General features: G+C 68.2%; 54 protein-coding genes, 1 tRNA gene and 1 other RNA gene (2 of these 56 only partly in view). 26 read left to right on the forward strand and 30 right to left on the reverse strand.

Going from position 1 to position 55,045, the window contains the following annotated elements; genetic code table 11:
* On the reverse strand, positions 1-1,323 hold the beginning of the coding sequence (alaS, locus tag BLQ77_RS22090; protein WP_089962916.1) for an alanine--tRNA ligase. It extends 1,347 nt beyond the left edge of the window; only the first 1,323 of its 2,670 coding nucleotides appear in the window; the start codon lies at positions 1,321-1,323; its stop codon lies off the left edge, out of view.
* A gap of 588 nt (positions 1,324-1,911) precedes the next feature.
* Positions 1,912-2,991 (reverse strand): recombinase RecA, encoded by a 1,080-nt coding sequence (gene recA, locus BLQ77_RS22095; protein WP_008885539.1) that lies wholly within the window; start codon positions 2,989-2,991, stop codon positions 1,912-1,914.
* Between the two features lie 181 nt (positions 2,992-3,172).
* Between recA and BLQ77_RS22100 the strand changes: the two genes are divergently transcribed.
* Positions 3,173-3,769 (forward strand): gamma-glutamyl kinase, encoded by a 597-nt coding sequence (locus BLQ77_RS22100; RefSeq protein WP_089962988.1) that lies wholly within the window; start codon positions 3,173-3,175, stop codon positions 3,767-3,769.
* Between the two features lie 15 nt (positions 3,770-3,784).
* On the opposite strand, the gene BLQ77_RS22105 is transcribed toward BLQ77_RS22100, so the two are convergent.
* The 3 genes from BLQ77_RS22105 to guaB all read right to left on the reverse strand — a co-directional run bounded on the left by BLQ77_RS22105 (position 3,785) and on the right by guaB (position 8,845).
* Positions 3,785-6,052: a hybrid sensor histidine kinase/response regulator gene (locus BLQ77_RS22105; RefSeq protein ID WP_089962918.1), complete on the reverse strand. Its 2,268-nt coding sequence runs from the start codon at positions 6,050-6,052 to the stop codon at positions 3,785-3,787.
* Positions 6,053-6,245: 193 nt separating this feature from the next.
* Positions 6,246-7,400, reverse strand: a complete 1,155-nt coding sequence (locus BLQ77_RS22110; RefSeq protein ID WP_089962919.1) for an RsmB/NOP family class I SAM-dependent RNA methyltransferase — start codon at positions 7,398-7,400, stop codon at positions 6,246-6,248.
* Positions 7,397-8,845 (reverse strand): IMP dehydrogenase, encoded by a 1,449-nt coding sequence (guaB, locus tag BLQ77_RS22115; protein WP_089962921.1) that lies wholly within the window; start codon positions 8,843-8,845, stop codon positions 7,397-7,399. The genes BLQ77_RS22110 and guaB overlap by 4 nt, the downstream gene beginning before the upstream one ends.
* Positions 8,846-9,057: 212 nt before the next feature.
* Here guaB and ssrA point away from each other — a divergent pair.
* The 8 genes from ssrA to BLQ77_RS22155 all read left to right on the forward strand — a co-directional run bounded on the left by ssrA (position 9,058) and on the right by BLQ77_RS22155 (position 15,250).
* Positions 9,058-9,410: a transfer-messenger RNA gene (ssrA, locus tag BLQ77_RS22120) on the forward strand.
* A gap of 238 nt (positions 9,411-9,648) precedes the next feature.
* Positions 9,649-10,305: a DUF1194 domain-containing protein gene (locus tag BLQ77_RS22125; RefSeq protein WP_089962923.1), complete on the forward strand. Its 657-nt coding sequence runs from the start codon at positions 9,649-9,651 to the stop codon at positions 10,303-10,305.
* A 49-nt stretch (positions 10,306-10,354) separates the two neighbouring features.
* Entirely contained in the window at positions 10,355-11,599 is a 1,245-nt protein-coding gene (chrA, locus tag BLQ77_RS22130) for a chromate efflux transporter (protein WP_089962924.1), read from the forward strand.
* A gap of 184 nt (positions 11,600-11,783) precedes the next feature.
* Positions 11,784-12,257: an SspB family protein gene (locus tag BLQ77_RS22135; RefSeq protein ID WP_008885884.1), complete on the forward strand. Its 474-nt coding sequence runs from the start codon at positions 11,784-11,786 to the stop codon at positions 12,255-12,257.
* Positions 12,258-12,270: 13 nt separating this feature from the next.
* Positions 12,271-12,909, forward strand: a complete 639-nt coding sequence (locus tag BLQ77_RS22140; protein WP_089962926.1) for a class I SAM-dependent methyltransferase — start codon at positions 12,271-12,273, stop codon at positions 12,907-12,909.
* A gap of 115 nt (positions 12,910-13,024) precedes the next feature.
* Positions 13,025-14,419 (forward strand): class II fumarate hydratase, encoded by a 1,395-nt coding sequence (gene fumC / locus BLQ77_RS22145; RefSeq protein WP_089962927.1) that lies wholly within the window; start codon positions 13,025-13,027, stop codon positions 14,417-14,419.
* Between the two features lie 430 nt (positions 14,420-14,849).
* Positions 14,850-15,026: a DUF4169 family protein gene (locus tag BLQ77_RS22150; protein WP_008886251.1), complete on the forward strand. Its 177-nt coding sequence runs from the start codon at positions 14,850-14,852 to the stop codon at positions 15,024-15,026.
* On the forward strand, positions 15,023-15,250 hold the full coding sequence (locus BLQ77_RS22155) for a ribbon-helix-helix domain-containing protein (protein WP_008885304.1): 228 nt from the start codon (positions 15,023-15,025) through the stop codon (positions 15,248-15,250). Before BLQ77_RS22150 ends, BLQ77_RS22155 begins: the two co-directional genes overlap by 4 nt.
* A gap of 118 nt (positions 15,251-15,368) precedes the next feature.
* Here the strand turns inward: BLQ77_RS22155 and lipA are convergent, their stop codons facing one another.
* A complete protein-coding gene (lipA, locus tag BLQ77_RS22160; RefSeq protein WP_008884635.1) occupies positions 15,369-16,319 on the reverse strand; it encodes a lipoyl synthase in 951 nt (316 codons plus the stop codon).
* 235 nt (positions 16,320-16,554) lie between these two features.
* On the opposite strand from lipA, the gene BLQ77_RS22165 reads away from it, so the two are divergent.
* Positions 16,555-16,640, forward strand: a tRNA-Leu gene (locus tag BLQ77_RS22165).
* A gap of 159 nt (positions 16,641-16,799) precedes the next feature.
* Here the strand turns inward: BLQ77_RS22165 and BLQ77_RS22170 are convergent.
* Complete coding sequence (locus BLQ77_RS22170; protein ID WP_008884021.1) at positions 16,800-17,489, reverse strand: pyridoxamine 5'-phosphate oxidase family protein; 690 nt, start codon at positions 17,487-17,489, stop codon at positions 16,800-16,802.
* A gap of 72 nt (positions 17,490-17,561) precedes the next feature.
* On the opposite strand from BLQ77_RS22170, the gene pdxR reads away from it, so the two are divergent.
* Positions 17,562-18,995 (forward strand): MocR-like pyridoxine biosynthesis transcription factor PdxR, encoded by a 1,434-nt coding sequence (gene pdxR / locus BLQ77_RS22175; protein WP_089962929.1) that lies wholly within the window; start codon positions 17,562-17,564, stop codon positions 18,993-18,995.
* A 4-nt stretch (positions 18,996-18,999) separates the two neighbouring features.
* On the opposite strand, the gene BLQ77_RS22180 is transcribed toward pdxR, so the two are convergent.
* From BLQ77_RS22180 to BLQ77_RS22190, 3 genes are read right to left on the reverse strand one after another with little or no spacing between them, the layout of a single operon-like run.
* Complete coding sequence (locus BLQ77_RS22180) at positions 19,000-19,842, reverse strand: fumarylacetoacetate hydrolase family protein (RefSeq protein WP_089962931.1); 843 nt, start codon at positions 19,840-19,842, stop codon at positions 19,000-19,002.
* A complete protein-coding gene (locus tag BLQ77_RS22185; RefSeq protein WP_008886089.1) occupies positions 19,839-20,531 on the reverse strand; it encodes a GntR family transcriptional regulator in 693 nt (230 codons plus the stop codon). Before BLQ77_RS22185 ends, BLQ77_RS22180 begins: the two co-directional genes overlap by 4 nt.
* Before the next feature lie 5 nt (positions 20,532-20,536).
* Entirely contained in the window at positions 20,537-21,274 is a 738-nt protein-coding gene (locus tag BLQ77_RS22190; RefSeq protein WP_089962933.1) for an SDR family oxidoreductase, read from the reverse strand.
* A 113-nt stretch (positions 21,275-21,387) separates the two neighbouring features.
* Here BLQ77_RS22190 and BLQ77_RS22195 point away from each other — a divergent pair, with 113 nt between their 5' ends.
* Entirely contained in the window at positions 21,388-22,761 is a 1,374-nt protein-coding gene (locus BLQ77_RS22195; protein ID WP_089962934.1) for an FAD-binding oxidoreductase, read from the forward strand.
* 17 nt (positions 22,762-22,778) lie between these two features.
* Positions 22,779-23,693 (forward strand): sugar kinase, encoded by a 915-nt coding sequence (locus BLQ77_RS22200; protein ID WP_089962936.1) that lies wholly within the window; start codon positions 22,779-22,781, stop codon positions 23,691-23,693.
* A gap of 47 nt (positions 23,694-23,740) precedes the next feature.
* On the opposite strand, the gene BLQ77_RS22205 is transcribed toward BLQ77_RS22200, so the two are convergent.
* The 5 genes from BLQ77_RS22205 to BLQ77_RS22225 form a co-directional block, all read right to left on the reverse strand.
* Complete coding sequence (locus tag BLQ77_RS22205) at positions 23,741-24,538, reverse strand: hydroxypyruvate isomerase family protein (protein WP_165617178.1); 798 nt, start codon at positions 24,536-24,538, stop codon at positions 23,741-23,743.
* Between the two features lie 97 nt (positions 24,539-24,635).
* Positions 24,636-25,733, reverse strand: a complete 1,098-nt coding sequence (gene ychF / locus BLQ77_RS22210; protein ID WP_008884728.1) for a redox-regulated ATPase YchF — start codon at positions 25,731-25,733, stop codon at positions 24,636-24,638.
* Positions 25,734-25,861: 128 nt separating this feature from the next.
* The gene (locus tag BLQ77_RS22215) at positions 25,862-27,220 is read right to left on the reverse strand and encodes an MATE family efflux transporter (protein ID WP_089962939.1); all 1,359 of its coding nucleotides are present in this window, start codon (positions 27,218-27,220) and stop codon (positions 25,862-25,864) included.
* 158 nt (positions 27,221-27,378) lie between these two features.
* On the reverse strand, positions 27,379-28,293 hold the full coding sequence (locus BLQ77_RS22220) for a nickel/cobalt transporter (protein WP_089962941.1): 915 nt from the start codon (positions 28,291-28,293) through the stop codon (positions 27,379-27,381).
* Positions 28,275-28,907, reverse strand: coding sequence for a DUF1007 family protein (locus tag BLQ77_RS22225; protein ID WP_089962990.1), 633 nt, complete (start codon positions 28,905-28,907; stop codon positions 28,275-28,277). Before BLQ77_RS22225 ends, BLQ77_RS22220 begins: the two co-directional genes overlap by 19 nt.
* Positions 28,908-29,018: 111 nt before the next feature.
* On the opposite strand from BLQ77_RS22225, the gene BLQ77_RS22230 reads away from it, so the two are divergent.
* A complete protein-coding gene (locus BLQ77_RS22230; protein WP_089962943.1) occupies positions 29,019-29,660 on the forward strand; it encodes a TIGR02453 family protein in 642 nt (213 codons plus the stop codon).
* Between the two features lie 25 nt (positions 29,661-29,685).
* Here the strand turns inward: BLQ77_RS22230 and ppk2 are convergent, their stop codons facing one another.
* Positions 29,686-30,666 carry a polyphosphate kinase 2 gene (gene ppk2, locus BLQ77_RS22235; protein ID WP_089962945.1) on the reverse strand — a complete coding sequence of 327 codons (981 nt, stop codon included), beginning with the start codon at positions 30,664-30,666 and terminating at the stop codon, positions 29,686-29,688.
* A 156-nt stretch (positions 30,667-30,822) separates the two neighbouring features.
* On the opposite strand from ppk2, the gene trpA reads away from it, so the two are divergent.
* Positions 30,823-31,614 (forward strand): tryptophan synthase subunit alpha, encoded by a 792-nt coding sequence (trpA, locus tag BLQ77_RS22240; protein ID WP_089962946.1) that lies wholly within the window; start codon positions 30,823-30,825, stop codon positions 31,612-31,614.
* Positions 31,615-31,923: 309 nt separating this feature from the next.
* Here the strand turns inward: trpA and argC are convergent, their stop codons facing one another.
* Together argC and BLQ77_RS22250 are read right to left on the reverse strand one after the other, a co-directional pair.
* Positions 31,924-32,868: an N-acetyl-gamma-glutamyl-phosphate reductase gene (argC, locus tag BLQ77_RS22245; RefSeq protein ID WP_008883771.1), complete on the reverse strand. Its 945-nt coding sequence runs from the start codon at positions 32,866-32,868 to the stop codon at positions 31,924-31,926.
* Positions 32,869-32,950: 82 nt separating this feature from the next.
* On the reverse strand, positions 32,951-33,724 hold the full coding sequence (locus BLQ77_RS22250) for a ZIP family metal transporter (protein ID WP_008884864.1): 774 nt from the start codon (positions 33,722-33,724) through the stop codon (positions 32,951-32,953).
* A 128-nt stretch (positions 33,725-33,852) separates the two neighbouring features.
* Between BLQ77_RS22250 and BLQ77_RS22255 the strand changes: the two genes are divergently transcribed.
* The gene (locus BLQ77_RS22255) at positions 33,853-35,019 is read left to right on the forward strand and encodes an alpha-hydroxy acid oxidase (RefSeq protein ID WP_008885323.1); all 1,167 of its coding nucleotides are present in this window, start codon (positions 33,853-33,855) and stop codon (positions 35,017-35,019) included.
* 108 nt (positions 35,020-35,127) lie between these two features.
* Here BLQ77_RS22255 and BLQ77_RS22260 read toward each other — a convergent pair whose 3' ends face one another.
* Complete coding sequence (locus tag BLQ77_RS22260; RefSeq protein ID WP_089962947.1) at positions 35,128-36,270, reverse strand: MFS transporter; 1,143 nt, start codon at positions 36,268-36,270, stop codon at positions 35,128-35,130.
* A gap of 161 nt (positions 36,271-36,431) precedes the next feature.
* On the opposite strand from BLQ77_RS22260, the gene BLQ77_RS22265 reads away from it, so the two are divergent.
* A complete protein-coding gene (locus BLQ77_RS22265; protein ID WP_008885372.1) occupies positions 36,432-37,052 on the forward strand; it encodes a 50S ribosomal protein L25/general stress protein Ctc in 621 nt (206 codons plus the stop codon).
* A gap of 149 nt (positions 37,053-37,201) precedes the next feature.
* Positions 37,202-38,149 carry a LysR family transcriptional regulator gene (locus BLQ77_RS22270; RefSeq protein WP_008884752.1) on the forward strand — a complete coding sequence of 316 codons (948 nt, stop codon included), beginning with the start codon at positions 37,202-37,204 and terminating at the stop codon, positions 38,147-38,149.
* Positions 38,150-38,285: 136 nt separating this feature from the next.
* Here BLQ77_RS22270 and BLQ77_RS22275 read toward each other — a convergent pair whose 3' ends face one another.
* The 8 genes from BLQ77_RS22275 to BLQ77_RS22310 all read right to left on the reverse strand — a co-directional run bounded on the left by BLQ77_RS22275 (position 38,286) and on the right by BLQ77_RS22310 (position 46,171).
* Positions 38,286-38,702, reverse strand: coding sequence for a RidA family protein (locus BLQ77_RS22275; RefSeq protein ID WP_008884786.1), 417 nt, complete (start codon positions 38,700-38,702; stop codon positions 38,286-38,288).
* A gap of 25 nt (positions 38,703-38,727) precedes the next feature.
* Positions 38,728-40,029, reverse strand: coding sequence for a flavin-containing monooxygenase (locus BLQ77_RS22280; RefSeq protein WP_089962949.1), 1,302 nt, complete (start codon positions 40,027-40,029; stop codon positions 38,728-38,730).
* Positions 40,030-40,267: 238 nt separating this feature from the next.
* Positions 40,268-40,501, reverse strand: a complete 234-nt coding sequence (locus tag BLQ77_RS22285; protein WP_089962951.1) for a hypothetical protein — start codon at positions 40,499-40,501, stop codon at positions 40,268-40,270.
* Between the two features lie 4 nt (positions 40,502-40,505).
* Entirely contained in the window at positions 40,506-41,030 is a 525-nt protein-coding gene (locus BLQ77_RS22290; RefSeq protein ID WP_050782285.1) for a flavin reductase, read from the reverse strand.
* A gap of 105 nt (positions 41,031-41,135) precedes the next feature.
* Positions 41,136-41,873, reverse strand: a complete 738-nt coding sequence (locus tag BLQ77_RS22295; RefSeq protein WP_089962953.1) for a class II aldolase/adducin family protein — start codon at positions 41,871-41,873, stop codon at positions 41,136-41,138.
* Positions 41,874-41,880: 7 nt separating this feature from the next.
* A complete protein-coding gene (locus tag BLQ77_RS22300; protein WP_089962955.1) occupies positions 41,881-43,641 on the reverse strand; it encodes an ABC transporter permease subunit in 1,761 nt (586 codons plus the stop codon).
* Entirely contained in the window at positions 43,634-45,007 is a 1,374-nt protein-coding gene (locus BLQ77_RS22305; protein WP_089962957.1) for an LLM class flavin-dependent oxidoreductase, read from the reverse strand. Before BLQ77_RS22305 ends, BLQ77_RS22300 begins: the two co-directional genes overlap by 8 nt.
* A 96-nt stretch (positions 45,008-45,103) precedes the next feature.
* Positions 45,104-46,171, reverse strand: a complete 1,068-nt coding sequence (locus tag BLQ77_RS22310) for an ABC transporter substrate-binding protein (RefSeq protein ID WP_089962959.1) — start codon at positions 46,169-46,171, stop codon at positions 45,104-45,106.
* 529 nt (positions 46,172-46,700) lie between these two features.
* On the opposite strand from BLQ77_RS22310, the gene BLQ77_RS22315 reads away from it, so the two are divergent.
* Positions 46,701-47,801, forward strand: a complete 1,101-nt coding sequence (locus BLQ77_RS22315; protein ID WP_089962962.1) for an ABC transporter ATP-binding protein — start codon at positions 46,701-46,703, stop codon at positions 47,799-47,801.
* A 66-nt stretch (positions 47,802-47,867) separates the two neighbouring features.
* Here BLQ77_RS22315 and BLQ77_RS22320 read toward each other — a convergent pair whose 3' ends face one another.
* The gene (locus BLQ77_RS22320; protein ID WP_089962964.1) at positions 47,868-48,389 is read right to left on the reverse strand and encodes a CBS domain-containing protein; all 522 of its coding nucleotides are present in this window, start codon (positions 48,387-48,389) and stop codon (positions 47,868-47,870) included.
* Positions 48,390-48,484: 95 nt separating this feature from the next.
* Here BLQ77_RS22320 and BLQ77_RS22325 point away from each other — a divergent pair, with 95 nt between their 5' ends.
* Positions 48,485-48,664, forward strand: a complete 180-nt coding sequence (locus BLQ77_RS22325; protein ID WP_089962966.1) for a hypothetical protein — start codon at positions 48,485-48,487, stop codon at positions 48,662-48,664.
* 147 nt (positions 48,665-48,811) lie between these two features.
* Here the strand turns inward: BLQ77_RS22325 and nqrM are convergent, their stop codons facing one another.
* The gene (gene nqrM, locus BLQ77_RS22330) at positions 48,812-49,051 is read right to left on the reverse strand and encodes a (Na+)-NQR maturation NqrM (RefSeq protein ID WP_008884407.1); all 240 of its coding nucleotides are present in this window, start codon (positions 49,049-49,051) and stop codon (positions 48,812-48,814) included.
* Positions 49,052-49,074: 23 nt separating this feature from the next.
* A complete protein-coding gene (locus BLQ77_RS22335; protein ID WP_207545874.1) occupies positions 49,075-50,061 on the reverse strand; it encodes an FAD:protein FMN transferase in 987 nt (328 codons plus the stop codon).
* Between the two features lie 209 nt (positions 50,062-50,270).
* Here BLQ77_RS22335 and BLQ77_RS22340 point away from each other — a divergent pair, with 209 nt between their 5' ends.
* The 6 genes in view from BLQ77_RS22340 to nqrF are tightly spaced (at most 19 nt apart) and all read left to right on the forward strand, a layout consistent with a single transcriptional unit that may run on beyond the window.
* Positions 50,271-51,614, forward strand: a complete 1,344-nt coding sequence (locus BLQ77_RS22340) for a Na(+)-translocating NADH-quinone reductase subunit A (RefSeq protein WP_089962970.1) — start codon at positions 50,271-50,273, stop codon at positions 51,612-51,614.
* 4 nt (positions 51,615-51,618) lie between these two features.
* Positions 51,619-52,818 carry an NADH:ubiquinone reductase (Na(+)-transporting) subunit B gene (locus BLQ77_RS22345; RefSeq protein WP_089962972.1) on the forward strand — a complete coding sequence of 400 codons (1,200 nt, stop codon included), beginning with the start codon at positions 51,619-51,621 and terminating at the stop codon, positions 52,816-52,818.
* A complete protein-coding gene (locus BLQ77_RS22350) occupies positions 52,811-53,620 on the forward strand; it encodes a Na(+)-translocating NADH-quinone reductase subunit C (RefSeq protein WP_089962974.1) in 810 nt (269 codons plus the stop codon). Before BLQ77_RS22345 ends, BLQ77_RS22350 begins: the two co-directional genes overlap by 8 nt.
* Positions 53,620-54,273 (forward strand): NADH:ubiquinone reductase (Na(+)-transporting) subunit D, encoded by a 654-nt coding sequence (locus BLQ77_RS22355; RefSeq protein WP_008886324.1) that lies wholly within the window; start codon positions 53,620-53,622, stop codon positions 54,271-54,273. Before BLQ77_RS22350 ends, BLQ77_RS22355 begins: the two co-directional genes overlap by 1 nt.
* Positions 54,273-54,881, forward strand: a complete 609-nt coding sequence (gene nqrE, locus BLQ77_RS22360; RefSeq protein ID WP_008885326.1) for an NADH:ubiquinone reductase (Na(+)-transporting) subunit E — start codon at positions 54,273-54,275, stop codon at positions 54,879-54,881. The genes BLQ77_RS22355 and nqrE overlap by 1 nt, the downstream gene beginning before the upstream one ends.
* Before the next feature lie 19 nt (positions 54,882-54,900).
* Positions 54,901-55,045: the 5' portion of an NADH:ubiquinone reductase (Na(+)-transporting) subunit F gene (gene nqrF / locus BLQ77_RS22365; RefSeq protein ID WP_089962976.1), read on the forward strand. It continues 1,079 nt past the right edge of the window; only the first 145 of its 1,224 coding nucleotides appear in the window; the start codon lies at positions 54,901-54,903; the stop codon falls past the right edge of the window.

Raw genomic sequence — 55,045 nt, forward strand, 5'->3', positions numbered from 1 at the left:
GAGATCCGCAGCCTCGCCCGTGCCCGACCACGCGGCGCGCGCCTTGGCCTTCTGCTCGGACATGGCGGCATCGAACCCGTCGGTGTCCACGGTGCGCTCGCGCTCGCGCAGGGCGTCCTGCGTCAGGTCGAGCGGGAAGCCGTAGGTGTCGTAGAGCTTGAAGGCGGTGGCACCAGGCAGCGATGCACCCGCGGGCAGCGACACCAGCTCCTCGTCGAGCAGCTTGAGACCGCGGTCGAGGGTCTGCTTGAAACGCGTCTCCTCGAGCTTCAGCGTCTCCTCGATGAGCGGCTGCGCCCGCACCAGCTCCGGGTAGGCGGCGCCCATCTGGCGCACCAGCGCCGGCACCAGCCGGTACATGACCGGATCCTTCGCGCCCAGCATGTGCGCGTGGCGCATGGCGCGACGCATGATCCGCCGCAGCACGTAGCCGCGCCCGTCGTTCGACGGCATGACGCCGTCGGCGATCAGGAAGGAGGTGGATCGCAGGTGGTCGGCGATGACCCGGTGATGGGTCTTGCCCGGCCCGTCCGGATCGGTCGAGGTCACGTCCGCCGAGGCCTCGATCAGCGAGCGGATCAGGTCGGTGGAATAATTGTCGTTGGTGCCCTGCAGCAGCGCGGCGACGCGCTCGATGCCCATGCCGGTGTCGATCGACTGCGCCGCCAGCTCGCGCCGGCTGCCGTCCTCGAACTGCTCGTACTGCATGAAGACGAGGTTCCAGATCTCGACGAAGCGGTCACCATCCTCTTCCGGCGATCCCGGAGGGCCGCCCCAGTACTTGTCACCGTGGTCGAAGAAGATCTCGGTGCAGGGCCCGCAGGGACCGGTCGGACCCATCATCCAGAAGTTGTCGCTGGTGGCGATGCGGATGATCCGGTCCTCGGGGACGCCGGTCTTCTTCCAGATCTCTGCTGCCTCGTCGTCGGTGTGGTAGACCGTCACCAGCAGCCGCTTGGGATCGATGTCGAGCTCGCGGGTCACCAGCTCCCAGGCAAAGGGAATGGCCTCGGACTTGAAGTAGTCGCCGAACGAGAAGTTCCCCATCATCTCGAAGAAGGTGTGGTGACGCGCGGTGTAGCCGACGTTGTCGAGGTCATTGTGCTTGCCGCCGGCCCGGACGCATTTCTGCGCGGTGGTCGCACGCTTGTAATCGCGGGTCTCGACGCCGGTGAAGAGGTTCTTGAACTGCACCATGCCCGAGTTGGCGAACATGAGCGTGGGATCGTTGCGCGGCACGAGCGGGCTCGAGGGCACGACCTCGTGCCCCTGCTTCTCGAAATAGCCCAGAAAGGTTGAGCGGATATCGTTCAGGCTCTGCATGATCGTCCTTGTCTGGCTGGGTCTCAGCGGTTCGCGCAGGTGTATCGCCACGTCCGCCCCCTGTCCATAAGCGGCAGAAGAAAACCCCGCCCTCTCAAGACCCCGCCGGCGCAGGGCAAGCCCCTCCCCACCTTGCGCCAGGCAAAACGCCACCCCGCCTCCACCAGGCAAGCCCCCCATCCGCCACAAAGCCCTCCTCCCCCGGCCCCCGGCCATGCAACCGTCTGCGCCGCCCCCCTTCAAACGACCCCTCCAGCGAAAACCGCCTCCGCTCCCGCACAACCCGGCCCCTTCATCTTGCCGGATAAACTCCGGGGGAGTCTCCGCAGGAGACGGGGGCAGCGCCCCCTCCTCCCCTCGCCGCGCACGCAGCCCCGGACGTCCGGACCGACCGGTTCACGCGCGACACACTCTCGAAGCGCGCACAGGTCAGGGCGGGTTCGCCCCCCTTCCCCTTCGCCAGCCGAACCGGAGCTCCGACAAGCCGGAGCTCCGAGACCATGTCCATCCCCCCGCCCCCCCCCCGAAACGAAAACGGGGCGCTCCACCGAGCGCCCCGCCAAACCTGCCGTTCCGGAAAACAGAGCCTCAGCTCTCCATCACGTCGCCGTCGTCGTCGCGACCGTCCTCGGACATGTGGAAGTCGAGCCCGTGGGCGGCGCGGATCTTGTCCTCGATCTCCATCGCCTGCCGCGGGTTCTCGCGCAGGAAGGTCTTGGCATTCTCGCGGCCCTGCCCGATGCGCTCGTCGCCGTAGGAGTACCAGGCCCCCGACTTGTCGACGACGCCGGCCTTGACGCCAAGATCCAGCAGCTCGCCGGTCTTCGAGATGCCCTCGCCGTACATGATGTCGAACTCGACCTGCTTGAAGGGCGGGGCCACCTTGTTCTTCACCACCTTCACGCGGGTCTGGTTGCCCACCACCTCGTCGCGGTCCTTGATCGAGCCGATGCGGCGGATGTCGAGGCGCACGGAGCTGTAGAACTTCAGGGCGTTGCCACCGGTCGTGGTCTCGGGCGAGCCGAACATCACGCCGATCTTCATGCGGATCTGGTTGATGAAGATCACCATGCAGTTCGAGCGGCTGATCGAGCCGGTGAGCTTGCGCATCGCCTGGCTCATCAGGCGCGCATGCACGCCGACCGAGCTGTCGCCCATGTCGCCCTCGAGCTCGGACTTCGGCGTCAGCGCCGCCACCGAGTCGACCACCACGAGGCTGACCGCGCCCGAGCGCACCAGCGTGTCGGTAATCTCGAGCGCCTGCTCGCCGGTGTCGGGCTGCGAGATCAGCAGCTCGTCGAGATCGACGCCCAGCTTCTTGGCGTATTGCGGGTCGAGCGCGTGTTCCGCGTCGACGAAGGCGCAGACGCCGCCCTTCTTCTGCTCTTCCGCGACCACGTGCAGGGTCAGCGTCGTCTTGCCCGAGCTCTCGGGACCGTAGATCTCGATGATCCGGCCCTTGGGCAGGCCGCCGATGCCGAGCGCGATGTCGAGCCCGAGCGAGCCGGTCGAGGTGGCCTCGATGTCCTTCATGGCGTTGTCGCCACCAAGTTTCATGATCGAGCCCTTGCCGAACTGACGCTCGATCTGCGCCAGCGCGGAATCGAGCGCCTTCTGGCGGTCTGCGTTTTTCTTGCTGTCCATAGTCAGAAGATCTGCCGTTGCCATGCGTTTCGATCCTTATTTCACACCCCGGAAAGGGCGGCAATCGCTGCTTTCGTTCACCTCTTGTTCTCAAGACGTATGAGACCAAAAGAAGAACATTACAAGATGAATTTTGTTGGACCACTCTTTCCGGACAGGGTTAAAGAGTGGTTTACGGCTCTGAGGTGGCGCGAGGTATTTGTCGATGCTGGTGTTCTGGAAGGCGCGTCTGGTGCTGCTCGCGGTCCCCAAGACCGGAAGTTCCGCCTACGAGACGGCGCTGGCGCCGCATGCCTCGTTGGCGGTGATGGACCCGCCCGAGCTCAAGCACGCGCCGGTATACCGCTACAACCGCTTCTTCCGCCCGATGTTCGAGAAGGTCGGCGGCCAGATGGAGCTTATGGCCGTGGTGCGCGAGCCGGTGTCCTGGCTGGGCTCGTGGTATCGCTATCGCCAGCGGCCCTTCCTCGACGGCCGGCCGGTCTCGACCAGCGGGATCAGCTTCGACGAGTTCGTCACCGCCTACACCAGGGGCGAACGCCCGCCCTTCGCCAATGTCGGCAGCCAGTCCAAGTTCATCGAGGCCCGCCCCAACGGCACCGCCGTGTCGCATCTCTTCCGCTACGAGAACCAGGCGGGAATCGCGGGCTTCCTTGAAGACCGGCTTGGGCTCACGCTCGACTTGCCGCGCAGCAATGTCTCGCCCCGGGCGGAGCTTCGGCTCTCGCCCAAGGTCGAAGAGGTGCTGCGCCGAAAATGCGCGGCGGATTTCGCCCTGTGGGAAAGTGCCCGGGCAGACTGACCCCACCCGCCCCTCTCAGGCGAGCTGCTGGTGCACCGTTTCGGTGAGCTCGTTGAGCGAGAACGGTTTCGGCAGGAACACCGAGTTCGGCACCGGATCGCCGCCTTCCGAGAAGACGTCCTCGGCGTAGCCCGAGACGAAGACCACCCGTGTCCCCGGCCGCGCCTTCAGCGCCTCGCGCACCCAGCTCGGACCATTCATGCCCGGCATCACCACGTCGGTGACGAAGACGTCGACCTTGAGGCTCTCGTCCTCGAGCATCTCGAGCGCCTCCTCGGCGTTGCAGGCCTCGAGCACCGTGTAGCCGCGCAGGCGCAGAGCACGGGCGGCGAAGGCGCGCACCGGCGCCTCGTCCTCGACCAGCAGCACGACGCCGGTGCCGGTCTTGGGCATGGTCCGTTTCTGCGCCACCCGCACCGGCGGCTCGGTGCCGGGCTGGATCTCGAGCGCGGGGAACAGCAAGGTGAAGCAACTGCCCTTCCCCGCGGTGCTGTCGACGAAGATGAAGCCGCCGGTCTGCTTGACGATGCCGTAGACGGTCGAGAGCCCGAGCCCGGTGCCCTCGCCCGTGCGCTTGGTGGTGTAGAACGGCTCGAACACCTTCTGCAGCTTGTCCTGCGGGATACCGACTCCCTGGTCGATGACCTTGACCGAGGCGTAGTCGCCGGGCTCGACCACGGCCCGGTCGCGCATCATCGGCTCCATGACCACCCGCCGTTCGGTCTCGATGACGATCTCGCCGCCGTCGGGCATGGCGTCGCGGGCGTTCACCACGAGGTTCATCATCACCTGCTCGAGCTGCCGCCGGTCGCCGCGGATGGTCGGCAGCACCGGGTCGTGCGAGAGCGAGAGCTGCACCTTCTCGCCCACCAGCCGGTTCAGGAGGTGGGTAAGATCCGACAGCGTGTCGCGCAGGTCGAGCACCTCGGGCCGCAGGGTCTGCTTGCGCGAGAACGCCAGCAGCTGGCCCACCAGCGCGGCGGCGCGGTTGGCGTTCTGGTTAATCTGCACAAGGTCGGCGTAATCCGGATCGCCCTGGTCGTGGCGCAGCAGAAGCAGGTCGCAATGCCCCGAAATCGCGGTCAGCAGGTTGTTGAAATCATGCGCCACGCCGCCGGCGAGCTGGCCGATCGCCTGCATCTTCTGGCTCTGCACGAACTGCGCCTCGAGCGTCTTGAGCTCGGTCGCATCGTTCAGCACCGCGATGAGCTCGGGCCGGCCGGAACTGCGCACCCGGTTCAGCGTCACCTGCACGAAGACCTCGCGGTCCTGCCGGGTCAGGCGCAGAAATTCGGAGCGGTGCAGCCCGCGCCCGGCCGCGGCCTCGGTCAGCCACCCGGGGATGGAGCGGCCGAGCCCCTCCATGAACTCGACCATGTTGCGGCCCTCGGCGCGGTCGACGTCGAGCAGCTTGCAGGCCACCGCGTTGGCGCGCAGCACGCTGCCGTCGGCGCTGAGCCGTATGAGCGGCACCGGCAGGTCGTCGAAGCCCTCGGCCGTGGCGGTCTGCGCCTCGTCCTCATGCACCGGGGTCAGCACCACCTCGCGCCGGCCCACGCCGGTGTCGACGCAGCGCACGGTGAACTCGCGCGGGCCTTCGGGCGTGAGGAAGCGGTTCACCGCGCCGGGCCGCAGCGGCCCGTCCTCGAGCACATCCTCGAGCCGCTTGATGCGGCGGCCGAGCAAGGCGCGGGCGCGGCGGTTCATGTAGAGCACCGCGCCGCTGCGCCCAAGCGTCAGCACCGGCGGCTCATCGCGATCGTCGCCCGCCGCATCCGGCAGCGTGCCCGCGTCGATGCGCCAGAGGCAGTCGCCGTCGCCGAAGACCCGCAGCGTCAGCCGGTACCGGCCGGCCGGAGAGCTCACGTCCTCCTGCGCGGCGCCGGTGTCGCGGGCCCGCGCCAGCAGCCGGTGCAGCACCCCGGCCGCGCCGTCGATGCTGCCATTGAGGCACTCGACCAGCCCGCCGCCGTCGAACGCGCCGAAACGTTCGCGTGCGGCGGGGTTGGCGAAGGTCAGGTTGAGCGCGGCGTCGGTCGCCATGACCGGCACCGGCTCGCCATCGGAAAAACGAATGAGCGTATCGAGGTCGCGTGCGACCCGGCGCTTGCGCCAGACCCCGCCCGCGCCCAGCAGCGCCGCCATGGTGACAAAGGCGACGGCGGCAGCGACCAGCGCGATGCGCAACGGATCGGCGGCAAGGAGCAGCCCCGCCCCCGCGCAGCCGACACCCAGCGCCAGCAGCACCGCCGCGCTGCGCAACGTCCCATTGCCGAGGGGCATTCTGCGACGCCCGTCTGCAGCCATGTCCGACACCTGCCCCCCTTTCGACCCAATGCCTCTCCCTCATGTGACATGAGAGGCATTAACCAAAAGTAAACCAAGTCCCGAAATGCCGGTGAAAGGTAAAAACCCTGGCGTCAGACGCGACGTTTCGGCCCGCCGATATCAGGCGGGCCGTGTCACGCCGTCCGCGTCAGGCCGTCCGCGTCAGGCAGGCCATGAAGAAGCCGTCGCCCCCGTCGCGCGGCAAGAACTGGCGATGCGTCACCACCTGCCAGCCGGCATGGCGGCCGAGGAAACCCTCAATCTGTGCCGCGTTCTCGGGCGCGAGCATCGAGCAGGTGGCATAGGCGAGCGTGCCGCCGTCCGCCACGAGCGGCGCCACCGTGTCGAGGATCCCGGCCTGGACCGAGAGCAGCCGCGTCAGCCCCTCTTCCGTCAGCCGCCACTTGCCCTCGGGCGCGCGCCGCCAAGAGCCGCTGCCGGAACAGGGCACGTCGCAGAGCACGAGGTCATAGCGCCCCGACGGCTTCGCGGTCCGGACGATCTCGGCCCCGGCGCGGGCGGCGCGGGCGGGAAGATCGGACATGCGGCCCGGATCGGCATCATGCGCCTCGACAGCCCCGCGGAGGCGCGCGGCCATGGCCAGCGCCTTGCCGCCCCCCCCGGCGCAATAGTCGAGAACCCGCTGCCCGGGCCCCAGGGGCAGCTGCGCCACCACCGCCTGGCTGGCGGCGTCCTGCAATTCGACCAGCCCCTCGGTGAAGGCGGCAGAGCGCGCGATGCCACGCGCCCCGGCGATCACCTCGAGCGCCGTGCCCGCCAGCGGATGCGGCCGCGTCTCGATGCCCTCGGTCGCCAGCGCGGCCTGCGCCTCGTCCAGAGTGTTGCGCAGGGTGTTCACCCGCAGGAACACCGGCGCGCGGTGCCGCAGCGCCTCAGCGGCGGGCACAGCCTCGGCCCCGAGACTCGCCGAGAACCCGGGCCAGAGCCAGTCGGGTATGTCGAGCGCCTCGGCGCCCCCGGGCACGCGCCCGGCGGCCCGTTCGTCCTCGCTCAGCGGCGACGGCGCGTGGCCCTCGCCGGTGAACAGGGTGTCGGGATCGATGCCGTCCTGCCGGAGCAGCCCCAGCATCCGCGCGCGCCCCCAATCGCCGCCGCCGGCCGCGGCGGTGGACCGCCAGCGGCGCAGCACGTCGAAGACGTGGTCGCGCACGGCGGCACGGTCCTTCGAGCCCGCGAAACGCGAGGCACGGGACCAACCGAGCAGCGCCTGCTCGGCCGGGGTTCCCGAGGCGATCCGGTCGAGGATCTCTGCGGCGGCCTGGATCCGCGCGGCGGGGGTCATCCGATGCGGTAGTTCGGCGACTCGCGGGTGATCTGCACGTCGTGCACGTGGCTTTCCTGAAGACCCGCGTTGGTGATCTTCACGAAGGTGCAGTTGCGGCGCATCTCTTCCACGGTGGCGTTGCCGGTGTAGCCCATGGCCGCGCGCAGGCCGCCGACGAGCTGGTGGATCACCGCGCCCGCCGAGCCCTTGTAGGGGACCTGCCCCTCGATGCCCTCGGGCACCAGCTTGTCCGAGGCCGCATCCTTCTGGAAGTAGCGGTCGGCCGAGCCGCGCGCCATGGCGCCAAGCGATCCCATCCCGCGGTAGGCCTTGAACGTGCGGCCCTGGTAAAGGATGACCTCGCCCGGGCTCTCGTCGGTGCCGGCGATCATCGAGCCTACCATGGCGCAGGAGGCGCCGGCAGCGATGGCCTTGGCGAAATCGCCCGAGAACTTGATGCCGCCGTCGGCGATCACCGGCACGTCACCGGCCGCCCTGGCGCATTCCATCACCGCGGTGAGCTGCGGCACGCCGACGCCCGCGACCATGCGGGTGGTGCAGATCGAGCCCGGCCCGATGCCGACCTTGACCGCATCCGCGCCCGCGTCGACCAGCGCCCGGGTGGCGTCACCGGTCGCGACGTTGCCCGCGATCACCTGCACCTCGTTCGACATGCGCTTGGCCCGGCTCACCGCCTCGAGCACGCCGCGGGAATGGCCGTGGGCGGTGTCGATCACGAGGATGTCCACACCCGCGTCCACCAGTGCGGCGCTGCGCTCGGCCCCGGCCTCGCCGACACCGGTGGCCGCGGCCACGCGCAGGCGCCCGAGATCGTCCTTGCAGGCGGTGGGGTTGAGCACCGCCTGCTCGGTGTCCTTGAGGGTCAGCAGGCCGGTGAGCTTGCCGCTGGCGTCGGTGACGAGCAGCTTCTCGATGCGGCGCGCCTTCATCAGGCTGATCGCCTCGTCACGGTCGGCGGGCTCGCGCAGGATGGCGAGGTTCTCCGAGGTCATCATCACCCGCACCGGCGTCTCGTCCTTCTGGGCGAAGCGCATGTCGCGGTTGGTGACGATGCCCACCACGTGGTGGTTCTCGTCGACCACCGGGAAGCCGGTGAAGCCATAGCGCTCGGTCAGCGCCTTGGCATCCGCCAGCGTCTGGTCCGGGGTCAGCGTCACCGGGTTGTAGACGATACCGCTTTCGAAGCGCTTCACACGGCGGACCTGCCGGGCCTGCTCCTCGACGCTGAGGTTCTTGTGGATCACCCCGATGCCGCCGGCCTGCGCCATGGTGATGGCCATGCGCGATTCGGTCACCGTGTCCATGGCCGAGCTCAGCAGCGGGATGTTGAGAGCGATGGATTTGGTCACCCACGTGCGGGTATCTGCGGTGCTGGGAAGCACCGAGGACGCGGCGGGAACGAGAAGAACATCGTCGAAGGTGAGGGCCTCGCGAATCTCCATGGGGGCGGCTCCTTGGGAGGGGATCGGTTGGCACGTCCCTATTGCATGGATGACAGACGGGGGAAAGCCCCCCGACGCAGAAGCCTGCACAACCCTTGCCGCAAGGTCGCGGCCCGTCCCTTCATCTTGCCCGGTAAACTCCCGCCGGAGGCGTCCCGACGCGGCGGTTCCGCGCCCCCTTCCGGCAGGTCGCGCAAAAAGCCTTGATTTTCCCCCTTTGAAACCGCCCGCAACCTGCCTATATTCAAAGCGTTCCCTCGGGAACTATGGGCATAAACGCGCATGTAATAAGCGGATCGGACCCGGGGGCGGTACCCGGCGGCTCCACCAAATCACCCTTCGTTGGGGGGATCCTGGGGCCGAAACAGGATCGACGAACGTGTAAAGATGTAGCTTTGTCCCGGTGAGCCACCACCGTTATCGGTGCAAATTGCATAATTGCCAACGACAATCATGCTCCGGTTGCTCTCGCCGCTTAATGCGGTGCGATAGACCGAAATTTAAGCCCTTGCGCCTAGCAGCGTAAGGCGGGGTTCGCAGGCACCTGGCAACAGAAGCCTGCACTTTCCCCCCTTCCGAGATATCCGAACGGCGCAGACAAACCGTCAGCGACCTGTCGATGCACGCACCTGCGCGCCGTGTTTTGTCTGTGCGCTGACCGCGCCCGCTCGCCCAAGTTAACGTGCCCGCCAGCCCATCGCATCGACGGTCACCGCCTCCCCCCTCATCACACCGCCCGACCATCATAGCGATTGACCGGCGTCGCGATTGACCGGAACCCCGCGCGCTGCCAGCATCGCCCCATGCTGCGCGCCATCGCTTCCTGTTTCACCCTCTGCCTCGCCGCGCCCGCGCCGGCCTGCGAGACTGCGCTGCTGCTGGCGATGGATGTTTCGAACTCGGTCGATACCGGCGAATACAAGATCCAGTCCGAGGGGCTGGCGCTGGCGCTCGCCGATCCCGAGATCGCCAGCATCCTCGTGCAGGACCGCGTCGCCATCGCCGTGCTGCAATGGGCCGGGCAGGACCGCCAGCACCTGTCGATCGGCTGGACCCAGATCCGCGACGACAGCGACGTGGCCGAGCTCGCCGCCCGCGCCGTGAGCATGGAGCGCGCCTTCATCCTCTCGGACACCGCGCCCGGATCGGCGTTGCACGGCGCGATCGACAGCTTCGCCACCGCCCCGGATTGCAAGCGCCGGGTCATCGACGTCTCGGGCGACGGCACACCGAACTCGGGCAGCCCCACCGCCGGCGCCCGCACCCGGGCCGAGCGCGAGGGCATCACCGTCAACGGGCTCGCCATCGAGGCGCCCGGCCACGGGGTCGCCATCACCAACTTCTACCGCCGTGCGCTGATCACCCGGAACGGCTTCGTCATCACCTCGCGCGGGCACCGCGCCTTTGCCGAGACGCTCCGGCGCAAGATGCTGCGGGAAGTCTCGCGTGTCACCGGCTGAGACACCGCGCCGTCACACGCCCGTCACATCCTGCGGTCAAACCGCCGTCATGCCATCGTTTTCCCTCCTCTTCCGCGACTTCGGACGGATCGGCGTCCTGAGCTTCGGCGGCCCCGCCGCGCAGATTGCGCTGATGCATCGCGTGCTCGTGGAAGAGCGCGCCTGGCTCACCGAGAAGCAGTTCCTCTCGGCGCTGTCCTTCTGCATGCTGCTGCCCGGCCCCGAGGCGATGCAGCTCGCCACCTACGCCGGCTGGCGCCTGCGCGGCACCGCGGGGGGCCTGCTCGCGGGCGCGCTCTTCGTGCTGCCCGGCGCGCTGGTGATCGCCGCACTGGCGGCGCTCTACGCGCTCTACGGCACCCGCCCCGAGACCGAGGCGCTGATGCTCGGCGTCAAGGCCACGGTGGTGATCATCGTGCTGCAGGCGCTGCTGCGGCTGCGGCGCAAGGCGCTGAACGGGCGCGCCGCGGCGGTGATCGCCGCACTCTCCTTCGCAGCGCTCTACCTTTTCCAGGCGCCCTTTCCGCTGGTGATCGCGGCGGCGGGGCTCTGGGGCTGGCTAAGCTCGCGCGATGCCGTGACCGAGCCCGCGATGCCGACCGGACACGCCGCACCCACCCTGCCCCGCATCGCGCTCTGGGCCGGGCTCTGGCTGATCCCGCTGCCGCTCCTGTGGCTGGCGGGCGAGACGCTGCTCTTCGACCTCGGTCTGTTCTTCGCCAAGCTCGCCGTGGTCTCGTTTGGCGGCGCCTACGCGGTGCTGGCGTGGATGGCGCAGGAGGTGGTGCAGATCCGCGGCTGGCTGACGCCAGAGCAGATGGTCGACGCGCTGGGGCTGGCCGAGACCACGCCGGGGCCGCTCATCCTCGTGACCCAGTTCACCGGACAGCTGATCGGCCACGAGGCGGGAGGCTGGGGCATGGCGCTCGCCGCGTCGGCGCTGACGCTGTGGATGACCTTCCTGCCCTGCTTCCTTTGGATCTTCGCCTTCGCCCCGCATCTCGAGCGGCTGCTGGCGAGACCGCGGCTGCAGGGTGCGCTCACCGCGATCACCGCGGCGGTGCTCGGCGTCATCGCCAACCTGTCGCTGTGGTTCGCGCTCCACGTGTTTTTTGCGGAAACCGCAGTTGCCCCGTCGCCGCTCACCGCGACCCTGCCGGTGCTGCCGAGCCTGCGCCCCGAGGCGGTGGCGCTGACCGCGCTCGCGGCCCTGCTGCTACTGGGCCTGAAGCGTTCCGTGCCGCTCACGCTGGTGCTGACAGCGCTTGCAGGATGGGGGCTCGGGGCGCTCTGAGACCGCCCGCGCGACGTGGTCCGTGCGCAGAACTACGCCTATACGGGAGGTTGTGCGCCGCTCCCGAACCAATGCGCCACGACGGGGCGTGATGGCATGGCCGGGGCGAAATTTCCGGTCGCGGAGTCTTTTCCTCGCCGTGGAATCGAATAAGGTGGCGGGACAGACCACAAGGATTTGTGCCATGTCCGGCGGCATCGACTACGGAAATCTCATGCACCGCGCCATGCGCGGGCTCATTCACGACGTTCTCACCGACGTCATGAATCGCGGACTGCCGGGCGAGCATCACTTCTTCATCACCTTCGACACCCAACACCCCGACGTGGAGCTGGCCGACTGGCTCTCGGATCGCTATCCGGGTGAGATGACGGTGGTGCTCCAGCACCGCTTCGACGATCTCGAAGTGACCGAGGAAGGCTTCGCTGTGACCCTCAGTTTCGGCGAGGCGCCCGAGCGTCTCTACATCCCCTACGACGCGATCAAGACCTTCGTCGACCCCTCGGTCGAGTTCGGGCTCCGGTTCGAGACCCACGAGGAAGAGGACGACGACGAGGACGATCCCACCCCGCCCGATGGCGGTCCGGACGGCCCGGGCGATCGCGAGCCCCAGCAGGACGCCGAGGTGGTTCGCCTCGACGCGTTCCGAAAGAACTGACGGAGCGGCGCCGGTGGTCGGCCCAGAGGGAAACCGCCGCGCCTCTCCGCAGACGCGTCGCCACAGGCTTCGTCTTCCCGACAGCCTGCGCCCGGACGCGGATCTCTCCTTCTTCCTGGGACAGGCGCTGAAGCGGCCGCAGTCGGTCTCGGCGCTGGCCCCCTCCTCGGCGCGGCTGGCCGAGGCGATGGCCTCGCTGGTGCCCGCGGGCAGCGGCCCGGTGGTCGAGCTCGGCCCCGGCACCGGCAAGATCACCCGACAGATCCTTGCCCATGGCGTGGCGCCCCGCGACCTGCACCTGCTCGAGATCAACGACGATTTCGTAACCCTCCTGCAGGAGCGCTTCCCCGAGGTGAGCGTGCACGCCTGCGGTGCCGAGGCGATGGCCGGGCTCGGCCTGCCGCCGCTGCGGGCGGTGGTCTCGGGCCTGCCACTGCTCTCGTTCCCGGTGCCCCTGCAGGCGCGGATCCTGCGCGCGGCCTTCCGCCAGCTCGCTCCGGGCGCGCCCTTCATCCAGTACACCTACGGCCCCGCGGTGCCGGTGCCGCCACGGCTGATGAAGGCGCTCCGGCTGCGCGCCATCCGCCGCGCGGTGATCTGGGGCAACCTGCCCCCGGCGCAGGTGCTCACCCTGCACCGCCATGTGGCCTGAGCCCCGTAAAACGGTGTCGAAAGGCCGGATGTTAACGGTATCCCTTGGTATACATCCTTGCCTTTCCCGTGCCATGGCGTAAGAGATTGCCCGACCGCGTTCAAAGGAGGTTCCCTTGACCCAGACCCGCACCGAAACCGACAGCTTCGGCCCGCTCGAGGTACCCGCAGACAAGTACTGGGGCGCCCAGACGCAGCGCTCGATCCTGAACTTCCCCATCGGCTGGGAGAAGCAGCCGGTGCCGATCATCCGCGCGCTCGGCGTCGTCAAGAAGGCCTGCGCCGAGGCCAACAGGTCTCTGGGAACGCTCGAGCCCGAGCTCGCCGACGCGATCATGGCGGCGGCTCAGGAAGTGATCGACGGCAAGTTCGACGACAACTTTCCGCTGGTGGTCTGGCAGACCGGGTCGGGCACCCAGTCGAACATGAACGCCAACGAGGTGATCTCGAACCGCGCCATCGAGATGCTGGGCGGCGAGATGGGCTCGAAGAAGCCCGTGCACCCGAACGACCACTGCAACATGGGCCAGTCGTCGAACGACACCTTCCCGACCGCGATGCACGTGGCCATCGCCATGCAGGCCCGCGACGTCCTGCTGCCGGGCCTCAGGAAGCTGCACGCGGCGCTTGATGCGAAGTCCAAGGAATTCAAGGACATCATCAAGATCGGCCGGACCCACACCCAAGACGCTACCCCGCTGACGCTGGGCCAGGAATTCTCGGGCTACACCCATCAGGTCAAGAAAGGCATCGAGCGCGTCGAAGCCTGCCTGCCCGACATCTACGAGCTCGCCCAGGGCGGCACCGCCGTCGGCACCGGCCTCAACACCCAGAAGGGCTGGGCCACCATGGTCGCCGGCAACATCGCCGCGATCACCGACCTGCCCTTCGAGACCGCGCCCAACAAGTTCGAGGCCCTCGCGGCGCATGACGCCATGGTGATGTTCTCGGGCGCGCTCAAGACCGTGGCCGCCTCGCTCTTCAAGATCGCCAACGACATCCGGCTGCTTGGCTCCGGCCCGCGCTCGGGTCTGGGCGAGCTGATCCTGCCCGAGAACGAGCCCGGCTCGTCGATCATGCCCGGCAAGGTGAACCCGACCCAGGCCGAGGCGCTGACCATGGTCTGCGCCCATGTCATGGGCAACGACGCCGCCGTCGGCATTGCGGGCTCGCAGGGTCACTTCGAGCTCAACGTCTACAACCCGATGATGAGCTACAACGTGCTCCAGTCGATGCAGCTGCTGGGCGACTCGGCCTCGGCCTTCACCGACAACATGGTGTCCGGCATCCAGGCCAACGAGGCGAGGATCGAGAAGCTGATGAAGGAATCTCTGATGCTGGTGACGGCACTGGCTCCGACAATCGGCTACGACAACGCCACCAAGGTCGCCAAGACCGCCCACAAGAACGGCACCACCCTGCGCGAGGAAGCCATCGCGCTCGGCTTCGTGGACGAAGAGACCTTCGACCGCGTGGTCCGTCCCGAGGACATGATCGGCCCGAAGGGCTGATCCGCCGCACGGCGCCAGTTGCGGGAGCGGGCCTTCGGGTCCGCTCCCTTGCGTTTCGGCGGCGTTAACCGGGTGGAAGTACCATGGTTTTCCTGACGGCGGTCTCGGCGGGTTTCACGGTGGATGCAGAAAAATCCCTCTCAGCGCGTCGGACCCTTCGCGCTGCTGCGTATCACTCCCAGAGTGTGGTGCGTGGCCGGTTCAGGCGCGGCGGGATCCCTCAGGTCCCCGACATGCCCCCGGACCGGTGCGCCGGCATCGCGTGCACGACCAGGTCCGCCGTCCCAGGCGGCGCAGGTCCGGTGCGGGATCTCCTGCCGCCGCCCGTTCCCCGCTGCAGCGGGAGCCGGCGGTTCCGTCATTTCTTGCAATACTCGGCTTGCATTTGTCCCTATTGCGAAACAAAGCGAGCGATCTAGGTTTGACTGCCATGAGCAAGGTGATCAATCTCAACAAGGCCCGCAAAGCCCGCGCCAAAGCCGAACAGAAGGCTCGCGCGGACGAGAACGTCATCCTTCACGGTCGCAACAAGGCCGAGAAGACCCGCGACAAGGTGCAGTCCGAAAAGACAGCCCGCGATCTGGATGCGCACAGGCTCGACGAATGAGCGGACGCCCGGTCAAGCACTCGCTCAGCCTGCGCGGCCACCGCACGTCGGTGTCGCTCGAAGAGCCGTTCTGGGACGAGTTCCGCGCCATCGCGCGCTCGGAAGGCAAAGCGCTCAACGCGCTCGCCGCCGAGATCGACGAGACCCGCGGGCTCGAGGCCGGGCTGGCCTCGGCGATCCGGGTCTATGTCCTGCAGCACGTCAAGGCGCGGGTCGACAGCTGAGCCGCGTGACCTGAGGGGGCTCGATCCCTTCGGTCCCGAATGAAACACCCGGCCGCGATGGCGCGCCGGGTGATGTCTTTTCTTCGATGAGGAAATGCGGGGCCCCTGCCCCTTGGGCTCAGGCGCCGGCGAGCTTCTTCTCGCGGGCCTCGCGCAGCCGGGCGAAATCGTCGCCGGCGTGGTAGCTCGAGCGGGTGAGCGGCGTTGCCGAGACCATCAAGAAGCCCTTGCCGAAGGCCGCCTTCTCGTACGAGGCAAACTCCTCGGGGGTCACGAAACGGTCCACCGCGTGGTGCTTCGACGTCGGCTGCAGATACTGGCCGATGGTCAGGAAATCCACGTCGGCGGCGCGCATGTCGTCCATCACCTGCCGAACGCCCTGCGCATCCTCGCCGAGGCCGACCATGATGCCGGACTTGGTGAAGATCGACGGGTCGATCTCCTTGACCCGCTGCAGCAGCCGCAGCGAGTGGAAGTAGCGCGCGCCGGGCCGCACCGACGGGTAAAGCCCGGGCACGGTTTCAAGGTTGTGGTTGAACACGTCGGGACGCGCCCGCACCACGATCTCGAGCGCCTCGGGGGTGCACTTCAGGAAGTCGGGCGTGAGGATCTCGATGGTGGTGCCGGGCGAGCGGTGACGCACGGCGCGGATGGTCTGGGCGAAATGCTCGGCACCGCCATCCTCGAGGTCGTCGCGGTCGACGCTGGTGATCACGACGTGATTGAGGCCGAGCTTCTGCACCGCGTCGGCGACGCGGCCGGGCTCGAACACGTCGAGCGTGTCCGGACGGCCGGTGGCGATGTTGCAGAACGAGCATCCGCGCGTGCAGATGTCGCCCATGATCATCATCGTCGCGTGGCCCTGGTTCCAGCACTCGCCGGCGTTGGGACAGCCCGCTTCCTCGCAGACCGTGACCAACCGGTGCTCGCGCATGATGCGCTTGGTCTCCTGGTAGCCCTTGCCCGTCGGCGCCTTGACGCGGATCCAGTCGGGTTTCTTGGGCTGCGGATTGTCCTTGCGGTGCGCCTTCTCCGGATGACGCTGGGTCGGGATCTTGATGTCGCGCAACGGTCTTTCCCCGCGAATTTCTTAACACTTGGGATCTAACATATACCACAGCAGGGGGGGTTGCCAGTGCAGCCGGCCGACAGGCAGGCGCGTATCCCAAACCGTAACGAGTTTCCCCCCTGCACCTCTTCCCCCTGCCCGATCTTCAGGCGCCGCAATTCCCGCTGGACGGAGCCCGCGCGCTTGGGTAGATCGAAGGTCAGCGCCGCGCCCCGACCGGGGACGCGGCGCTTGTGCGGGCGTGGCGGAACGGTAGACGCGTCGGATTCAAAATCCGATTTCCGAGAGGAAGTGTGGGTTCGAAACCCACCGCCCGTACCAACTCTTTCTGGATCTCGGCACCGGGCCAATGCCCAGTGATGCAAGCAGGGGTTGCACTATACCCCTGCTCGCCGCTGTGCCCGTTAAGGTGTGGAAGCCAGGCTTGCATGAGGAAACCCGCGGGTTCCGGCGGGCTCCGTCCACCATCCCCGCTGCGGGTCACTTCATGCGGAAGTTGCGTACGTGATCCGGCATCTCGACCCCTTCGAGGTTGCGCGGATCGGGGATCGGCTCACCCACCACCGTGCGCACCGGGATCTCGCCCGCCCAGATCGGCAGCGCATAATCCTCGTCCTCATCGGACGGTCCGCCGGTGCGGACCTTGGCGGCGCCCTCTTCGATCTTCAGCCCCAGCACGGTGGTCGCCTTCAGGTCCTGCGCATGGTCCGGACGCAAGGATCCGTAGCGGCCGGGGAACAGCCCGTCGACGAATCGGGTGAGCTTCAGCAGCTTCTCCTCGGGGTCCTCGACCCTGAACGCCTCGCCGAACAGCATCACCGAGCGCGAGTTGACCGAGTGGTGGAAGCCCGAGCGCGCCAGCACGAAACCGTCGAGGATCGAGACGGTCAGGCAGACCTGCGCGCCCTTGCTCGCCTTCAGCGCCCGGCTGGCAGAGGAGCCGTGCCAGTAGACGTGATCGCCCTCGCGCCATTGCAGCGTCGGCGTCACGTAGGGCGCGCCGTCGATGCTGTAGCCCACGTGGCAGAGCGGCTGCGCGTCGAGGATCGCGTCGATGGTGACGCGGTCGAAATGGCCGCGCGGGTGCGACCGGCGCAGGCGGCTGCGGTCGGTGACCTCGAGCGTGCCGGTCGAGGTTGCGGAGTGCGGCGGGGCGATGGTTTCGCTCATGGATCTGCTCCTGGCTGTTGCGGCTCGAAAGCCTTGCTGAGGCCGGTGTACGCGGATATTGGCATTGGAGATATGGCCAATGATGCGGTTTCCTCCCAGTCCAATCTTGACGCCGCCCTGCTCGGGCTGACGCTCGACCGCGCCGGGGCCGCGCTGCACGAACAGCTCGCGGAGGCGCTGCGGGGGCTGGTGCTGACCGGGCGCTTCGCCGGGGCGCGGCTGCCGCCGAGCCGGGTGCTCGCGGCCGAGCTTTCGGTGTCGCGGATGACGGTGACCACCGCCTATGACCAGCTCGCGGCCGAGGGCTATCTCGCGGCGCGTCGGGGTGCGGGCACCTACGTGGCGGGCGACCTGCCGCATCTCGCGCCGCCCGCCCGGCGCAGACCGGCGCCGCCCGCCCCGCCCGAGGCGCCGCAGCCCTTCCACCCGGGCGTGCCGGACCAGGCGCTGTTCCCGCATCGGGCCTGGGCGCGGCACATCGAACGGGCGTGGCGCGCGCCAGAGCCCGCGCTGCTGGCCCGCGCCGATCCCTTCGGCTGGCATCCGCTGCGCGTTGCCATCGCCGAGCACCTCGCCGCGTGGCGCGCGCTCGATTGCGCGCCCGAGCAGATCCTGGTGACCGGCGGCGCCTGGGATGCCTTCGACGTCATCGCCCACGCGTTGCTGCCGCCCGGTGCCCGGCTCGCCATCGAGGACCCGGGCTGGCCGACGCTGCACGCGCTGCTGCGCCGCCATGGGGTGACGCCGCATCCGCTGCGCATCGACGGTGCCGGGCTCGACCCTGCCGCCCTGCCCGGTGACGCCGCCGGCGCGGTGGTCACGCCCTCGCGCCACTACCCCACCGGCGTCGCCATGCCGCTCGCGCGGCGGCTGCAGGTGCTGCACTGGGCCGAGGCCTCGGGCGCGCTGGTGGTCGAGGACGACTACGACAGCGAGTTCCGCTACCAGGGCCAGCCGCTGCCGTCGCTCGCGGGGCTCGACGGGTTGCGGCGCACGATCTACATGGGCAGCTTCTCGAAGCTGCTGAGCCCGACGCTGCGGATCGGCTATCTCGTGCTGCCCGAGGCGCTGGTGGGGCGCGTACGCGACTACCTCGCGGTGACCGGCGCGCGTGCCTCACTGATGCCGCAGCCGGCGCTGGCGCGGTTCATGGCACAGGGCGAGTTCGCCACCCACCTGCGCCGGATGCGCCGGGTTTATGCAAGGCGGCAATCGGCCCTTCTGGCGGCACTGCCCGGCCCGGAGTGGCTTACCGTCGGCCCGGATCCGTCGGGGATGCACCTTGTCGCGGGGCTCGGGCCCTGGCTGCAGGGACGGGTCAGCGACCGCGCCATCGCCGAGCGCGCCACGGCCCGCGGGCTGGCACCGCGGGCGCTCTCGAGCCACGCCATCCTGCCACATCCGCCGCAGGGGCTGCTGCTGGGCTACGCGGGCTTCGACGAGGACACGCTCGGGCACGCCGGCAGGACACTGGGCGCCCTGCTGGTCTCGGCCCCGCGCGGCTGAGGGCTCAGGCCGCGACGATCTCCTGCCGCTGCTCGCCCAGCCCCTCGACGCGCAGCGCGAGACTGTCGCCCGGGCGCAGGAAGCGCTTGGGCTCCATGCCCAGACCGACGCCCGAGGGCGTGCCGGTCGCAATCAGATCCCCCGGCACCAGCAGCATGAAGTGGCTCATGTAGGAGATGATCTCGGCCACGCTGAAGATCATGTCGCTGGTGTCGCTGTCCTGCACGGTCTTGCCATTCAGGTCGAGCGACAGCCCCAGCGCCTGCGGGTCGGGCACCTCGTCGGCGGTCACCAGCCACGGGCCGCAGGGGCCGTAGCCCGGCGCCGACTTGCCCTTCACCCACTGGCCGCCGCGTTTCATCTGCCACGCGCGCTCGGACAGGTCGTTGACCACGCAGTAGCCCGCGATATGGCTCAGCGCATCGGCCTCGGAGACCTGCCAGCAGGGCTTGCCGATGACCACGCCGAGCTCGACCTCCCAGTCGGATTTCTCGGAGCCCGGCGGCAGGATCACCGCGTCGTTGGGCCCCGACAGCGACGAGGACGCCTTGGTGAACAGGATCGGTTCGCGCGGCGGTTTGCCCCCGGTCTCGGCGGCGTGCTTGGCGTAGTTCAGCCCGATGCAGTGAAAGGTCGGCACCGAGGCGAGACAGGCGCCGATGCGGGCGCCCTCGGGCAGCGCCGGCAGGGTGACGGGATCCAGCGCCCGGATCCGGTCGAGCGCCTCGAGCGAGACGCCCTCGCCCGCGAAATCCGGCACCACGCCGGACAGGTCGCGGATCGTGCCCTCGGCATCCACCAGCGTCGGGCGTTCCTGCCCCTTGGGGCCCACACGCATCAATTTCATCTGTCGTCCTCCAGGTCGGTTGCGCCGTCGATCGCCGCGGCCTCGGATTCGAGCGCTGCGGCGATGTCGTCGGCGAGATTGCTCAGGTGATCCTCCACGGCGCCGGTCACCGCGTCCACGTCGCGGCTGCACAGCGCCCGCAGGATGCTGTCGTGGTTTGCCACCACCCGCGCGCGGTTGCGCTGCAGCCGGCCGCAGAGGTAACGCGCCCGCCACAGCCGCGCGAGATAGGCGCCGTGGGTCTCGGCCAGCGCCGGGTTGTGCGAGGCCTCGGCGATGCGGATGTGGAAGCTCATGTCGAGCTCGAAGGCCTCGATCGGGTCGAGCGCGCTGTAGGAGCCGGCGATGCGTTCGTGCAGCGCGGTCAGAGCTTCGAGCTCGGCGTCCGAGGCGGCGGCGCAGGCCAGCCGCGCCGAGAGCGTCTCGAGCGCCTGCAGCACCGCCACCATGTCGCGCGCCTCTTGGCTGGTGAGATGCGCGACCACCGGACTGCGCGACGGCCGCAGCAGAACCAGCCCGTCCTTGGCGAGAATGCGGATCGCCTCGCGCATCGGGGTGCGGCTCACGCCCATGGCGGCGGCGCTGTCGCGCTCCTTGATCTGCGCCCCGGGCGGCAGCGTGCCGCGCAGGATCGCCCGGCGCAGCTGCGCCGCGATCTGCCCGGCGAGCGGCTCCTGGGGCGTCTCCATCCGGCTCATCCGCGGCCGATGAAGGGCATGGTGGTGGCCATGACGGTGACGAACTGCACGTTGGCCTCGAGCGGCAGTGAGGCCATGTGCAGCACCGTCGAGGCGCAATGCGCCGCGTCCATCACCGCCTCGGGCGCGATGTGGCCGTCGGCCTGCGGCACGCCCCTGGCCATCGGGGCCGCCATCTCGGTCAGGGCGTTGCCGATGTCGATCTGCCCGCAGGCGATGTTGAAGGCGCGGCCGTCGAGGCTCAGCGACCGGGTCAGCCCGGTGATCGCGTGCTTCGAGGTCGTGTAGGGCGCCGAGCCCCAGCGCGGCACATGCGCCGAGATCGAGCCGTTGTTGATGATCCGCCCGCCCTGCGGATCCTGCCGCCGCATCTGGCCAAAGGCCGCGCGGGCGCAGAGGAACATGCCGGTGATGTTGACCGACGAGAGCTGCAGCCAGTCCTCGACCGGGGTCTCGTCGATCATCGCGGCCCTGGTGAAGATGCCCGCGTTGTTGAAGAGCACGTCGAGCCGGCCCCATGCCTCGGCCACCTGCGCGAAGCCCTGCTCGACCTGCGCGGGGTCGGAGACGTCGAAGGGCAGGACCATGGCGCCCGCGTGGTCGCCCGCGGTCTCGCGAAGCGGCGCCTCGCGGCGGCCCACCAGCGCCACGCGCCAGCCCGCCCCGAGAAACGCCTCGGCGGTGACGCGGCCGATGCCGCTGCCCGCGCCGGTGATGACGATGGTTCCTGTCATGCTCCCTCCCCCCGTTGCCGCGATGCACGGCCTGTCGCCGGCGCCCGGGCCAGTTGCTTGCGCCACCATTCCCGGCTGGTATACCGAATGCAAGCCCAAACCCGGAGCCTTCCATGACCGCCTTCGAGGCCCTCGACCACCTTCTCGGCCAACGCTTCTCGACCTCGCTCGCCGCCCGCCGGCAGAACGCCGGAAACGAGGCACATTACCCCGAGGCCCTGCCCGACGCGGTGGCCTGCCCCGAAACCGCGGAGGAGGTCGCCGAGATCATGCGCCATTGCGCGGCCGAGGGGATCCCGGTCACCGCCTTCGGCACCGGCACCTCGCTCGAGGGCCAGCACCTCGCGATGAAGGGCGGGGTCAGCCTTGATTTCTCGCGCATGAACAAGGTGTTGCAGATCAATGCCGAGGACATGAACGTGGTCGTCCAGCCCGGCGTCACCCGCAAGCAGCTGAACGAAGAGCTGCGCGCCTCGGGTCTCTTCTTCCCGCTCGATCCGGGCGCCGACGCCAGCCTCGGCGGCATGGCCGCAACCCGCGCCTCGGGCACCACGGCGGTGCGCTACGGCACCATGCGCGAGAACGTGCTGGCGCTGCAGGCGGTGATGTCGGACGGCAGCCTCATCCGCACCGGCACGGCCGCGCGCAAGTCCTCGGCGGGCTACGACCTCACCCACCTGCTGGTGGGCTCCGAGGGCACGCTGGGGCTGATCACCGAGCTCACACTCAAGCTGCACGGCCTGCCCGAGGCGGTGGCCGCGGCGACCTGCCATTTCGACAGCGTGGCGGCAGCGGTCGACTGCGTGATCCTCACCATCCAGAGCGGCATCCCCATGGCGCGGATCGAGCTGGTGGACGAGATGATGGTCCGCGGCTTCAACCTGCACAGCGGCATCGGCCTGCCCGAGAAGCCACATCTCTTCCTCGAGTTCCACGGCGGCCCCGGCGCGGTGCGCGAACAGGTGGCGATGTTCCGCGAGATCGCCGAGGACGCGGGCGCCGGAGGCTGGAAGGATGCCGAGACCACCGAGGAGCGCAGCGCGCTCTGGTCGCTGCGACACGGCGCCCTTCCCGCCATCGGCGCGCTCGACCCGCGTCCCGGGCGCAAGACCTATTCGACCGACGTCTGCGTGCCGATCTCGCGGTTGGCCGAGGCGGTCTCGGTCGCGCAGGCCGAGGCCCGGGCGCGCGGCATCCTCGCCACCATCGTGGGCCACGTGGGTGATGGCAACTTCCACTGCGGCATGCGCTTCGATCCCGCCGCCCCGGCCGAGGTCGAGGCGGTGCTTGCGTTTTCCGGCGTGCTGGCGGAAACGGCGCTGCGGCTTGGCGGCACCGTGAGCGGCGAACACGGCATCGGCCTTGGCAAGCAGAAGTACATGGCGGCGGAACATGGCGCAGCACTCGACTGGATGCGGCGGGTGAAGACAGCGTTCGATCCGCAGGCTATCCTCAACCCCGGCAAGCTGTTGCCGGCGAACGACTGATCAGTTTGGAGAAGGCAATGGCGCAGTTTCTGGCCCTTGGCGAATGCATGGTGGAACTCTCCGGGGCTGGCGAAGGGCTGTTCCGGCGCGGCTTCGCGGGCGACACGTTCAACACCGCGTGGTACGCGCGGCGCCTGCTGCCGGCGGACTGGTCGGTGGGCTACGCCACCTGCGTCGGCAAGGACGCGATCAGCGACGAGATGCTGGCGTTCATGGAAGGCGAAGGCGTCGACACCGCGCCGGTGCGGCGGCTCGATGACGCGACGGTGGGGCTCTACATGATCTCGCTGAACGCCGCGGGAGAGCGCAGCTTCTCGTACTGGCGCGGCCAGTCGGCGGCCAAGCGCATGGCCGAGGACCTGAAGTGGCTCGACAGCGCGCTCAAGGGCCGCGACATGATCCACTTCTCGGCGATCACGCTGGCGATCCTGCCGCCGAAAAGCCGCGAGTTCTTCTGCGGCGCGCTGGCCCGGGCCCGCAGCAAGGGCGCCATCGTCTCGTTCGACACCAACCTGCGCCCGGCGCTCTGGGAGAGCGTCGAGGCGATGAAGGCAGGCCTGATGATGGGCGCGCGCACCGCCGACATCGTGCTGCCGTCCTTCGACGAGGAAGAGACGCTTTTCGGCGACACCTCGCCGGCGCAGACGCTCGAGCGCTACCGCGGCCAGGGCGCCGACATGGTGGCGGTCAAGCAGGGCGGCGGCGACCTCGTGCTCTGGCAGAAGGACAGCGGCGATCTCGTGGTCCCCGCCCGCCCGGTCGAGACCGTAGTGGACAGCACCGCCGCGGGCGACAGCTTTGCCGCGGGCCTGCTGGCCGGGCTCGCGATGGGCCAGTCGCTGCGCGATGCCGCCGAGCAGGCCATGGGGCTTGCCTCGCGGGTGATCCAGTCGCGCGGCGCGCTGGTGCCCGAGGCCGCCATCCCGGCCTGACCGGTTTCTGTCTCTGATATGACAAACGGCTGAGCCGAGCGCCCGGCTCAGCCTTGCAGGCGCCCCGACGCGAGGGCGGCGCGAAGTCCCGGGAGCCAGCCAAGACCGGCACTGGTGTCCGCGCCCCGCGGCCGGTACTCGGCCCCCACCGCGCCCGCGTAGCCTGCCTGGGCAAACCCCCTCAGAAGCCGTTCGTAGCAGAGCTCGCCGCCGTCCGGTTCGCCCCGGTCGGGCACGGCGGCGATCTGCACGTGGCCGATGTCTGGCAGGTGATCGGCGAAGCGCCGGGTCAGGTCTCCCTGCATGATCTGCAGGTGATAGCAATCGAAGAGAATCTTCAGATTGTCGCGACCGACGGCGGCGAGGGTCTCGGCGGCCGCTTCGATCAGCGAGAGATGGTAGCCCGGCGCGTCGCGGCTGTTGATGGGCTCGATCAGGACCGACATGCCCTCTGCCGCCGCGAGATCGCAGGCAAGGCCAAGCGTGGCGCGGAAGCACTGCTCGGCCCCGGGCGCGCCCTGCGAGCGGCCCGCCATCACGTGCACCGCGCCCGCGCCGATCGCGGCGCCGTAGCTCACCGCCTGCCGCACCGCCGCCTGCGCCTCGGCCTCGCGCCCGGGCAGGGCGGCGAGGCCGAACTCGCCCGCGGCGATGTCGCCGGGCACGGTGTTGAGCGAGACCATGCGCAGGCCGGTCTCGTGCAGGGCATCGCGCAGGGCGGCGGCCGGGGTGTCATAGGGGAAGTGACACTCCACCGCATCGAAACCGTCGGCCTTCGCGGCCCGGATGCGGTCGGGAAGTGGCAGCTCGGTGTAGAGAAACCCGAGATTGGCGGAGATCTGCATCATCTGGCCCCGTGCCCGTGGAACGGTCGGAGACGAGGGGCTCTGCCCCTCGCGCTCCCCGGGATATTTGAGGCCAAAGGAAGGTGCGGGTCCAGCCTCAGGTGTTGAAGAGGAAGTGGAGGACGTCGCCGTCCTTGACCGTATAGGTCTTGCCCTCGGCGCGCATCTTGCCCGCTTCCTTGGCCCCCGCCTCGCCCTTGTTGGCGACGAAATCCTCGTAGGCGATGGTCTCGGCGCGGATGAAGCCCTTCTCGAAATCGCCGTGGATCACCCCCGCCGCCTGCGGCGCCAGCGTGCCCTTGCGGATCGTCCAGGCGCGCGCCTCCTTGGGGCCGACGGTGAAGTAGGTCTCGAGGTGCAGCAGCTCGTAGCCGGCGCGGATCAGACGGTCGAGACCGGCCTCCTCGAGCCCGAGCTCGGAGAGGAACATCTCGGCCTCCTCGGCGTCGAGCTGGCTGATCTCTTCCTCGATCTTGGCCGAGATCACCACGTGGGCGTTGCCCTGCTCGGCGGCCATCCTGGCGACCGCCTCGGAGAGCGCGTTGCCGGTGGCGGCCTCGTCCTCGTCGACGTTGCAGACGTAGAGCACGGGCTTCGAGGTCAGCAGCTGCAGCATCTTCCACTGCTTGAGGTCCTCGGCATCAACCTCGACGAGGCGTGCGGGCTTGCCCTGCTCGAGCATCTCGAGCGCGGCCTTCATCAGGCGCTCCTGCTGCACCGCCTCCTTGTCGCCGCCCCGCACCTTGCGCACGATGTTCTGCAGGCGCTTCTCGAGGCTCTCCATGTCGGCGATGATGAGCTCGGTCTCGATGGTCTCGGCGTCCGACACCGGGTCGACGCGGCCGTCGACGTGAGTGACGTCGTCATCCTCGAAGCAGCGCAGCACGTGGGCGATGGCGTCGGTCTCGCGAATGTTGGCGAGGAACTGGTTGCCGAGGCCCTCGCCCTTGGAGGCGCCCTTCACCAGCCCCGCGATGTCCACGAAGGTCATGCGCGTCGGGATGATGCTCTGCGACTTGGCGATGGACGCCAGCGTGTCGAGCCGCGCGTCCGGCACCGCCACCTCGCCCACGTTGGGCTCGATGGTGCAGAACGGGAAGTTGGCCGCCTGCGCCGCGGCGGTCTTCGTCAGCGCGTTGAAGAGGGTCGACTTGCCGACGTTCGGCAGACCCACGATCCCCATGCGAAATCCCATGTCCCGCTCCTCTGGCTAGGGTTTGGCGCCTTCCAAGGCATTTTCCGAGACGCTTTATGCGGCACGGCGCGCGAGCGCAAGGACCCGCCTCCGGTCGAGGTCGGGACCCGAACGCCGCGGCGGCAGGATCAGGCGCGCCCGAAGGCGGGCATCGCCTGTCCCCAGAACCGGTGCAGCAGCAGCACCGCGGCGGTGCCGAGGCCGATCACCAGACCGAACCAGACGCCGGTGACGCCGAAGCCCGCCACGAAGCCAAGCACGTAGGCCGAGGGCAGCCCAAGGCCCCAGTAGGCGATGGTGGCGATCTTCATCGGGCCGCGGGTGTCCTGCAGGCCGCGCAGCAGCCCCAGCGCTACCACCTGCAGCGCGTCGACCAGCTGGAAGATCGCGGCGACCTTCAGCAGCGACACGCCGATGGCGATGATCTGGTCGCGCTCGGGGTCGTCGGGCGACAGGAAGAGGCCGATCAGGTGCTCGGGGATGGTGAGGAAGGCGGTGATGGTGAACATCGCCGCGATCACCGACATCAGGAAGACCGTGTGCGCATCGCGCAGCAGGAACCCCGCCTTGCGCCGGCCGCGGGCCTGCCCCGCGCGCACCGTCGCCACGTTGGCAAGTCCGAGGTGGACCATGAAGGTGGCGGCCGAGAGCTGCAGCGCGATGCCATGGGCGGCGAGCGGCGCGGCGCCGATCCAGCCGATCAGAATGGCGGTCGCGGCGAAGAGCGCGACCTCGGCCAGCGTCGTCAGCCCGATGGGCCAGCCAAGCGCGAAGACCTCACGCAGCATCTCGGTGTCGGGCTTCCAGAAGCGCTGCCAGAGCGTGTACTGGGGCAGGCTGAGGCGGGCGTAGGCGATCACCCCCGCCAGCGACACGCCGTGCGAGACCAGCGACGCGATGGCCGCGCCGCGGATGCCGAGCTCGGGTGCGCCCCAGTTGCCGAAGATCAGCGCGTAGTTGGCGAAACCGTTGGCGACGGCGGCAAAGACGGTGATCCAGAACACCACGCGGGTGTGCTCGAGCGCCGCGAGGAAGCTCTTGAAGACCATGACGCCGAGCGCCGGCAGCAGCCCCCAGCCCGCGACCCGCAGGTAGACCTGCGCGTCCAGCGCCACGCTGCGCTCCTGCCCGAGCAGGCCCAGGATCGGCGCCGAGAACCAGAGCAGCGGCATGACGCAGGCGAAGAAGCCGATCGAGAGCCACAGCCCCATGCGGGTGGCGCGGCGGATCTGGGTGTGGTCGCCCCTGGAATCGTACTCGGCGACCATCGGCATGACGGCCCACGCAAAGCCCGACCCGAACAGGAAGAACACCGAGAACACTGTCGAGGCCAGCGTCAGTGCCGCCAGTTCGTCGACCCCGTAGCGCCCGATCATTGCCGTGTCGGTAAAGCTGATGGCAAGCTGCGCCAGATGGCCTCCGATCAGCGGAAGGCCAAGGAACAGGATCGCGCGGGCATGCCGGCGGTATGGGAGCGTCTCGTTCATGTCGGGGCTCTAGCGGGGGTCAAAGTTCGCGACAAGCCCAAGAATTAGGCAGCGGCGAAGCCACCCGCCTTACGCGATAAATCTGACACTGTGAAGCCCCTTTGCGTGTGTCCCACGCGTCATTCTCTTACCCGCCCGCGTTGCGGCGGGTTGCGGGATCAGAGCGCGCGCAGCACGAACTGCGTGGCGAGGATGGCGATCACCGCGCCGGCGGTGGCCTCGATGCCCCCCGTCACGCGCAGCGCCTGCGGGCCGGTGGCGAAGCGCGCCAGCGTGCCTTCGCGGAAGGTGACCGAGGCCAGCGCCACCGCCAGCGTAACCGAGGCAGTACCGAGCCCCATGGCGAAGGCGCCGGAGATGCCGGCGGTGTCGAGCCCCATGCGCCATGTCAGGATCAGCAGGAACACCGCGCCGGTGCAGGGGCGGATGGCAATGGCGCCGATCAGCAGCAGCGCATCGCGCAGCCCCTCGACCCGCTCGACCTGCTCGGGCGTCGGCCCATGGGCGTGGCCGCAGGTGGCGCAGGTGCCGTCGTGATCGTGATGGTGGTGATCGTGGTGGTCGTGATGCTCCGCGCCCTGCCCCGGCCAGAGCTTGCGCAGTCCGCGCAGCAGCAGCCAGACGCCGATGGCCCCGATGGCCGCGTAGCTCGCCGGTTCGAACCAGCGGTCCGCCGCGTCGGTAAGCTGCTCGCGCCCCCAGCCAAGCGCGAAGACGCCGCCGTAGACCAGCAGCACTGCGGCCGCAGATTGCGCGAGGCTCGAGACCAGCGCCAGCCCCGAGAGCCGCAGCAGCGGCACCCGGCGCCCGACGCCGTAGCCTCCGATCAAGAGCTTGCCGTGCCCCGGGCCCGCGGCGTGGAAGAACCCGTAGGCAAAGCAGAGCGCCAGCAGCCCGAGAAGCGCCCCGGGCTCGCCGCTGCGCAGCCCGCGCAGCGCGCCGGCCATCGCGACCTGCGCCTCGCGCTGGCCCTCGACCGCGGCGCGCGCCAGCACGTCGGCGCCGCCGAAGCCCCAGAGCCAGATCGCCAGCACCGCCACGAGGGCGGCGCCGGTCAGGAGTACGGTTCGCATGTCAGCATGATCCGGTCGGCGTAGTGGATGCCCACCTCGAGCACCTCGAACTGGTCCTCTGGCACGCGCATCAGCTCGGCCTGCACTGCGGCCTCGGCGGCGTCGAGGTCGGCAGCGACGATCTCGGCGCGGCAGGGCGCGGGCACCGTGATCTCCGGGTCGAGGGTGTAGGCCACGTAGTAGCTCGGGTCGTATTGCAGGATCTCGAGCCCGTCGGCGGCGACCGGCTCCAGCGGCCGGAAATGCGCGGAGAGGATGCGCCCGTCCTCGACCGTCACACCGCGCGGCTCGGGCGTGCCGGGCGCCAGCTTGCGGCCGTCGTCGTAGAGATAGATGTCACCCTCGAAATCCTCGGGCCAGTTGTCGAGCTCGAAGCCCTGCAGGATGGCAAGCTCGTCCTCGGTCAGCACGCCGTCGCCGTCGGGATCGAGGCCCATGTCCTCGAGCAGCATGAGGGTGAAGAACTCGTCATAGGCCCAGTGCAGCTCGATCCCGGTCACGCGCTGGTTTTCGTCGAGCACCACCCGCAGCGTCGTGTCGACGAAGACATGCGGGTGCGCGACGGCCTGCGCGGCGGGCAAGAGAGACAGAAGGCAGGCAAGCAGACGTTTCATGAGACGCAACTATCCACGGGGCCCGTGCGTTGACAAGTCCGTGGGGAGACGCCCGTGCAGGATCGTGCTAGCGTCCCCCTGTTTTGTTTTGAGTCATATTGGAGATGCGCGATGCCCGCGCAAATAGAACTTTGCAACTTCGCGCCACAAGTGCGCAATTTTATGGAAGAACTTGCACGCAACAACGACCGGGAATGGTTCCGTGCCCAGAAGGCGCGCTACGATTCAGAGGTGAAGCGGCCGGCCGAGCGCCTGCTGCTGAGCGTGACGAGGTGGCTGGAATCCGCCAATGGCCTGCCGGTCCGGAGCAAGCTCTTCCGTCCCCATCGCGATGTCCGCTTCTCGCAGGACAAGACGCCCTATTACACCCACCTGCACGCCGCATGGTCGGTGCCCGACGGGCGCGCCTGGTATTTCGGCCTGTCGCCGGACTATGCCACCGCGGGTTGCGGCGTCATGGCCTTTGACGAGGCACAGCTGCTGCGCTGGCGGCGGGCGGTGGACGGCCCCGCCGGCGCCCGCCTCGAGGCGCTGGTGGCCGAGACCGGGGTGCGGATGAACGCGCCCGATCTCGCCGAGGTGCCCGAGCCCTACCCGCCGGACCACCCGCGCGCGGCGCTCCTGCAGCGCAGCGGCTGCGTGCTCTGGCTCGACGACCTCTTCGACGCGCTGAGCCCCGACCCGGGCGTCGGGCTCACCGCCGCATTCGGGCGGCTGCAGCCGCTGCAGGACTGGCTCGGCGACCACCTCTGACTGCAAGGCGCCCTGCGGGACGGGCTCAGCTCGTCCCGTGGCGGATGCCCGGGTGCAGCGCGGTGCCGAGGATATGGTCCGAGCGATGGATCACGTGCGCCGCGCCGCCGACGATCAGCGGATCGGGCGGGGTGACGATCTTCCGGTCCTTGTCAGGGTAGTCGATCATCGTCAGGAAGTGGCGCATGCAGTTCAGCCGTGCGCGCTTCTTGTCGTCGGACTTCACCACGACCCAGGGCGAATCCGCGGTGTCGGTGTAGAAGAACATGGCCTCCTTGGCCTCGGTGTAATCGTCCCACTTGTCGAGGCTGGCCTTGTCGATGGGCGACAGCTTCCACTGTTTCAAAGGATCGGTCTCGCGGCTCTTGAAGCGGCGGCGCTGCTCCTCCTGCGTGACCGAGAACCAGTACTTGAAGAGCCTGAGCCCCGAGCGCACCAGCATTCGCTCGAGATCGGGGGTCTGGCGCATGAATTCCAGGTAGTCGTTTGGCGCGCAGAACCCCATGACGCGCTCGACCCCGGCGCGGTTGTACCAGGAGCGGTCGTAGAGCACGATTTCACCGGCGGTGGGCAGGTGCTCGATATAGCGCTGGAAGTACCACTGGCCACGCTCCACGTCCGACGGCTTGTTCAGCGCCACGACCCGGGCATGGCGCGGGTTGAGATGCTCGGTGAAGCGCTTGATGGTGCCGCCCTTGCCGGCGGCGTCGCGGCCCTCGAAAAGCAGCACGAAGCGCTGCCCGGTCTCCTGAATCCAGAGCTGCGCCTTCAGCAGCTCCGCCTGCAGCTGCGCCTTCTGCCGTTCGTAGCTTCGGCGCGAGAGCTTGCTGTCGTAGGGATAGGCGCCGGTCTCGAAGGCGTAACGGATCTCGTCCGGGGTCGGCGCGGCGCGGCGCCCGGCCTGCCCGCCGGGGCGCGGCGCCTCCGGCCCGCTGTCCGGCGCCGGGTCGGTGCCGGGCGACGGGAGGTCCTCGGGAAGCCCGTCGGGGGGCGGCGTGTCGGTCATGCTGGGCCTTTCCTTCCGGGGCGCATCGGCCCCCTCCCGCCCAGCCTGTAAGGCCGCCACGACGCTGTCAACAAAGCGTCTGCCCGGGTGCCCGGAGGCATTGCTTTTCGCCTGCCATTCCGGCAGACCTGCCCCGACCATCAGGGAAGGACGCTCATGACCCGCATCGACGCCAAATTCGCCGCACTGAAAGCCGAAGGGAAGAAGGCGTTCGTCGCCTACGTGATGGCGGGCGACCCGGATTACGACGCCTCGCTCGAGGTGGTGAAGGGCCTGCCGGACGCCGGCGTCGACATCATCGAGCTGGGCCTGCCGTTCACCGACCCGATGGCCGACGGCCCGACGATCCAGCTTGCCGGCCAGCGCGCCCTCGAGGCCGGCATGACGCTCGAGCGGACACTGCAGTTCGTGCGCGACTTCCGCGCCGGCGACGACACCACGCCGATCGTGCTGATGGGCTACTACAACCCGATCTACAACCGCGGCGTCGACACCTTCCTCGCCGACGCGCGCGCGGCCGGAATCGACGGGCTGATCGTGGTCGACCTGCCCCCCGAGGAAGACGAAGAGCTCTGCATCCCCGCGCAGGCCGCCGGGCTCAACTTCATCCGCCTCGCCACCCCCACCACAGATGAACGGCGCCTGCCGAAGGTGCTGCAGAACACCAGCGGCTTCGTCTACTACGTGTCGATCACCGGCATCACCGGCGCCGCCGCGGCAGAGGCCACCGACGTCGGCCCCGAGGTCGCCCGGATCAAGGCCGCAACCGACCTGCCGGTGATCGTGGGCTTCGGCATCCGCACCCCCGAGACCGCCGAAAGCATCGCCGGCGTCGCCGACGGCTGCGTCGTGGGCTCGGCCATCGTGGGCGCCCAGGCCGAGGGCAAACCCGCCGCCGAAGTGCTGGCCTTCGTGAAATCCCTCAGCGACGGCGCCCACCGCGCCTGACCGCCCACGCCACGTTCCGGACGGCGCGCCCCAAACGCGCCGTCCAGCCCACCCTCGGCGCACCTCCCGAACCCCGACACGCTCACGAAACCGAAAAGAGCGCGACCTCCCGGCCGCGCCCCTGAACCCTCTTCCGAGCTTCATCTTGCCAGATAAACTCCGGGGGAGTCTCCGCAGGAGACGGGGGCAGCGCCCCCTCCTCCCTCGCCGTCCGCACGGCGCCGGATTCTCCCTCACCAAGGTCCTGACACAGGCAGACCCGAAAACGGCTCCCCTCCAGTCACACCCCGACCCGAAACCGCTGCGCGCTCACTCCGCCGCGGCCGCGGAGGGGTCCTCGAGCCCCGCGCCCTCGTCGGCGCCGAGCATGATGTTGAGGTTCTGCACCGCGGCTCCCGAGGCGCCCTTGCCGAGGTTGTCGAGCACCGCCACCAGCACCGCAGCCCCCGAGCCCGGGTTGCCGTGCACCGAGAGCTCGAGCCGGTTGGTGCCGTTCAGCCGCTGCGGCAGCACGCGGGGCTCATGCACCGAGGCATCCACCACGGCCACGAAGCGCTCGCCCGCGTAGGCCGCCCGCAGCGCCGCCGTCGCCGCCGCGATGCCGTCGCTGCCGAGGCCCGGAAGCTGCACCGCCACCGCCATGCCCTGGGCATAGTCGCCCACCGAAGGCACGAAGACCGGCGGCGCGCTCAGCAACCCGTGCCTGGAGATCTCCGGCAGGTGCTTGTGCCCCTGGCTCGCGGCGTAGAGGAAGCTGCCGCTGCTCTCGCCGCTCTCGAACTCGGCGATCATCGCCTTGCCGCCGCCGCTGTAGCCCGAGACGCCCGAGATCGCCGGCGCCGCGTCGGGCGCGAGGATGCCGGCCTCGACCAGCGGGCGGATCAGCGCGATGGCGCAGGTCGACCAGCAGCCGGGGTTGGAGACCAGCCGCGCCGAGGCGATGGCCTCGCGCTGGCCCTTCGCCATCTCGGCGAAGCCGAAGGTCCAGCCGTCGGCGACGCGGTGCGCTGTCGAGGCGTCGATGATGCGGGTGCCGTGCGGCTCGGCCAGCGTCACGGTCTGGCGCGCGGCGTCGTCGGGCAGGCAGAGGATGGCGACATCGGCCTCGGCCAGCGCCTCGGAGCGGGCGCCGGCGTCCTTTCGGCGTTCATGGGCGACCTGCACCAGCGCGATGTCCGCGCGGGCTTCGAGCCGCTCGCGGATCTGCAACCCCGTGGTTCCCGCTTCGCCGTCGATGAACACTTTCCAGGCCATGTGTGCCTCCTTGCTTCAGCCTCCCGTCCATAACAGAGGCCGTGGCAAAAGGAAACGCCACGGGCGGCGCCCGCAGCCGCCGTCAGCCGAGCGTCACGTCGAGGAACATCATCAGGATAAGCCCGAAGATGAGCCCCGTGGTCGCCCTGTTCTGGTGGCCGTTGCGGTGGGTTTCGGGCACGATCTCGTGGCTGATGATGAAGAGCATGGCACCGGCGGCGAAGGTCAGCCCCCAGGGCAGCAGGTGGCTGCTCACCGACACCGCGATCACACCCAGCAGCGCCCCCACCGGCTCCACCAGACCGGTGAGCGCGGTGTAGAACAGCGCCTTGCGCCGGTTGTAGCCGAGCCCCACCAGCGCCACCGCCACCGCCAGCCCCTCGGGGATGTCCTGCAGCGAGATGCCGGTCATCACCGAGATGCCGTTGGACTGGTCGACGCCGAAGGCCACGCCGATGGCCATGCCCTCGGGGAAGTTGTGGATGGCGATGGCCAGCACGAAGAGCCAGATCCGCGCCAGCGCGGCGGAATCGGCGCCGCCCTCCGGACCGGTCTTGAAATGCTCGTGCGGGATCGCCCGGTTCAGCCAGGCGACGAAGCCCGCGCCCATGGCGATGCCCGCCGCGGCGAGGGCCGCCGCCGACCAGACCGAGCCGTACTGGCTTTCCGCCACCTCGATGCCGGGGATGATCAGCGAGAAATAGGCCGCCGAGAGCATCACCCCCGCCGCGAAGCCCAGCATGGTGTCGGAGGTCGCCTGCGTCATCTTGCGCCCGACCAGCGCCGGAGCGGCGCCCGCCGTCGTGGCGATGGCGGCAACGAACCCGCCAAAGACGCCCCAGAGAATTTCTTGCATGCTGCCCCCGACCCGGTTTTGCAGCACTAAAGGCGGCAGCGCGGCAAATGGCAACCACCTGCGATTGCGCCGCCCCCCTTGAAGCGGTAAGGAAAACTGACCGGTTCGAGAGGGAAAGGAAGCCGTCGATGCCCGTGATCACCGAAATCGAGGACCTCAAGCGGATCTACAAGCGGCGCGTTCCGCGGATGTTCTACGACTATTGCGAGTCGGGAAGCTGGACCGAACAGACCTTCCGCGAGAACTCGTCGGATTTCGACGATCTCTACCTGCGCCAGCGCGTCGCCATCGACATGACCGGCCGCAGCACCGCGACGCAGCTGATCGGGCAGGACGTGGCGATGCCGGTGGCACTGGCCCCCGTCGGCCTGACCGGGATGCAGCACGCGGACGGCGAGATCCTCGCGGCGAAGGCCGCCGAGACGTTCGGCGTGCCCTATACGCTTTCTACCATGTCGATCTGCTCCATCGAAGACGTGGCCGAGCACACCTCGAAACCGTTCTGGCTGCAGGTCTACACGCTCAAGGACGACGACTTCATGCAGCGGCTCTTCGACCGCGCGAAGGATGCCAAGTGCTCGGCGGCGGTGATCACTGTCGACCTGCAGATGCTGGGGCAGCGTCACAAGGACATCAAGAACGGGCTCTCCGCCCCGCCCAAGCTGACCGCGAGGTCGATCCTCGACATGTCGTGGCGCGTGGCCTGGGGGCTGGAGATGCTGCAGACCAAGCGGCGTTTCTTCGGCAACATCGTGGGTCACGCGGCCGGGGTGGACGACCCCTCGAGCCTCAGCACCTGGACCGCCGAGAGCTTCGATCAGGCGCTGAACTGGGACCGCATCCGGGAGTTCCGCAAGATGTGGGACGGCCCGCTCATCATCAAGGGCATCCTTGATCCGCGCGACGCGCTCGAGGCGCTGAACGTGGGCGCGGACGCCATCGTGGTGTCGAACCACGGCGGGCGGCAGCTCGACGGGGCGCTGAGCTCGATCCGGGCGCTGGGACCGATCATGGACGCGGTGGGCGACAGGATCGAGGTGCATCTCGACAGCGGCGTGCGCTCGGGCCAGGACGTGCTCAAGGCCGTGGCCATGGGCGCCAAGGGCTGCTGGATCGGCCGCGCCTACATCTACGGGCTGGGCGCCATGGGCGAGAAGGGTGTCTCGGAGGCGCTGCGGGTGATCCACAAGGAGCTCGACACCTCGATGGGGCTGTGCGGTCGCACCGACATCAACGCGGTGAACCGCGACATCCTGATGGTGCCGAAGGGGTTCTCGGGCGACTGGGAAGAGTGAGGCCGGCGTCTCGCGGGACGGTTGGGGTCGAGGGGGCTCTGCCCCCGTCCCTGCGGGACTCCCCCGGAGTTTGTCCGGCAAGATGAAGCAGCGGGGTGGCGCCCGGGATCAGGCGCCACGCCGCATCCAGCCCACGAGGGCGGCCGGGATCAGCGCGAGGATCACGGCGACGGTGCCGAAGGCGGCGCCGAGGCCGAAGAGGCCCGAGAGAAACCCCATGAGCGGCGGGCCGAGGAAGAAGCCTGCGTAGCCGATCACCGAGAGGTGGGAGATGGCGCGCGCCCGCTGCGGCGCCGGCACCCGGGCCGCGACGAAGGCGAAGGCCATGGGCACAATCACCGAGGCGCCGAGCCCCAGCACCGCGAAGCCCGCGTAGGCGACCCAGACGGCGGGGGCAAAGCCCGCCAAGAGGGCTCCGACCGCCGCGACGCCTGCGCCGATGCGGATCACCGCCGGTTCCGGGAAGCGATGCGCCAGCGCCTGGCCGAAGAGCCTGCCCATCCCCATGGTGAAGCCCAGCAGTGCCGGGCCCATGGAGCCCGCGGCGGCGCCCGCGCCGAGGTTGCGTTCGAGATGCAGCGCCGACCAGCCCTCGGCCGCCTGCTCGGTCAGGAAGCCGATCATCACGATGAGCCCGCCGGGCAGCACCAGCGGCCAGGCGGAGACCGCGGCCTTCGCGGCGCGGGCGGCGTGGTCCTGCACCAGCGGCGAGGTGGCCATGACCACCACCAGCGCCAGCGTGACGAGGCCGAGCCCGGAGAACACCGCGAGCGGCGCAGCCCCCGCCTCGCGCGAGACACCGGTGACGAGCGCCGAGCCCGCGTAGACGAAGGAGTAAAGCCCGTGGTTGAGGTTCATCAGCGGCCGGCCCCGCGTCACCTCGAGCGCCGCGAGCCGTGCGTTCATCACCACGTCGAGGCAGCCGACCGCCGCCCCCGCCAGCGCCATGCCGAGCGCGAAGCCCCACCATCCGGTGGCGAGCCCCGGGCTCAGGAAGGCCAGCGCCGTGGCCAGCCCGAGGAGCGGCATCGCCGCGCGTCCGAGATGGCGGTCGGCGACGGGGGCTGCCCACATCGCCGCCACGGCGCCGCAGGTCGAGACCAGCATCGCCAGTCCGAAGCCCTCGTCCGTGAGGCCCGCCTGCGACTTCAGATCCGGCACCAGCGCCGCGAATCCGCCCCAGTAGAGCCCCATCGCCGCGAAGGCCGCCGCCGGCCCGCGGCTGGCCAATATGTCCTGCCCGATCCTCATCCGCACTGCCTGCCACCGCGCGCGGTGAAGGTCCAGCGGCGGCGGGCGCGGGCGGGGCGCAAAAAGAGGTTGAGAAAAGTTGCAAACCGGTCTATCGGAGCGCTCTTAACGCGGGGTGACAGCCTTGGAGGCACCCTGCCCTTATATATGGAGAATACAACATGGCTGGTGAGATTCCTGATCTCGTAGCTCTGGAACGGTCGGGGACGGGCAAGGGCGCCGCTCGGCAGGCTCGTCGCGACGGCATGGTTCCGGGGATCCTCTTCGGTGGCGACGCAGAACCGCTCGCGATCCAGATGCCCTTCAACAAGATGCTGCATCAGCTGAAAGCCGGCCGCTTCAAGCAGACGCTCTTCAACCTCAAGGTCGAAGGCCACGATGACGTCCGCGTCATCTGCCGCGATGTTCAGCGCGACGTGGTGAAGGACCTTCCGACCCACTTCGACCTGATGCGCCTGCGCCGCACCACCCGGATCAACCTCTTCATCCACGTTGATTTCATCAACGAGGAGAAGGCTCCGGGCCTCAAGCGCGGCGGCGTGCTGACCATCGTGCGCCAGGAAGTCGAGCTCAACGTGCTCGCCGGCGACATTCCGGACCACATCACCGTGGACCTGGAAGGCAAGCAGATCGGCGACGTGATCCACATCTCGGACGTCACCCTGCCCGAAGGCGTGAAGCCGACCGTCGACCGTGACTTCGTCATCGCCAACATCTCGGCTCCGCGCGGCCTGCGCGCCGACGACGCGGCCGAAGGCGAAGCGGAGGGCGACGAGGAGTAATCCCCGCCCCCACGGCAGAGTTTCGGACGGCCCCGCCAGCGATGGCGGGGCCGTTTCGCTTTCCGGGCGCGCGTTTCCGTGGCAAGGACCCCGGGCGGCGCCCTTGCGGTGCCGGTCCCCCTACCCCATGTCCCGGCAAAGGACGCCACATGCGATACACGCTGCGCCAGATCGAATATTTCATCGCCACCGCCGAGGCCGGGTCGATCACCCTTGCCGCCGAGCGGATCAACATCTCGCAGCCGTCGATCTCGACCGCGATCTCGCAGCTCGAGGCCGAGCTCGGGGCGCAGCTCTTCCTGCGGCGCCACGCGCAGGGACTGTCGCTGACCCGCACCGGGCGCGAGTTGCTGGCCGAGGCCAAGCAGCTCATGGACCAGGCGCAGAAGCTCTACCACACCGCCTCCGAGGCGACCGAGGCAGTGCGGGGCACGCTGTCGCTGGGCTGTCTCGTCACCTTCGCCCCGATGGTGCTACCCGAGGTGACCCACAGTTTCGCCACGGACTTCCCCGGTGTGCGGGTGCTGCCGCAGGTCTCGGACCACGAGCAGCTGCTGCACGGGCTCGAGCGTGCCGAGCTCGACATCGCGCTCAGCTATGACCTGCACCTGCCGGACGAGTTCGAGTTCATCCCGCTGGCCGAACTGCCGCCCTATGCGCTGGTGGCCGAGACCGATCCGCTGGCGAGCGAGCCCGCGGTGACCCTGGGCGAGCTTGCCGAGCGCGACATGATCCTGCTCGACCTGCCGCAGTCGCGGGATTACTTCCTCGCGCTCTTCGCGCGCATGGGGCTGGTGCCCAAGATCAGCGCGCGGCTGCAGCAGCAGGACGTCATCCGCACCATGGTGGCGAACCGCTTCGGCTACACCATCGCCAACATCCGGCCGAAATCGCGGCTGGCGCTCGACGGGCGGTCGGTGGCGAAGGTGCGGATCGCGGGGGATCACAAGCCGATGCGGCTGGGGCTGCTCAGGGTGGCCCGGCAGGCGCCCACGCGGCTGGTGGGGACCTTCATGGACCATTGCGCGACGCTGATCTCGAACAGCTACATCCCCGGGATGGAAGCGCCGATCATGGACCCGAAGCGCGTCGGCTGACACGCGAGCCCGAGGCAGCCGGGGCGCGGGTCTCGCAAGGGCCGGACACGTGCCGCCCCCTGCCTGATTTCAGCTACACCGGACCGCCGGCGTTGCCTCTGGCTGACCCGGCGTGGACAGCCGGACAGCCGGACGGTCAGTCGGGGATGACCGCGGTGCCGTCGATCTCGACCAGCCACTCGGGCCGGGCCAGCGCCTGCACCACGAGGCCGGTGGAGACCGGGTGCACGCCCTTCAGGTACTCGCCCATGGTGCGGTAGACCGCCTCACGGTGACGCACGTCAGTGATGTAGACCACCACCTTGACGAGATGCTCCATCGAGCCGCCGGCCTCTTCGATGAGCTGGCGGATATTCTGCATGACCTTGTGGGTCTGCTCCACCGGGTCGTGGCTCTCGATGTTCTTGGCGTCGTCGAGGTTCTGCGGGCACTGGCCGCGCAGCCAGACGATGCGGCCGCCCTGGGTGACAACGGCCTGCGCCAGGTCGTTGTCCAGGTTCTGCTCGGGATAGGTGTCCTTGGTGTTGAACGGACGGATGCGGGTATGGGCCATTTTCGGTCTCCTTATGGCGTCCTGGTCAGCCTTGCGCCACGGCCTTGACGGGCGCCTCGGCCCCGGCCCGTGCGCAGGCTTCGTCGTTGTAGTCGAAGTAGCTTGCCTGCGTCAGGATGTGGTCGGCGATGTGCTTGGCGTCGTGCCACACGCCCCAGATGAAGCTGGAGCCCCGGCGCGACTGCCAGGGCAGCCCAAGGAAATAGACCCCCGGCTCGTCCGAGATGCCGCGCAGGTGGCGCGGGCGGCCGCCCTCGTCGAAGGTGTCGACCTCGAGCCAACCATAGTCGACGCCATAGCCCGTGGCCCAGATCACCGACGTCACGCCCTCGGCCGCGGCGTCGAGCGCGGTGACCGGGTTGCGCAGGCACTCGGGGTCGGAGACCATCTGGCGCGCCTCGGGCTCCTCGGGCAGGTCGAGGCCCATGCGTTCGACATAGGCGTCGGCCTCGTCGAGCAGCGACAGATAGTTGGCGTCGCCGGCGTTGACCTGCGTGGCCACGTCACCGGCGAAGCGCACGGTGCCGTTCTCGAAGCTCTCTGTGCGGCCGAGAAGCGTGATGCCCTGCTGCGCCAGACGGCGGAAGTCGATGGTCTCGCCGCCGCGCGCACCGCTCACGGCGATGGTGACGTGCTCGCGGCCCGGCTCCTGGCGCGCGATGTCCCACTTGCCGAGCACCCCCAGCCACCAGACAAAATCGCGGCCGCGATAGCTGCGCGGAGGACGGTCGTGCGGGCCGACCGACAGCCAGACCTTGCGGCCGGAGCGCGACAGCTCGTCTGCGATCTGCACGCCGGACGAGCCCGCGCCCACCACCAGCACACCACCCTCGGGGAGCTGCTCGGGGTTGCGGTAGCAGTTCGAGTGGATCTGCAGCAGGCCGGAGTCCGCGGGGATCACCGGCGGGATGATCGGCTTCTGGAAGGGGCCGGTCGCGGCCACGACGTTCTTGGCCTCGAACTCGCCCGCGCTGGTGACCACGTGGAAGGCGCGGCTTCCGGGGATGCGGCGCACGGATTTCACCTCGACGCCGCAGCGCACCGGGGCGTCGATCATCTCGGCGTATTTCACGAAATAGTCGGCCACGTCATCCTTGGCGACGAAGGCGTCGGGGTCGGCGTCCTGGAACTCGAGCCCGGGGAAGCGGTCATGCCACGCGGGGCCGTTGGCGACCAGCGAATCCCAGCGCTCGGTGCGCCAGCGCTCCGCGATGCGGGCGCGTTCCAGCACCACGTGCGACACGCCCGCCCGTCCCAGATGCTCGCTCATCGCGATGCCGGCCTGTCCCCCACCCACGACGAGCGTATCGACTTTCTCTGCTGCCATTCTGTCGTCCTCTTCTGTTGGCCCGGGCGTCGCGTGGCATGGCCCGGGCAAGTCTGTCCGCAGTCATAGGGGCGGCGCGATATTCGGAAAATTATTATCTCTCGCAGCACTGCTTCGTCTTTTCCGATGCGTGTCCCTGCCCGCACGGTCAAAAGCGCACACCGCTCAGGACGGCGCGCCACGAGACGCGCCGCCGGGTCGTTTATCTTCGGTTTTCGGTCCGGTCCGGTGCCGCGGCTCAGGCGTCGGGCTCGCGGAGCAGCAGCTCCGCCGCATCGACGCAGCGCAGCCCCTGGCGCGCGGCCACGAGCATGGCGTGGTCGGTCGCGGCGAGATCGCCGCGTCCGTCAAGCATGGGGCAGATCACCGCCGCCTCGGCACCGCCGTCGCACTCGACCGGCGACCGCGCGAGGCCGGCGCAAGCCGCGCGGCGTGCCGCGGGCCCTCGGGTGTCAACCGTGGCCAGTGTCATGCCATCACTCTCCGAGTTCGTGGAAGCGCCGCCCGAAATAGGCCAGCGCCGGCTGTCCGCTTGTGTGGGTGATGCCGACGATCTCGGCGAAGATCACCTCATGCGAGCCGACCACCGCGCGTTTCGAGACGCGGCAGTCGAAGGACACCACCGCACCGCTGAGGATCGGGGCGCCCGAGGCGCCGGTCGTCCACTCGGCCGCGGCGAAACGATCCTCCATCCCGGTCCTGCCGCCGAAGGTCATCGCAAGCTCCTGATGCGACGGTCCCACGGTGTTGACGCAGATCGCGTCGTTCTGCAGGAATGCCGGCCCCGCCGAGGAGCTGCGGTTCACGCAGACCAGAAGCGTCGGCGGCGAGTCGGTGACCGAGCAGACCGCCGAGGCGGTCATCCCGGCGCGGCCCGCCGGGCCGTCCGTCGTCACGATGTTGACTGCCCCTGCAAGGAGGGACATGCCGTTGCGAAATTCGTCGCGCGAGACGTGCACGCGCGTGGGCTCGTCGCTCGCGGGAAGCTCTGCGTCTGCCATAGCCACTTTCTGTCTTCTTTCCTGATCCGTTCGGGCGCGCCTCATGGCGCCGCCCCCCTCGGATATAGTGCCCGAAAGAGGCGTGGCCCCCCTTCGGGCGCCGCCTCAGTCCCGATAGTCGGGGCACTCGGCGTCGAGGACAAGCTTCATCTCCTCGAAATGGGCGATCGAGAAGTCCTTGATGCCCTCCCAGTCGATTGCCGTCTGCTCTGCGGCCTCATCGCTCAGCGTGAGCAGCGGGCGGCCGGTCGACATGGCGGCGATGACGATCTGGGCGGAACGGTCGAAGGTGTAGATGTCGTCCCAGGCCTCGCCCACGGTCTCGGCGGTGATCATCACCCCGTGGTTGCCCATCAGCAGGCGCGACTTGTTGCCGAGCAGGCCGGCGAGACGCGCGCCCTCCTCGTCCGAGTTCGCCATGCCGCCGTATTGCAGGTCGACCGCGAGACGGTTGAAGTACCGCGCCGAGTTCTGGTCGATGGGCGGCATCCCCGGCGGGTTGATCGAGGCAAGCGCCGTGGTCGTGACCGGGTGCAGGTGCATCACCACGCGGGCCGCCGGGCAGAGCTTGTGCACCTGGCCGTGGATGGCCATCGCGGTGCGGTCGACGTTCACGGGATCGATGCCCTCATTGAGATCGACGAGCACGAGATCCGAGGCCCTGACCCGGCTCCAGTGCATCCACTTGGGGTTAATGAGGAAGCGCGAGCCGTCGGCGGACAGCGCGACCGAGTAGTGGTTGGCGACGGCCTCGTGCATCCCGGCCCGCGCGGTCATGCGCAGGGCGGCGGCGAGGTCGATCCGCGCCTGGGTCTCGTCGATGACGTTGGTCATGGCATCCATGTGTCTCTCATCCTTTTTTGGCGCCGCGCTTGATCTGCGCCAGTTCCATCGCGGCGAAGAAGACCAGCACGATCAGCAGCACGATCACCGAGGCGGCAGCGATCACGGGCGTCGCTTGCAGGTTGATGCTGTCCCACATCTGGCGGGGCAGCGTTGTCTTGAGACCTCCGCCCACGAAGAGCGCGACGGTCAGCTCCTCGAAGCTCTGCAGGAAGCCGGTGATGAAGCCGGCCACGAGGCCCCCCTTCATCAGCGGCAGCGCAACCTTGCGCCATGTCTGCAGCTTCGACGCGCCGAGCGTGAGGCTCACGTCGTTAAGCCGCCAGTCGTAGCCCTTGAAGGTGGTCAGCAGGATCACGAAGACAATCGGTACGGCGATGACGCAATGGCCGATGATGATGCCGAGGTTGGTCGCCACCAGCCCGATCTGGGCGAAGAGGTAGAACAGCGACACCGCAAGCGCGATGGGCGGGATCACCATGGGCGCGAGGAAGAGCAGGAAGATGGCGGTCGACGCCTTGCTCTTGCCCTTGACCAGCGCCAGCGCCGCAAGCCCGCCCACGACCAGCGTCAGCGCCGCCGTGGCGAGGCCGATGCCCACCGAGCGGATGATGGCCGAGGTCCAGAGCGGCGAGGCGAAGAGCTCGTGGAACCAGCGCATGCTCAGTGTCTGCGGCGGGAAGAACAGGTTGGGGCTGTCCTCGAAGGCCATCGGGATGAAAGCCACCACCGGCACCAGCAGCACGAAGACCGTGACCGCTGCGAAGGTGCTGAGCAGGATCCGGCCCGTGCGCTCGGACATGTGGCCGCCGATGGCGCGCGAGATCCGCCCCAGCCCTTCGCTCAGCCAGATGCCGAAGCGGCGGATCGGGTGGTCGTGACGGCGCGGTGCGGCACCGCTGCCCCCGGCAACCGAGGAGATCCCGAACACCTGGTCGAAGACGAAGACCGCGACCAGAGCCGAGATCAGCAGCACCACCGCGAGCGCGGCGCCCTGCTGCCAGTTCTGCAGCTGGTTGATCTGCATGATGATGAGCTGGCCCAGCATGGTCTGCTTCGGCCCGCCCACCAGCGAGGGCGTGATGAAGAAGCCGAGCGAGGCCACGAAGGTCAGCAGGCCCGCCGCCGAGATGCCGCGCATCGAAAGCGGCAGCATCACCGTCCAGAACCCCTGCCCCGAGGTGGCGCCGAGCGTGGCGCTCGCCTGCATCAGCCGTGCGTCCACCTGCTGCAGCGCGGGCAGCATTGTGATCACCGCCAAGGGCAGCATGGTGTGGGCCATGGCGAAGACCACGGTGGTGTTGCTGTAGAGCAGCGCGTCGGGGGCGATGCCGATCTTCTCGGCGAGCCCGGCGATGAAGCCGGTGCGGCCAAGAAGCACCATCCACGAGAAGTTCTTGATCAGCGCCGAGGTCCAGAACGGCAGCAGGATGCAGAAGGCCGCGAGCCGCTGCCGGCGCCCCTCGATCCGCGCCAGCCACAGCGCCAGCGGGTAGCCCAGCAGGATGCACCAGAGCGTGACCTGCAGGCTGACCGAGAACGTCATGCCCAGCACCCGGGCGTAAAGCCCCGGCGACATGGCCTTTTCCATGAAACGCCAGGTCAGCTCACCCGCCGGTTCATGCACCGAGAGATTGAAGATCTGGCCCATCGGCAGGACCATGAAGACGATCAGGAAGAGGACGCCCGGTGCGGCAAGCCACACCGGGTTGATGCCACGCCGGACCGGCGCCGCGGAGAGGTCTGCAGAAGCGCTGAGCTCAGCCATTCGCCACCGCTTTCTCGTCAGCCGCCGCCTTGGCCCTGGCGGCCGTGTAGCGGTTCTCGGGCCGCGGCAGGCCGAGGTGCTCGCGCAGGGTCGAGCCGGTGTAATCCTCGCGGAAGATACCGCGGGCCTGCAGCACCGGGACGACCTTCTCGACGAAGTCCGACAGGGTCGAGGGGATCACCGGGAAGGTGATCATGAAGCCGTCGCAGGCCTCGCGCTCGAGCCATTCCTGCATCATGTCGGCGATCTCTTCGGGCGAGCCGAAGATGGTGACCTTGGAGCGGGTGTACTGCTGACAGATCTGGCGCAGGGTCAGCCCCTTGCGGATCATGCCGGCGATTTCCTCGAAATAGGCGCGGTGGTGGTTCGACTCGGCGGGGATGCGGTCCACCGGCACCGGCTCGTCGAGCGGCAGGTCCGAGAGGTCGGTCTCGATGTCCTGCTTGATGCGCAGAAGGCCGACGTCGGGGTGGATCAGCGACTGCCAGTGATCGAAGCGCGCCTTGGCCTCCTCGGCGTTGTCGCCGACGACGATGGTGGCACCCGCCAGCACCTTGAGGTGGTCGGGGTTGCGGCCGAACTTGGGCATCCGGCCCTTGAGGTCCTTGTAGAAGGCGACGGCCTCCTCGATGTCGGTCGCGACGCCGAAGACGGCCTCGGCGGTCTCGGCGGCGAATTCCTTGCCGGTCTCCGAGGCTCCGGCCTCGACGATCACCGGGTAGCCCTGCGGCGGTCGGGCGATGTTGAGGGCGCCGTTGACCTTGAAGAATTCGCCCTCGTGGTCGAGCACGTGCATCTTGGCGGGGTCGAAGTTCAGCCCGGACTCCTTGTCGTAGACGAAGGCGTCATCTTCCCACGTATCCCAGAGCGCGGTGACGACCTGATAGAACTCGCGCGCCTTGGCGTAGCGCTTGTTGTGCGGCGGCAGGCGGTCGGCGCCGAAATTGCGGGCGGCGAAATCGTTGGCCGAGGTCACGATGTTCCAGCCGGCGCGGCCGTTCGAGATGTGGTCGAGCGATGCGTAGAGCCGCGCGAGGTTGTAGGGTTCGTAGAAGGTGGTCGAGGCGGTGGCGGCAAGACCGATCTTCGAGGTGGCATCAGCGAGCGCGGTCAGCAGGGTGATCGGCTCGAGCTGGTTCATGTACATGGGCGAGCGCGCCCAGGTCTCGATATCAGTGGTGCGGCAGGCCGGCGTGTCGGCGATGAAGTAGAAGTCGAATTTGCCCTTCTCGCAGATCTGCGCGATGTTCTTGAAATAGGCGATGTCGTTCGGAGCACCCGGCTCTGCCTCTTCCGTCAGCCACGCGGCCGCATGCAGGCCGTAGGCTTCGATCAGGGTTCCGATGGCAAGCTGTTTCTTGGTCATGGGTCTTTTCTCTCAGGGCAAGTGTCGGGAGCGGGCGTCGTACCGGTGGGGGGGGGGCACGGCGGACGTGATACCGCCGCACCCGACCGTCATGGGTCACCCCATCAGCAGCCATTCGTTGAAGCGCTCGGCGAGCGGGTCGTAGTTGGCGCCCCAGTAGTCGCTGTCCATCAGGTAGAGCCCCTTGACGTTCTCCGGCGCCGTCGGCAGCACCGCTGCGCGCTCGGCCGGGATGAAGTCGTAGGCCTTCTTTGCCGACGGGCCGTTGGCGACGTTCTGCGAGTAGATCGCCTGCTGCTCGGGGCGGGCGCAGAAGCGCACGAATTCCTGCGCGGCTTCCATGCGCGGGGTGCCCTTGTGGATCGACCAGCCGTCGACCGAGTAGAGCCCGTCCCACACCATCTCGACCGGTGCGCCGGCTTCCAGAGCGGCATAGGCGCGGGCCGACCAGGTGTCGGTCATGTCGACTTCACCGGACTGCAGGATCTGGGTGTTCTGGGCGCCGGCCGTCCACCAGACCGCGACATGTTCGCGGATCTCGTCGAGCTTGGCGAAGGCGCGGTCCACATCCAGCGGGTAGAGGTCCGCCGGTGCCACGCCATCGGCGAGCAGCGCCATCTCGAGCGTGCCCCACGGCGACCGGTAGAGACCGCGACGGCCCGGGAAGTTCTCGACGTCCCAGTAGTCGGCCCAGTTCTGCGGCTTGGCGCCCGGCAGCTGCGCGGTGTTCAGCGCCATGTTGATCGAGAACACCGAGAAGCCAAGCCAGTTCGGCATGACGGTGCCCGGCACGTAGTCGTCGAGGTTGACGTCAAGCTCGAGCGGCGTGGTGTAGTCGGGGCCCGCCATCAGCTGCTTGACGTGGTCCGGCGTGGTCATCGAGATGTCCCAGATGTAGCTCTCGGTATCCACGAGCAGCTTGATCTGGGTGACGGGGTTCGGTTCCTGCGCGACCGAGACGACCTTGATGCCGGTCTCGGCCTCGAACGGGTCATAGAAGGCCTTGCGCAGCGCGGGCGCGATGGCACCGCCCACGTCGGAAACGGTGATCTGCGAGGTCTGGGCGCGCGCGGCCGAGGACAGCAGCGCAGGCGCGGCAAGCGCTGCGGCAGTGGCGACGCCGCCTTTCAGGACGGCGCGGCGGGTGGGCTTGCTGAGACTCATCGTGGGGTCACTCCATGCTGGTTGGTCAGAGGTCGGGTCCGGTGGTTCCGGTCTTGAGGGCGCACTCTTGCGGCACGTTCCCGGGGGTCTTTCTCGGGCCGCGCGCGCCCATGTTCCGGAGGATCCCCTGGCGGCACGCCAGCACCGATCGCGGGCGCAGATGCGTCCGCGGGCTGACCCCGGGCCGCAACAGGAAAGCGGCCCGGTCTGGCTGGGGGATGAAACTGCCCCATGGCGGCACGAACGCCGGTCATGGCGGCAGGGAATGTGAAAGCGCGTTACCCTTGCCTCGATGACAACCATTGCCGCGCCGCGGCGTAAAGTATCAAAATCAGCAGCATTGATTAGGATAAACCTATGCGGACCCGAGAGCCGGATTAGGCGGGGACTAAGCTGCAATTCCTATTTATCTATTTTACCGAAGCGTTCTTTGCGCCTTAGATCGACCGGAAGAAGCGAACAGCACCAGCCGGGTCCCCCTCCGCAAGATCGGGACCCTTTCGCGTGAGGAAACCAGGAGATGCCGCATATGCAGCCGCAGAAAGACTTTCATTCGGACATCGCGGTCACCGGGTCCCCTGCCTCCGCGCCCGAGCGTGCGGTGAAGCTGTCGGCTCGCGGCCTGTCGCGCTACTACGGCGAGACGGTGGCGCTCGACCGGGTCGATCTCGACGTGCACGAAGGCGAGTTCCTCACCCTTCTCGGCCCGTCGGGCTCGGGCAAGACGACGCTGCTGCAGACCATCTGCGGGCTCAACAAGCCGTCGCGCGGCCAGCTTTTCATCGACGGCAAGGACCACACCTGGACCCAGCCCGAGAAGCGCGGCATCGGCGTGGTCTTTCAGAACTACGCGCTGTTTCCACACCTGACCGTCTCCGAGAACATTGCCTACCCGCTCAAGGTGCGGGGCATGGCACCCAGGGAGATCACCCAGCGCACCGGCCGCGCGCTCGAGACCGTGGGTCTCGGCCATGCGGGCAACCGCTTCCCCAACGAGCTGTCAGGCGGCCAGCAGCAGCGTGTCGCGCTGGCCCGCTGCCTCGTCTACGATCCCTCGATCATCCTGATGGACGAGCCGCTCTCGGCGCTCGACCGCAAGCTGCGCGAACAGATGCAGATGGAGATCAAGCGCATCCACCGCGAGACCGACACCACGATCATCTTCGTCACCCACGACCAGGAAGAGGCGCTGGCCCTGTCCGAGCGCATCTGCCTGATGCGGGACGGCCGGATCGTGCAGCTCGGCACCCCTCGCGAGATGTACGAATCGCCGAAGTCCGCCTTCGTCGCGGATTTCATCGGCATCTCGAACATCTTCGAGGGCGAGGTCTCGGACGCGGGTCTGAGCTGTTCCGACGGCACCCTGCCCCTGCCCGATGCCCATGAATCGGGCAGCAAGGGCTATCTCGTGCTGCGCCCCGAGACCATGGAGCTGACGACGGACGGCCCGATCGGCGGCACCGTGACCGACACCATCTACGCCGGTGCCGAGACCCGGCTGCTGGTCACCACGGGCAGCGGCAAGGAAGTGATCCTGCGTCACCGCGCCGGCCCTGCCCCGCGCATCGGCGCGCCGGTCCGGCTTGGCTGGGACCGCAACGCCGCGCAGTTCCTCACCCGCGCGGTCTGATCCCTCAAGACAAGCAAAAACCGCGGTCCCGCATCGACGGGACTGCGGTTCATCTGTTTCAGAGATTCAGCCGACGATCAGCTGCTTGAGCTTCAGCGCCTCGTATTCAAGCGCGGTGAGCCGGTAGTTCACCACGTCCCCGATCGAGATCATCCCGGCAATCTCGCCGTCTTCCAGCACCGGCAGGTGGCGGAAGCGCCCGTCGGTCATCCGGCGCAGCACCCGCACCAGCGTCTCGTCGAGCGTGCAGGTCTGCGGATCGGCGGTCATCAGCTCGGCGACAGTTTGCGGCAGGGTCCGGCCGGGCGTATCCGCCAGCCGCCGCACGATGTCACGCTCGGAGAGAATACCGACGAGGTGCCCGGCGGCGTCGGTCACGAGGATCGCCCCGATGCGCTTGTCGCGGAGCACCTCGACCGCGTGGCCGATGGTCTCGTCCGGGCCGATGGTGTGGACGTCACGGCCTTTCTTCTCCATCACATGCCCCACCGTCGCCTCGGCGGCGGACAGGTTCGTCTCGATGGACTGGCTGTGCGTCTTCTCGTGGTCGTCGTCGCCGCGGGTGTGCGGCTGGTAAGAAGCTGGCATCACGTGACCCTCCCTTGTCTCTCCCCTAGGGTAATGCAATCAGCGCATCTGTAAACGCGCTTTGTAGATTGCGCCCTGCCGAGAGGAATTCGCCCGTGCCCGAGCTTGCGCTCACGCCCGTCACCGCCACCCTTCTGTTCGTGGTCGCCTGCCTCGCGGGATACCGCTACCGCAGCGTCTGGAAGGCCGAGGGCCCGCGCTGGCAGCTCTGGGTGTTCGGGCTGGTGGCGGCGGTGGCGCTGCTGGTGCTGGGCTTCCTGCCGATGCGGGGCTGAAGGGCCGGGCCTGCGCTGAAGATCCCTCGCGGCGCCACTGCCCCAGAGCCACCGCTCAAAACGCCACCACTCAAGAAGCCTCTGCGCAAAAGAAAGAGGCGGGGCAGTTCCCTGCCCCGCCCCGAAATCCGGCCGGATGGAAGGCGATCAGCTCGCCTCGCGCTCCATGTCCTCGATCATCTTGCGTGCACGCGGGCACTTGAGCCGCTCGCGCAGGGGGCTGTTCGGGTCGATCTCCTGCTTGCAGACCAGGCAATGGTCCGCGTCGGCGATGGCGTTCAGCCCGCCACAGCTGCCCTTGATCGTGCGCCCGCTGAACATGACGCCGAGCGCCATGCCCAGCATCACGATCATCAGAAGTCCGAAGGCAAGCAGAAAGGTCGACAAAGCAGGCTCCCGTCAGAAGTGGATCAGGCCTGCAGCGCCTTGAAACGCTCGCTGGCCTCGGTGACGTGGCCAATCTGCCCCGCCTCGCCGGAACGATCAACGAAGAGGACCGCCATCTCACGATCATTTGCGATCTCGAGGCCGCGCTTGGTGCCCACCGCCAGCAGGGCCGTGGCCCAGGCGTCGGCCATCATCGCGTTCTCGGTCAGCACGGTCACCGAGGCGGTGTGGTGCGTCACCGGACGGCCGGTCGTGGCGTCGATGATGTGCGAGTAGCGCTTGCCGTCTCGCTCGAAGAAGTTGCGGTAGTCGCCCGAGGTCGCCATGCCGAGACCCGACACGCCCACGACCTGCATCACGCCGCGGTCGAAGGCCTCGGGGCTCTCGATGCCGATCTGCCAGGGTTGGCCGTCGGGGTTGCGGCCGGCGGTGTAGAGGTCGCCGCCGATTTCGACCATGTAGTCGGTGAGGCCGAAGTCCGCGAGGGTGCGCGCGACCTGGTCGACGCCGAAGCCCTTGCCGATGGCCGACAGGTAAACCTCGGCCTCCGGGCGGGTCTTCTGCAGGCTGCGGTCAGAGACGCGCAGCGTCTGGGACTGGCCACAGCAGGCCAGCGCGTCGGCGATCTGTGCATCGCTCGGCAGGTCCGAGCCGGTGCGGGCGCCGAAGCCCCAGAGGTCGATCAGCGGGCCGACGGTGACGTCGAAGCGGCCGTCGCTCTCGGTGTTCACTTCCTGCGCGGCGAGCATCACCTCGGCCAGCTCGGGCGAGACGGCGAAGGGCTCTGCCCCGGTGGAGGCGTTGAAACGCGAGATCTCGGACGTGGCGTCCCAGTTCGACATCTGGGTGTTCACCCGGATCAGGCTGGCATCGACGGCGCGGGCGAGCTCGGCCTTGTCGACCGAACGCGAGTGATCCACGGCAACGATCGAGTAGCTGGTGCCCATGGTGAGCCCCGAAAGCTCGAGCACATCCCAGCCCTTCTTGCACGCGGCCAGCGCGATTGGCATTACGAGGAGGCTACGGCGAGAGAGGAGGATGGGGTTTGGCACTTTTATCTCCGCAGAAGTGGTGCTTCGTGGTCAACGATGAGATGATGGGCTTCTGCGGGAGTTTCCGGATCGATACAACATTAAACTGAAAAAAATCCCCGGAAGAACTTCCAAAAAGCCTCCCGGCGTCACATAAGACGGCCAAAAATGGACAGGACGAAAACGACGTGCAGCGATTTACGTTACGAAAAGGTCTGAATGTCCCGGTTCTGGGTGCGCCCGAAGGCGGGATTGAAGATGCTCCCCCGGTCCGGACTGTGGCCATCCTTGGCGATGACTACATCGGCCTGAAACCCCGACTCACCGTTCAGGAAGGCGACGTGGTCGCCGCCGGCACGCCGATCCTGAGCCACAAGGACACGCCGCAGGTGCAGGTCACCGCGCCGGTCTCGGGACGAATCAAGGCGATCAACCGCGGCGCCCGCCGCGTCCTCGTCAGCGTCGAGATCGAGGTCGATCCGACCGCCGCCGAGCCCATCGACTTCTCGGGCGTGGGCGATCCGCACACCGCCGAGGGAATTATCGAGCGCCTCTGCCTCGCCGGCCTCTGGACCTCGTTCCGGACGCGTCCCTATTCGAAGGTGCCCGACCCGGCGACGCGGCCCGCCGCGATCTACGTGACGGCCATGGACACCGAGCCGCTCTGCGGTGACGCTGCGGCGATTATCGCTCAGGATTCCAAGGCCTTCTATCACGGTCTTCAGGCGATCACTCACCTCACCGACGGCCACACCTACCTCTGCCAGGAGGCCGGTTCCGAGGTCCCCGGCGCGGGCATCCCCGACGTCTTCGTCGCCGGCTTTTCCGGGCCGCACCCGGCGGGTCTCGCCGGCACGCACATGCACTTCCTCGAGCCGCCCTCGCCCAGCAAGACGGTCTGGTCCATCGGCTACAACGACGTGATCGCCATCGGCCGCCTGCTCGACACCGGCCGGCTCGACATGTCGCGGATCGTGGCCCTGACCGGTCCGCTCTGCCGCCGCCCGCGCCTCGTGCGGACGGTCGCCGGCGCGTCGATGGCGGATCTCTGCCATGACGACCTGCAGACCAAGTTGCCGGTGCGGGTGATCTCGGGCTCGATCCTGAGCGGCCGCATGGGCGAAGGCGCCACCGGCTACCTCGGCCGCTACGCCCGCCAGATCACGCTCATCAAGGAAGACCACGAGCAGATCCCGCTCGGCTGGATCCGTCCGATGGCGTCGAAATTCGCCATCCAGCCGGTGCTCGGCTCGGCCTTCGCGCGCAAGCTTTACCCGCTGACCTCGAACCTGAACGGGGGCCGCCGCGCCATGGTGCCGCTCGGCACCTTCGAGGAGCTGATGCCGCAGGACTACCTGCCGACGCAGCTGCTGCGGGCGCTGCTGGTGATGGACACCGACCAGGCGCAGGCGCTCGGCGCGCTGGAACTGGACGAAGAGGACCTCGGCCTCGTGGGCTTCGCCTGCCCGGCCAAGTACGAATACGGCCTCGCCCTGCGCGACAGCCTCAGCAAGATCGAAAAGGAGGGCTGAGACCTTGGGTCTGCGCAATTTCTTCGACCGGATCGAGCCCCATTTCGTAAAGGGTGGCCGGTACCAGAAGTACTTCGCCATCTACGAGATGGTCGAAAGCTTCATCTACACGCCCAAGACGGTCACCACGGCCGCCCCCCATGCCCGCTCCTACATCGACATGAAGCGGATCATGACCTACGTGGTGATCGCCACGATCCCGTGCATCCTGTTCGGTCTCTACAACACCGGCCTGCAGACCAACCTCGCGATCGCCGAGCACGGCGCGTCGGGCTGGCGGGCGTGGATCATCGACACGCTGGGCATCGGCTTCAACCCGCGCAACCCGCTGGCCAACATGGCGCACGGGCTGCTCTACTTCCTGCCGATCTACATCGTGACGCTGGTCGCGGGCGGCATCTTCGAGGTGATCTTCGCCGTGGTCCGCGGCCACGAGGTGAACGAGGGCTTCCTCGTGACCTCGATGCTCTACACCCTGATCATGCCGGCCTCGGCGCCGCTGTGGCAGGTCGCCCTCGGCATCATCTTCGGCGTGGTGATCGGCAAGGAGGTCTTTGGCGGTACCGGCAAGAACTTCCTGAACCCCGCGCTGGTCGGCCGGGCGTTCCTCTACTTCGCGTACCCCGCGCAGATGTCCGGCGACACGATCTGGACACCGGTCGACGGCTTCTCGGGCGCGACCCCGCTCGCCATCGGCGCCAGCGACGGCTACGCCGCCCTGCCCGAGCGCGGCATCACCTGGATGGACGCCTTCATCGGCACGATCCAGGGCTGTCTCGGCGAGACCTCGACCATCGCCTGCCTCATCGGCCTCGCCTTCCTGCTGGTCACCAAGATCGCCAACTGGCGCCTGGTGCTCGGCTGTCTCGTGGGCATGATCGCCTTCTCGTCGTTGCTGAACTTCATCGGTTCGGACAGCAACCCGATGTTCGCCATGCCCTGGTACTGGCACCTAGTCATCGGCGGCTACGCCTTCGGCCTCGTGTTCATGGTGACCGAGCCCGTCTCGGCCAGCCACACCAACGTCGGGCGCTACATCTACGGGGCGCTGATCGGCTTCATGGTGGTGATGATCCGCGTCATCAACCCGGCCTTCCCGGAAGGCATGATGCTCGCGATCCTGTTCGGCAACGTCTTTGCGCCGCTCATCGACTACTTCGTGGTGCAGGCCAACATCAAACGGAGGGCCAAGCGCAATGTCTGACGCGAACGAGAACAATGGCTTCATCCGCCGCTTCCTCGACATGCCCAACGACTCCGTCGTCAAGACGGTGACGGTCGCCGTGGCGCTCTGCCTCGTGGCCTCGATGGTGGTGTCCGCCGCCGCCGTGTCGCTGCGCCCGGTGCAGGAGGCCAACAAGCTGCGCGACAAGCAGACCAACGTGCTTGAAGTGGCCGGCGTCTACGACCCGAACGTGCCCGTGGCCGAGGCCTTCGAGTCGATGGAACCGCACGTGCTCGACCTCGCCACCGGCGAGTTCACCGACGAGTTCGACATCAAGACCTTCGACCAGCTCGCCACCTCGAACGACCCCGCCATCGTGCGGGCGCTCGACGAGGACCCGGCGGGTCTCGGCGGCCACATGCAGGCGTTCCGGATGATCTACATCCTGCGTGCCGACGATGGCAGCATCGACAAGGTGATCCTGCCGATCGAAGGCTACGGCCTGTGGTCGACGCTTTACGGCTTCATCGCGCTGGAAGAGAATGGCAACGACATCTACGGCCTGCAATTCTACCAGCACGGCGAAACCCCCGGTCTTGGCGCCGAGGTCGACAACCCCCGCTGGAAGGCGCTCTGGAACGGCAAGAAGCTGCGTGACGAAGACGGAACGCTGCAGATCACCGTCGCCAAGAGCGCCCCTGCCGCGGGCCGCGATTATTACATCGACGCGCTGGCCGGGGCGACCCTGACCTCGCGCGGCGTCGACAACCTTGTCCGCTTCTGGATGGGCGAAGACGGCTACGGCCCCTTCCTCGAGCGGCTGAAGGCAGGAGAGATCTGATGGCTCACACACGCAAGTCGCAACTTGTCGATCCGCTGATCGACAACAACCCGATCACCCTGCAGGTGCTGGGCATCTGCTCGGCGCTCGCGGTGACCTCGTCGCTGAAGGTGGCACTGGTGATGGCGATCGCGGTGACCCTGGTGACCGCCTTCTCGTCGATGTTCATCTCGATGCTGCGCAACCAGATCCCCGGCTCGATCCGGATCATCGTGCAGATGGTCATCATCGCGTCGCTGGTGATCCTGGTGGACCAGGTGCTCAAGGCCTATGCCTACGAGATCTCGAAGACCCTCTCGGTCTTCGTGGGCCTGATCATCACCAACTGCATCGTGATGGGCCGCGCCGAGGCCTTCGCCATGAGCAACCCGCCGGTGGCCAGCTTCATCGACGGCATCGGCAACGGCATGGGCTACGGGCTCATACTGATGACGGTCGGCGTGATCCGCGAGCTCTTCGGCTCGGGCTCGCTGTTCGGCATCACCCTGCTCGAGACGGTCAACAACGGCGGCTGGTACGTGCCCAACGGCCTGCTGCTGCTGCCGCCGTCCGCCTTCTTCGTCATCGGGCTGCTGATCTGGGCGATCCGCACCTGGAAGCCGAAGCAGGTCGAAGAGCGTGAATACAAGATCCAGAGCGTGGAGGCACACTGATGGAAGGTCTCGTCTCACTCGCCGTAAAGGCGGTCTTCGTCGAGAACCTGGCGCTGTCCTTCTTCCTGGGCATGTGCACCTTCATCGCCGTGTCGAAGAAGATTTCGACGGCGATGGGTCTCGGCATCTCGGTCATGATCGTGCAGGCGATCACCGTGCCGGCAAACAACCTGATCCTGCACTATCTGCTGGCGCCGGGCGCACTCGCCTGGGCCGGTTTCCCGGACGTGGACCTCACCTTCCTCGGCCTGATCTCCTATATCGGGGTGATCGCCGCGCTGGTGCAGATCCTCGAGATGGTGCTCGATAAGTACTTCCCGCCGCTCTACAACGCGCTGGGGGTCTTCCTGCCCCTCATCACGGTGAACTGCGCCATCCTCGGCGGCTCGCTCTTCATGGTGGAGCGCGCCTACGACTTCCCCGAGGCGCTGACCTATGGCGTGTCCTCCGGGTTCGGCTGGGCCCTGGCGATCACCGCCATGGCCGGCGTGCGCGAAAAGCTGAAGTACTCCGACATCCCCGACGGGCTGCAGGGTCTCGGCATCACCTTCATCACCGCGGGTCTGATGGCGATGGCCTTCATGTCCTTCAGTGGCGTGAAACTCTGAGCCGGAGGACTTACTGGCAATGCTAACTTTCAGCCTGGGCGTCGTCCTCTTCACCCTCATCGTGATCGCGCTGGTGAGCATCATCATCGCCGCGCGCTCGCGACTGGTGTCTTCGGGCAACGTCAACATCACCATCAACGGCGAGAAGACCATCTCGGTCCCGG

Origin of the sequence: Salipiger thiooxidans (assembly GCF_900102075.1) — a bacterium.
Classification (GTDB): domain Bacteria; phylum Pseudomonadota; class Alphaproteobacteria; order Rhodobacterales; family Rhodobacteraceae; genus Salipiger; species Salipiger thiooxidans.

What these genes read in the sequence shown, in the direction of transcription:
- recA (WP_008885539.1), bottom strand. Translation starts at nt 2,991, where the DNA reads ATGGCAACGGCAGATCTTCTGACTATGGACAGCAAGAAAAACGCAGAC.
- BLQ77_RS22205 (WP_165617178.1), bottom strand. Translation starts at nt 24,538, where the DNA reads ATGCAGATCTCCGCCAATCTCGGGTTTCTCTACACCGAGCTGCCACTT.
- BLQ77_RS22180 (WP_089962931.1), bottom strand. Translation starts at nt 19,842, where the DNA reads ATGAAATTGATGCGTGTGGGCCCCAAGGGGCAGGAACGCCCGACGCTG.
- BLQ77_RS22265 (WP_008885372.1), top strand. Translation starts at nt 36,432, where the DNA reads ATGGCTGGTGAGATTCCTGATCTCGTAGCTCTGGAACGGTCGGGGACG.
- BLQ77_RS22105 (WP_089962918.1), bottom strand. Translation starts at nt 6,052, where the DNA reads ATGCCCCTCGGCAATGGGACGTTGCGCAGCGCGGCGGTGCTGCTGGCG.
- BLQ77_RS22310 (WP_089962959.1), bottom strand. Translation starts at nt 46,171, where the DNA reads ATGAGTCTCAGCAAGCCCACCCGCCGCGCCGTCCTGAAAGGCGGCGTC.
- argC (WP_008883771.1), bottom strand. Translation starts at nt 32,868, where the DNA reads ATGGCCTGGAAAGTGTTCATCGACGGCGAAGCGGGAACCACGGGGTTG.
- guaB (WP_089962921.1), bottom strand. Translation starts at nt 8,845, where the DNA reads ATGGAGATTCGCGAGGCCCTCACCTTCGACGATGTTCTTCTCGTTCCC.
- BLQ77_RS22220 (WP_089962941.1), bottom strand. Translation starts at nt 28,293, where the DNA reads ATGCGAACCGTACTCCTGACCGGCGCCGCCCTCGTGGCGGTGCTGGCG.
- BLQ77_RS22170 (WP_008884021.1), bottom strand. Translation starts at nt 17,489, where the DNA reads ATGAGCGAAACCATCGCCCCGCCGCACTCCGCAACCTCGACCGGCACG.
- chrA (WP_089962924.1), top strand. Translation starts at nt 10,355, where the DNA reads ATGCCATCGTTTTCCCTCCTCTTCCGCGACTTCGGACGGATCGGCGTC.
- ychF (WP_008884728.1), bottom strand. Translation starts at nt 25,733, where the DNA reads ATGGGATTTCGCATGGGGATCGTGGGTCTGCCGAACGTCGGCAAGTCG.
- BLQ77_RS22300 (WP_089962955.1), bottom strand. Translation starts at nt 43,641, where the DNA reads ATGGCTGAGCTCAGCGCTTCTGCAGACCTCTCCGCGGCGCCGGTCCGG.
- pdxR (WP_089962929.1), top strand. Translation starts at nt 17,562, where the DNA reads ATGGCCAATGATGCGGTTTCCTCCCAGTCCAATCTTGACGCCGCCCTG.
- BLQ77_RS22150 (WP_008886251.1), top strand. Translation starts at nt 14,850, where the DNA reads ATGAGCAAGGTGATCAATCTCAACAAGGCCCGCAAAGCCCGCGCCAAA.
- BLQ77_RS22320 (WP_089962964.1), bottom strand. Translation starts at nt 48,389, where the DNA reads ATGCCAGCTTCTTACCAGCCGCACACCCGCGGCGACGACGACCACGAG.
- BLQ77_RS22110 (WP_089962919.1), bottom strand. Translation starts at nt 7,400, where the DNA reads ATGACCCCCGCCGCGCGGATCCAGGCCGCCGCAGAGATCCTCGACCGG.
- BLQ77_RS22190 (WP_089962933.1), bottom strand. Translation starts at nt 21,274, where the DNA reads ATGACAGGAACCATCGTCATCACCGGCGCGGGCAGCGGCATCGGCCGC.
- BLQ77_RS22295 (WP_089962953.1), bottom strand. Translation starts at nt 41,873, where the DNA reads ATGGATGCCATGACCAACGTCATCGACGAGACCCAGGCGCGGATCGAC.
- trpA (WP_089962946.1), top strand. Translation starts at nt 30,823, where the DNA reads ATGACCCGCATCGACGCCAAATTCGCCGCACTGAAAGCCGAAGGGAAG.
- BLQ77_RS22280 (WP_089962949.1), bottom strand. Translation starts at nt 40,029, where the DNA reads ATGGCAGCAGAGAAAGTCGATACGCTCGTCGTGGGTGGGGGACAGGCC.
- BLQ77_RS22100 (WP_089962988.1), top strand. Translation starts at nt 3,173, where the DNA reads ATGCTGGTGTTCTGGAAGGCGCGTCTGGTGCTGCTCGCGGTCCCCAAG.
- BLQ77_RS22315 (WP_089962962.1), top strand. Translation starts at nt 46,701, where the DNA reads ATGCAGCCGCAGAAAGACTTTCATTCGGACATCGCGGTCACCGGGTCC.
- BLQ77_RS22355 (WP_008886324.1), top strand. Translation starts at nt 53,620, where the DNA reads ATGGCTCACACACGCAAGTCGCAACTTGTCGATCCGCTGATCGACAAC.
- BLQ77_RS22275 (WP_008884786.1), bottom strand. Translation starts at nt 38,702, where the DNA reads ATGGCCCATACCCGCATCCGTCCGTTCAACACCAAGGACACCTATCCC.
- BLQ77_RS22200 (WP_089962936.1), top strand. Translation starts at nt 22,779, where the DNA reads ATGGCGCAGTTTCTGGCCCTTGGCGAATGCATGGTGGAACTCTCCGGG.
- ppk2 (WP_089962945.1), bottom strand. Translation starts at nt 30,666, where the DNA reads ATGACCGACACGCCGCCCCCCGACGGGCTTCCCGAGGACCTCCCGTCG.
- BLQ77_RS22215 (WP_089962939.1), bottom strand. Translation starts at nt 27,220, where the DNA reads ATGAACGAGACGCTCCCATACCGCCGGCATGCCCGCGCGATCCTGTTC.
- BLQ77_RS22230 (WP_089962943.1), top strand. Translation starts at nt 29,019, where the DNA reads ATGCCCGCGCAAATAGAACTTTGCAACTTCGCGCCACAAGTGCGCAAT.
- nqrE (WP_008885326.1), top strand. Translation starts at nt 54,273, where the DNA reads ATGGAAGGTCTCGTCTCACTCGCCGTAAAGGCGGTCTTCGTCGAGAAC.
- BLQ77_RS22135 (WP_008885884.1), top strand. Translation starts at nt 11,784, where the DNA reads ATGTCCGGCGGCATCGACTACGGAAATCTCATGCACCGCGCCATGCGC.
- BLQ77_RS22285 (WP_089962951.1), bottom strand. Translation starts at nt 40,501, where the DNA reads ATGACACTGGCCACGGTTGACACCCGAGGGCCCGCGGCACGCCGCGCG.
- BLQ77_RS22255 (WP_008885323.1), top strand. Translation starts at nt 33,853, where the DNA reads ATGCCCGTGATCACCGAAATCGAGGACCTCAAGCGGATCTACAAGCGG.
- BLQ77_RS22195 (WP_089962934.1), top strand. Translation starts at nt 21,388, where the DNA reads ATGACCGCCTTCGAGGCCCTCGACCACCTTCTCGGCCAACGCTTCTCG.
- BLQ77_RS22350 (WP_089962974.1), top strand. Translation starts at nt 52,811, where the DNA reads ATGTCTGACGCGAACGAGAACAATGGCTTCATCCGCCGCTTCCTCGAC.
- BLQ77_RS22290 (WP_050782285.1), bottom strand. Translation starts at nt 41,030, where the DNA reads ATGGCAGACGCAGAGCTTCCCGCGAGCGACGAGCCCACGCGCGTGCAC.
- BLQ77_RS22305 (WP_089962957.1), bottom strand. Translation starts at nt 45,007, where the DNA reads ATGACCAAGAAACAGCTTGCCATCGGAACCCTGATCGAAGCCTACGGC.
- BLQ77_RS22250 (WP_008884864.1), bottom strand. Translation starts at nt 33,724, where the DNA reads ATGCAAGAAATTCTCTGGGGCGTCTTTGGCGGGTTCGTTGCCGCCATC.
- BLQ77_RS22270 (WP_008884752.1), top strand. Translation starts at nt 37,202, where the DNA reads ATGCGATACACGCTGCGCCAGATCGAATATTTCATCGCCACCGCCGAG.
- BLQ77_RS22260 (WP_089962947.1), bottom strand. Translation starts at nt 36,270, where the DNA reads ATGAGGATCGGGCAGGACATATTGGCCAGCCGCGGGCCGGCGGCGGCC.
- BLQ77_RS22155 (WP_008885304.1), top strand. Translation starts at nt 15,023, where the DNA reads ATGAGCGGACGCCCGGTCAAGCACTCGCTCAGCCTGCGCGGCCACCGC.
- BLQ77_RS22335 (WP_207545874.1), bottom strand. Translation starts at nt 50,061, where the DNA reads ATGCCAATCGCGCTGGCCGCGTGCAAGAAGGGCTGGGATGTGCTCGAG.
- BLQ77_RS22125 (WP_089962923.1), top strand. Translation starts at nt 9,649, where the DNA reads ATGCTGCGCGCCATCGCTTCCTGTTTCACCCTCTGCCTCGCCGCGCCC.
- BLQ77_RS22185 (WP_008886089.1), bottom strand. Translation starts at nt 20,531, where the DNA reads ATGGAGACGCCCCAGGAGCCGCTCGCCGGGCAGATCGCGGCGCAGCTG.
- BLQ77_RS22225 (WP_089962990.1), bottom strand. Translation starts at nt 28,907, where the DNA reads ATGAAACGTCTGCTTGCCTGCCTTCTGTCTCTCTTGCCCGCCGCGCAG.